The sequence below is a fragment of the Phenylobacterium sp. genome (assembly GCF_030698145.1).
Classification (GTDB): Bacteria; Pseudomonadota; Alphaproteobacteria; order Caulobacterales; family Caulobacteraceae; genus Phenylobacterium.
In genome coordinates, this window is record NZ_JAUYNW010000140.1 from 1 (window position 1) to 52,632 (window position 52,632).

The following is a 52,632-nucleotide window of genomic DNA, read 5'->3' on the forward strand; positions in this document are numbered from 1 at the left end:
CACGTCTGTCGATGCTGATCGGCCCCGCACTTTCCGGCGATAACTCCGGGGGAAGATTGGTGGAGCCGCCGGGAATCGCACCCGGGTCCAGTCCGCTTATTACGTGCGCGTTTATCTCCATAGTCGGGCCGAGGCCCGACACGCCCAATATAGGGGCGATGGGTTAGGTTTTGAAGAACTTATGGAATTCCGCCGTTCGCGAAGCGCGGGCGGGGGTCTCGATTGCGCCAGCCGCCACGCGGACTTCGCGAACGGATTCAGGGCTACTAGCGCCGCGCCGCTAGACTCCGGTCAACGAATTCAAGCCCTTCGAGGACCGCCATGAACCCGCTTCTCCACGCCGCCCGGCCCATCCTGATCGATCTGGGCGCCACCTTCCTGTTTTACGGGGTGCTCGCCGCCACGGGGAACGTGATGGCGGCCACCGCTCTGGGCGTGGCGCTCGGCCTCGCCCAGGTCGCGGTCCTCAAGCTGCGCAGGTCGCCGGTCAGCGCCATGCAGTGGGCGAGCCTGGGGCTGGTCCTGGTCATGGGCGGGGCGACCCTGCTGACGAACGACGCTCGGTTCATCCTGATCAAGCCGACCATCGTCTACGCGGTGATCGGGGCGGCCATGCTGCAGCGCGGCTGGATGAACCGATACATGCCGCCGATCTCCATCGGCCGGGTGCCCGCCGCCATGATCACCGGGGCGGGCTATGTCTGGGCGGGGCTGATGTTCGCGAGCGCCGCGCTAAACCTGATCCTGGCCCTGAGCGTCGAGGCCATGACGGCGGCCCAGGTCATGGCGATCTGGTCGCCGACCTCCAAGCTCGTGCTGTTCGCCGCCCAGTACCTGCTGTTTCGCCGGGTCTCGATCCGCCACATCCGCGCGGCAGCCGGCGAGCTCACGGCCTAGGGGTCTCGACCTCAGGCTCCGGCGGCGGTTCGAAGGCCGGCTGCTGAGGCCGCGCGCCCGGCGCCGGCTTCAGGCGACCGCCCTCGGCGATCAGGCCCTCATAGGCGCGGCGGGCGGCGCTGAAATCCGCCCCGCCCGGAAAGAGCACGTCGAAACGCGGTTCGTGCCCCAGCGCCAGGCTGAAGGCGGCTTCCAGGATGTCGGCGGCCTGGCCCACCTCGGCGCTGTCGCAGGCCCGGCGGATCGAGCGCGAGCGGCCGGGCGTCATCAGGGTGAGGTCGTAGGCCGCCCCGTCGACGCAGAGCACGTCGGCCGCGCCCGAGCCCTCGTCCACCCGCACCTCGCGCGGCGAGTCCCAGACCGGGTCCGCGCGCAGGGCCAGCAGCCGGGAGACGGAGCCGGCGGGCGCCTCGGCATCGAACCCCACCCGCCGCGAGATCCCCGGCTCGCAGCAGCCCAGGCCCGCCCGGCCTTGGACGAAGACCTCGCCGTCGCGGCGCACGGTCACCCGGACCAGGCTCTGGCGGGTCGAGGTGCTGGGTCGGATGGCGATCTCCAGGATCATCTCGGACCCACGCAGGATTTGGGTCTGCAGCGGATGCAGGCCCCAGAGGCGGTAGAGTAGGGGGTCATAGCCGTTGTCGACGCCGACCAGGCGCTCGCCACGGCCCAGGCGGCGGCCGGCCAGGGGATCGGCGGCTTCAGGGGTCTTGGGCCACTTTTCCTCCCACCAGGTCTTGGGATCCGGCGGCGGATAGGGCCAGTCGGCCCCGGGCTCGACCGGGCCGGCCTGGGCGGTCGGCGTCTGGGCTCGGGGTGTCTGGGCGATCGCCGGCGTGGCCAGGATCAGCAGGAGAGGCAGGAACAGGGCGGTCGGTCGGACCAATCGGCCCTCCTCACATGGCTTGCGCGCCCCGGGTGATGGAAAGCACGCCGGTGCGGGAGAGTTCCACCAGGCCCAGCGGACGCATCAGGTCGACGAAGCTGTCGATCTTGGACGGCGCGCCGGTCAGCTCGAACACGAAGCTCTCGTGGGTGGTGTCGATCACCTTGGCCCGGAAGATGTCGGAGACCCGCAGGGCCTCCACCCGCTCAGCGCCGGAACCCTTGACCTTCACCAGGGCCAGCTCGCGCTCCAGGCCGTTGGGGTCGCGGGTCACGTCCTGGACGTGGCGGGTGGCGACCATCTTCTCGAGCTGGGCCTCGATCTGCATCAGCACATGGGGCGCGCCGCGGGTGACGATGGTGACGCGGGAGGTATGGGCGCGGCGGTCGGTCTCGGCGACGGTCAGGCTCTCGATATTGTAGCCGCGCGCGGCGAACAGCCCGACCAGCCGGTGCAGGACGCCGGGTTCGTTGTCCACGAGGATGGCGAAGGTGGCGAGGTTTTCGGCCTCTTCCGCGTGGGCGAGGTCGTAGACGGAGGCGGGCTGGGCGTCGGTCATGGCGTGCGTCTCGTTCGGGTCGCCGACGACCTCTCACATGCGTGGGCTTCGGGCAAGGCGGAGGCGTCCAACGCGACGATAAGACGACAAGAACAAAACAGAAACATTTCACTTGCGAGGACGCCTGTTCGGTGTCCAAGTTTGGCGGCAACCCAACCGGAGGCTTGAACATGAGCACCCAAGACATCGCCAACGACCTGGTCGCCCTCTGCAAGGACGGCAAGTTCGACGAAGCCGGTGAAAAGTACTGGGCCGACGACGTGGCCAGCTATGAGGCCATGCCCGGCGACATGGCCGAGATCAAAGGCAAGGACGGCGTGCGGGGCAAGGGCGAGTGGTGGGCCGCCAACCACGAGGTCCATTCGTCCGAGGTTGAGGGCCCCTATGTCAACGGCGACCAGTTCGCGGTCCGCTTCAAGATGGACCTCACCCAGAAGGCCAGTGGCGATCGCATGACCATGGACGAGGTCGGGGTCTACACCGTCAAGGACGGCAAGATCGCCGAGGAGCGGTTCTTCTACTGAGGTAGGGTTACGGGCGCGTTCCTGGCTCTGGGGATCGAGCGGCGCGCGAGCGACGTCGCCGCCCGTTGGCTGGGTCTCGATCGAAATTGCCAATAGATACGATCGGTGTATATAAAACGACACCAGACGTATCTATTGGAGCCGCGTCCGTATGTCGTCAGCCCAAAAGGCGCCGGTGGGCGCGATAGCCGTCGCGCTCTTTGGGGCGGTGTTCAGTTCCATCTTCGCCGGCGCTGCGGCCCAGTCGATGGCGGAGATCGGCGGGGGACTGTCGGCCGCGGCCCGCGACGCGTCCTGGTTCCTCACCCTGTACGACCTGGGGCAGGTGATGGGTCTGCCGCTGGTCTGGATCCTGGGGCGGGGCCTGGGGCGGGGCCGCGCCATGGCGCTGGCCGGGTTCGGCTACGCCCTGACCTCCGCCGGGGTGGCGCTTGCGCCCGATCTAGTCGGGGCCTTGCCGCTCCGGGTCGTCCACGGCGTGTTCGGCGGCATGCTGCCGGTTTTCATGATGCTGATGGTCATGAGCAGCCTTCGGCCGGGCCAAGGACAGGCCGAGGGCTTGGCCGCATACGCCCTCTCGGCCACCGTCGGCGCGGGATTTTCCGCCGCCGTCGCGGCCGGACTGCTGGAATTCGGCGGGTGGCGGGCGCTGTTCTGGGTCCCGGCGGCGTTTGGTTTCGCCTACGCGGTTCTCGCCAGCCGAACGCTTGTGGCTGAGAAGGGGCAGGTCGAGACCCTTCGCCTGGCGGACTGGCCCAGCTACGCCCTGCTGACCGCTGGCCTCGGCGCCCTGGTCGTCGCCTTCTCAGAGGGCGAACGCCGCTTCTGGCTGGAGACCTGGTGGATCACGGCGCTGCTGCTGGCTGGAGCCGTAGGGCTGGGCTTTGCAATACAGAGCCTGCGCGCGTCGAAGTCGCCGCTGATCCGCATGTCGATCTTTCTCAAGCCGACCTTCACCTGGTCGATCCTGGTCGCGATGATGTTCCGCGGCCCAGTGCTGATCGCGACCTGGGTCGCGCCCCAGTACCTCGTCCGCACGCAAGGCTACTCGATCGCCGAGATCGGCGAGAGCCAGCTCGTCATCGGCCTGGCGACACTGGCCGCAATTCCCGCAGCCTATGGGTTTACGCGGTTCTGCGACCCGCGGTGGCCTCTGAGCCTCGGCCTGGGCCTATCGGCCACCGGAGCCTGGATCTGCACCGGTCTCGCGCCGGACTGGGCGGCGGACCAATTGCGCATCGTCGCCGTCCTGACGGGCGTGGGCCAGGCGCTCGTGGTGACGCCCGTGCTGCGCTACGCCGTGCATGGCATTGAGGCAGTCGACGGTATGAGCTGCGGTCTGCTGTTCAATCTCTCAAGGCTGCTGGGACATGTCCTGGCGACCGCCGGCCTCGCGCACTTGATCGCGCAGCGCGAAAAGCTCCATTGGGAGAGGCTGGGCGAGGCGCTCGTGCTCTCTGACCCCGAGGTGGGCGAACGGCTCACGGCGATGGTGCAGGGAGTTGGCCATTGGGTCGCCGATCCCGCGGCCGCGTCCGGCGTCGCGGTGTCGGGCCTCGCCCGTCAGCTCTCCGTCCAAGCCCATGGGCTGGCCCTCATAGACGCCTTCCGAGCCCTGGCCGGACTTTCGCTGCTCGCCATTGTCCTCACCTGGGCGCTGCCGGTGCTCGCTCCGACGCCGCCGGGGCGCCCTTCGCCCCGCATGTCTGGGAAGCCTTCGTGAACAAGCCCGCATTCGACGTCACCGCCGAGCCTGGACCGTCGATGGAGGCAAGCCGGAGCCCGCCGCGCTGGGCGGCAGCGCTACGCATGTGTGTGGCAGGCGGAGTCATGCTTGGCCTGGCGGCCGCAGTGGCGCTGGCCTACGGCGGATGGCGCGGCCTCGTCGGCTTCGAGCGCACGGACAACGCCTATGTGAAGGCCGACATCAGTTACGTCAGCGCGCGCGTGTCGGGCCAGGTTCAGGAAGTCCTGGCCCGGAACAACCAGCAGGTCCGCCGCGGACAACTGCTCGCGAAGATCGACCCCCGGGACTACGACGCTGCGGTCATGGCCGCCGAGGCCGAGGCCGCGCAGGCGCGCGCGGCGTTGGGGGAACTCGGGGCAAGGGTCGATCTTCAACAGGCGCAGATCGTCCGCGCCCATGCGGCGACCGCCGCCGCGCGCGCCGACGCCGAGCGGCTGGCCGCCGACCATGCCCGGGTAAGCGCACTGATGGCGAGCGGCTTTGTCCCACGCCAGCGATACGAGCTGGCCCAGGCCACGAAGGTCCAGGCGCAGTCGGCCGTCATCGAGGCCGCCGCCGTGCTGCGGCAGGGGCGCCAGCAGGTTATCGTCCTAGGCGAGGAACGCCGGTCGGCGCTTGCCGCCCTCAGTGGCGCCGAGGCCCGCCTCTACAAGGCGCGCCTGGATCGGTCGGCCTCCGAGATACGCTCGCCGATCGACGGGGTGGTCACTGCGCGCCAGGCTGATGTCGGCGAATACGTTGGTCCGGGCACGCGGATGCTGGCCATCGTTCCGGCCAAGGGCCTCTATGTGGAGGCGAATCTGCGCGAGACCCAGCTCGCACGGATCCGTCCCGGCGACCGGGTGGAGATCGCGGTGGACGCCCTGCCAGGGGTCAGGCTCTGCGGCGCGGTAGATAGCCTGGGCCCCGCCAGCGGCAGCGAATTCTCGGTGATCCCGCCTGACAATGCGTCCGGCAACTTCACGAAGATCGTTCGCCGTTTCCCCGTGCGGGTCCGGCTCGACGAGGACCAGCAGGGGCTGCAGCGCCTTCGGACCGGCATGTCGGTGACGCCGTCCATCGCCATAGGTTCGCACCTGGGCGGCCGTACCCGGCGGGGTCCGTTGGGATGGCTGATGGCGTCGGGCTCCGCCGGCTTTGGTTGCGGTCTGCGCGTCCTGCGGCCAACGTGAAGTGATGCAGGACACCAAGCCAAACGAAGAGCGCGGCGTCGCCGGTCGAGGAATACGGACGCGCAGCCGGGCCTCGATCGGCGCCATGAGAAATCCGGAGACACACCGCGCGATCCTCGACGCCGCCGCGGCTGTGCTCGAGGAGTCCGGCTACGCGGGGTTCAGTATGGACGCGGTGGCTCGGCGGGCGAATTCGAGCAAGCCGACGATCTATCGCTGGTGGCGCAATAAGGCGGCCCTGATCATGGAGGTCTACGAAGAGGCCAGCGAGGCGGCGCTGGCGGCGACCGACACAGGCTCGCTGCGCGGCGAACTGATCCTGCGGCTCACGACGCTCTGGACCTGGTGGGAGGAGACCTGGGGAGGCGAGGGGCTGCGGAGCATCGTCGCAGAGGCCCAGCTCGACCCGGTGACGCTGGACGAGCTTCGAAGCCGTTTCGTGCCGCGCCGGATTGAGTTCATACGCTTGGTCTTCGACCGCGCGGTCGCGCGCGGCGAGCTGGCCGACGCCTCTGGCGTGGAGGTCGCCGTCGCCCATCTGATCGGCACGAGTTGGCTGTACCTGCTGACGGGGCGACTGCAGGAGCGCGAGGTGATCGCGCCTCATGTGGATGCGGTTGTGAAAGGGCTCGCGACGGGCTCGTCCACCGCCGATCTGCCCGACCGATGACCCGCGCCCCGGGCCCGGGCCTCCGCGGCGAGCAGCGGCCTGCTTGTTTTCGTCCCTGGGGACCCTAGGTTCCATCCATTCCAAGCTGCACCGCTAGATTTTGAACCGGGACCTACATGGCGATTTCACTCCACGACGCGACGGTCGTTTCATTCCTCCAGACCCTGGGCGGAGTGTCAGGCTTCCTGGATCGGGGCCTGGCCCACTGCCAGGACAACGGGATCGATCCGCAGGAGATCGTCGAGACGCGCCTGGCGCCCGACATGCTGCCCTTCTGGTATCAGATCTCGTCCGTCGCGCATCACAGCCAGGGGGCGATGGCGGGGGTGAGGAAGGGCGAGTTCTCGCCGGCCATGCCGACGACGCCGTTGAGCTACGCGGACCTCCAGAAACGGGTGGCCGACGCCGCGGACGCTCTGCAGGCCCTGGATCCCGTCGAGGTGAACGCGTTCGAGGGCGCCGACATGGCCTTCAAGTTCGGCGAGCGGTCGATGCCGTTCACGGCCGAGGGCTTCCTGCTCTCGTTTTCCCTGCCCAACTTCTATTTCCACGCCGCCACGGCCTACGACATCCTGCGGCTCAAGGGCGTCCCGCTGGGCAAGCGCGACTATCTGGGCGCGCTGCGGCTCAAGGCCTGAGCCGCCCCTACTTGATCGCGGCGATCTCGTAGAGGAAGTCCACATAGCTCATGGTCGCGCCGACCAGGCCCTCGACCTTGGGGTTGCTGGACTCGATCACGTAGTACTCGTTGGGCGCGTGGGCCCCGCTGCCGTGGCCCAGGCCGAACTGGCCGGCGGGCAGGCTGACAGGGGCGGAGGTGAACACCGCCCCCGGCCAGGACCCGGCCAGCCGCGGATAGACCGTGACCGCCGCGCCAAGCCGCTTGTAGGTGGCGATCTCGGCCTTGATCAGGCGGCTGTTCTCGTCGGTTTCGGTGGGATCGTATCCGCCGCTGACATTGACCTCCACGTCCTTGAAGCCGCGCTTGTCGAGGTGGTCGCGCAGCTTGGCGACGGAGTCCTCCATGGTCTGATTGGGGACCAGGCGCAGGTCGATCTTGGCCACCGCCCGGCCGGGCAGGACCGTCTTGCCGCCCGGACCGGTGTAGCCGGACACCAGGCCTTCGATATTGACCGTGGGCTGGGAGGCCAGGCGCTCCAGGGTCTTGTCCCAGGGCAGGTCGTCGATCCAGTGGTCGACGCCGAGCGCCTTCTTGGCGTCGGCCTCGTTGAGCTGCTTGGCCGCGAGCGCCAGCAGCTCCTTTTCCCGGGCGGTGAGCGGCCGCACCTTCTCGAAATAGCCGTCGATGGCAGGGGTGTTGCCATCGGGCGTGACCAGGGTCTGCAGGGCCTGGATCAGCCGCCAGGCGGGGCTGTCGACGCGGGCCTTCTCGCTGGAATGGATGTCGGTCTTGGGCCCGCGTCCCCATTTCGCGCCGCTGGCGACGAGTTCCAGTTCGGCAATGCCCTTGGCGCCCAGGTTCACGCTGACCCCGCCGTTGCTGGGGCTCTGCCAGCCGGCCGGGATCACCACGCCTTCGCATTTCTTGAGCGCGGCCAGGACGTTGGGCTTGGTGACGATCTGGCGGAAGTTCGGGCTGCCGATCTCCTCCTCGCCCTCGCAGACCAGGACGATGTTCACCGGCGGCTTCCTGCCCGCGGCGCGGATGGCGTGCAGCCCCGCCAGGAATGAGGCTTCCGGGCCCTTCTGGTTCACCGCCCCGCGGCCGACGATCACCTTGCCGAAGTCGGGCTTGTCGACGATCCGCGCCTCCAGCGGCGGGGAGCTCCACTCCGCCGGGTCGTACTGCTTCACGTCGTACATGAAGTAGATGCCGATGGTGCGCTTGGCGCCCACGTCCAGGGTGGCGAAGACGCCGGGATGGCCGTCGGTGGGGACCTTCTCCACGTGCTGGAAGCCGGCGTCCCTGGCCAGGGCCATCATGTAGTCGCAGCCCTTGTCCATGTCGCGGTTCTCCGCAGCGATGGAGGGCAGGGCGATCCATGCCTGGATGCGCTTGACCGAGGCGTCGTAGCCGGTCTCGGCCGCCTTGCGGATCGCGGCGAGATCGCCGCTGGCGGCGAAGGTCAGGCCGGGCGCGAACAGCGCGGCCGCGGTTCCGCCGGCCAGCAGCGCGCGACGGTTGTGGATCGGTCCAGAGGCCGTGCGTTCGTTCGACATCCCAGTCCCTCCGCAATTTGAACGCGAGGATTAGGACGTTCGGAATCGCCGCACGGCAAGCAAGGCCGACGGATCAGGGACTCTTGAACGGCGGCCGGATCAGACCAGCCGCTTACCCGCGTCGTCGATGATCGAGCCCAGGTCGCGGGCTTCTTCGGCCATGATCATCTCGTTGTGGGCCTTGCCGGACGGGATCATCGGGAAGCAGTTCTCTTCCTTGGTCACCCGGCAGTCGAAGATCACCGGACCGTCGTAGTCGACCATCTGGACGATCTTGGCGTCCAGCTCGTCGGGATGTTCGGCGCGCAGGCCCAGGCAACCGAAGGCCTCGGCCATCTTCACGAAGTCGGGCAGGCTGGCGGAATAGGAATGGCTGTAGCGCTCGCCGTGCAGCAGTTGCTGCCACTGGCGCACCATGCCCATCCACTCGTTGTTCAGGATGAAGATCTTGATCGGCAGGCCGTGCTGCACCGCCGTCGACATCTCCTGCATGGTCATCTGGACGCTGGCGTCGCCGGCGATGTCGATGACCAGGGCGTCGCGGTGGGCCATCTGCACGCCGACGGCGGCCGGCAGGCCGTAACCCATGGTGCCCAGGCCGCCGGAGGTCATCCAGTGGTTGGGCTTGTCGAAGTGGTAGTACTGGGCCGCCCACATCTGGTGCTGGCCGACCTCGGTGGTGATGAAGGTCTCGCGGTGCTTGGTCAGTTCGTACAGCCGCTCGATGGCGTGCTGCGGCTTGATCAGGTTGGCGTCGGGCTTGTAGCGGAAGGACTGGCGGTCGCGCCAGGTCTCGATCTGACGCCACCACTCGGCGATGGCCGACTTGTCGGTGGCGAGGTTGCGGGACTTCCAGGCCGCGATCAGGTCTTCCAGCACGCTGCCCGCGTCGCCGACGATCCCGATGTCGGCCCGGACGTTCTTGGAGATCGACGAGGCGTCGATGTCGATGTGGATCTTCTTGGAGGTGGGCGCGAAGGCGTCCAGGCGGCCGGTCACCCGGTCGTCGAACCGCGCGCCGACGGCGATCATGACATCGCAGTCGTGCATGGCGTTGTTGGCCTCGAAGCTGCCGTGCATCCCCAGCATCCCGAGCCAGGCGGGGTCGGAGGCCGGGAAGGCGCCCAGGCCCATCAGGGTCGAGGTGACCGGCGCGCCCGTCAGCTTGGCGAACTCGCACAGCAGTTCGGCGGCGCGGGGCCCGGCGTTGATGACGCCGCCGCCGGTGTAGAGGATCGGGCGCTTGGCGCCGGCGATCAAGGCCGCGGCCTCGGCGATGCGGACCGGGTCGCCCTTGGTGCGCGGGCGGTAGTTGTGGGCGTGGACGACGTCGTTGGGCCCCTGATAGGCGCCCTTCGAGAACTGGACGTCCTTGGGGATGTCGATGACCACCGGCCCCGGCCGGCCCGAGGTGGCGATGTGGAAGGCCTCGTGCATGATCCGTGGCAGGTCGGCCACGTCCTTGACCAGGTAGTTGTGCTTGGTGATCGGCCGGGTGATGCCGATGGTGTCGCATTCCTGGAAGGCGTCGGTGCCGATCAGGTGGGTGGCGACTTGGCCGGTGATGACGATCAGTGGGATGCTATCCATCAGGGCGTCGACGATGCCGGTGACTGCGTTGGTCGCCCCGGGGCCGGAGGTGACCAGGACCACGCCCGGCTTGCCGGTGGAACGCGCATAGCCTTCGGCGGCATGGGTCGCGCCCTGCTCGTGGCGGACCAGGACGTGTTGCAGGCGCGGCTCGGAGAACAGGGCGTCATAGATCGGCAGGACCGCGCCGCCCGGATAGCCGAACAGCACCTCCACGCCCTGATCGATGAGCGAGCGGACAACGATCTCCGCGCCGGTCAGGGTCTCGACGGTGGTTTCGGCTTCGATGGTCTGGTGGGCGGACATTTCGGCGGGACCTTGGTTGGGCCATTAAAAAAGGCCCGCGAAGGGCCTGGTGCAAGCGACCTTTGACGGGCTGACGACGAGGTCAGGCCGCTACGGGTCGCACGGGGAGTACAAGAATCTCGCGCACGAGCATTCTCCGAATGGATTGGCAGGCGTCATGACATGCCCCCGTCAGGGCGTCAAGGCGGGGTGGAGCGCAAGAAACTGCCTCCACTGGTCGTTTGGCTCCTCGGCGTCGATGCGCGGCCAGCCGGCCATCTGGCCCCGCAGCCAGGTCGATTGGCGCTTGGCGTAGCGGCGGGTTTCGCGCTGGGCGGCGGCGAGCGCCGCCTCCAGGCCGGACTCGCCGCGCAGGTGGGCGGCCAGTTCGCGGTAGCCCACGGCCTTCATGGCCGGCAGGTCCGGCGAGAGCCCGCGGGCCGCGAGGCCGGCGACCTCCTCCAACGCGCCCTGGCCGATCATGGCCGCCAGCCGAACGTCGCAGCGGGCGTAGAGCGCCTCACGCGGCGGCTCCAGGGCGAGGCCGCGCCAGGCGTCGGGCGCCAGGATCGGCAGGGTCGCGGCCTGCCAGTCACTCAAGGCCACGCCGGTATGGGCCAGGACCTCCCAGGCGCGGACCAGGCGCTGGCGGTCGCCGGGGGCGATGCGGATGGCGGCGGCCGGGTCGCGTTCTGAAAGGCGCGCACGGAAGGCCTCTTCGCCCAGGGCCTCGAACTCCGCCTGGGCCTGGTCGCGGGCCGAAGCCGGAATGGCGGGGATGTCGGCCAGGCCCTGGGTCAGGGCGCTGAAATAGAGGCCGGTGCCGCCGACCACCACGGCGGGGCGGCCCCGCGCGGCGATCTCGTCCAGCACCTCCGTCGCGGCCCGCGCCCAGCGGCCGACCGACCAGCCGTCGGCGGCGTCGGCGACGCCGAACAGGTGGTGCGGCGCCTGAGCCTGTTCCTCGGGAGATGGGCGGGCGCTCAGGACGCGCAGGTCGGCATAGAGCTGGAGGGCGTCAGCGTTGACGATCTCAGCCCCGATCGACCGCGCCAGGCGCAGGGCGAGCGCCGACTTGCCGCTTGCGGTGGGCCCGGCGATCAGCCAGATGCGGGGCTCCATGCAGATCGCCCTTACCCTCGTCAGTCCCGACCCAGACGCGGCCTCGCTCGCCGTCGCCACCTTGGCCCCAGCGCTCGCAGGCGCGCACGCCCGCGTCAAGGAGCCGAGGATCCTGGGCTTGGGCGCTGTGGACCTGCTGGTGGAGGCCGACGCCATCGCCCCGGTTCACGCCGCCGCGCAAGCCGCGCTCGCCGCCTGGCCCATCGATATCTGCGCCCAGCCCTGGAACGGCCGGCGCAAACGCCTGCTGATCGCCGACATGGACTCCACCATCATCGGCTGCGAGTGCATCGACGAACTGGCCGACTTCGCCGGGGTAAAGGATCAGGTCTCGGCCATCACCGAGCGGGCGATGCGCGGCGAGCTGGATTTCGAGGCGGCCTTGCGCGAGCGGGTGGCCATGCTGAAGGGTCTGCCGCTGGCCGACCTGCAACGGGCCTATGACGAGCGGGTGCGGCTCAATCCCGGCGCCCGGACCCTGGTGCGGACCATGACCGCGAACGGCGCCAAGGCGTTCCTGGTCTCGGGCGGCTTCAGCTTCTTCACCTCGCGGGTGGCGCAGGCGGCGGGCTTCCAGGCCAACCGCGCCAACACCCTGATCGAGGCCGGCGGCGTCCTGGCCGGCGAGGTCGGCGAGCCGATCCTCGGGCGCGAAGCCAAGCTGGCCGCCCTGAGGGAGGAAGCCGCGGCGCTCAGCCTCGATCTCGCCGAGACGCTGGCGGTCGGCGACGGCGCCAACGATCTGGCGATGATCGAGGCCGCGGGGCTGGGCGTGGCCTATCGCGCCAAGCCGATCGTCGCGGCCCAGGCCGACGCCAAGATCGACCACGCCGACCTGACGGCCCTGCTGCACTTCCAGGGCTATCGGTTCGACGAGTTCGTTACGGACTGAAGCGGGGTTTGATTTCGCCCCCGGCGGGGACTCCGCTAGGGCAGGGGCCATGAGCCTTCCCCGCACGCCCAAGGCCGTCGTCTTCGACATGGACGGTCTGATCTTCGACACCGAGAGCCTCTATCGCGACGCCATGATCCTGGCCTCCCAGGAGCGCGGCCACGACATGCCGCTGCCGTTGTTCCTCAGCATGATCGGCCTGCCCGGCGACTCCAGCCGGGTCGTCCTGACCGGGCATTTCGGCGAGGATTTCGATGTCGACGCCTTCTGGAAGGCTTCGTCCGGCCACTTCTACGAGATGGCCAAGACCCAGCTCTGCCTGAAGGCCGGCGTCGTCGAACTGCTGGACACCCTGGACGAGTTCGCCCTGCCGCGCGCCATCGCCACCTCGTCGCGCCACCAGGACGCCGAGCACCACCTGGAGAGCCAGAACCTGCTGGGCCGCTTCCACACGGTGGTGGCTCAAGGCGACTACGCCAAGGGCAAGCCGGCGCCTGATCCGTTCCTAACCGCCGCGGCGCGACTGGGCGTCGATCCGGCCGACTGCCTGGCGCTGGAAGACAGCCACAACGGCATCCGCGCCGCATCGGCGGCGGGCATGATGGCGATCATGGTGCCGGACCTGCTCGATCCCACGCAGGAGATCGAGAGCCTGTGCGTCCGCATCGCGCGCGACCTGCACGAGGTCGAGGCCCTGGTTCGGGCTACGCGCTAGGCGGCCGGCGCCGGCGCAGTCTTGAGCCGATCGACCACCGCCTTCACGACATTCGACGGAATGGCGAAGGACAGGCCCGCGCCGGGGTCGCCGCGGCTCTCGCGCGACGAGGCCAGGCCGATCACCTGGCCGTTGGAATTGAGCAGCGGCCCGCCGGACCCGCCCGAGGTGAGGGCCGCGTCCGTCTGGATGTAGGCGACCACCGGGCCGCTCAGCGCGCCGCCGGCGAACCGGTTGCCGTTGGCGGCCTCGGACGCCCGGCCGATCTGGCGGTTGACCGCCGAGACGATCCCCGAGGTCGCCGTGCCCGCCAGGCCGAAGGGCGCGCCGATCAGCACCACCGGCTGGCCGGCCCGGACCTGGTTGCTGTCGGCGAAGGACAGGGCCCGCATCGGCTTGCCGGGCGTGGTCCTGAACACCGCCACGTCGACGGCCGCGTCCACGCCCACCAGTTCGGCCCGCGCGACGCTGCCGTCGGCGAATATCGCGTTGACCACCGGCATGCCGCCGGTGACGTGGGCGGCGGTGACGATCAGGCCGTCGGTGGAGACCACGAAGCCCGATCCCATCGGCATGGGCTCTGCGCCGCCACCCGAGACGCTGAGCATCACCGTGGCGGCTTGGGCCTCTTCCACCGCGCCTATGAACCCTTCGCCGGCCCGTGCGCGCGGGGAGTCTCCACCGCTGCGCGAGAAGGCCACGATCAGCAGGATCAGGATCACCAGGCCGACGGCGCCGGCCGCGGCGAGGAGGATCTGTTGGATGCGCATGGCCTGCTCCGGGTCACTGACCTTCGCAAAGCGTCCCAAGCTGCAGCTTGGTTCCGTCGCCCTAGACGTCGATCCAGTAGTGCAGGGCGGTCTCGCCAGGGCGCCAGAGGTGCGGAACCTGGCCGGTCAGCACGCCGCCGTTCTTCTCGACGACCCGGATGGAGGCCGGGTTCTCCGCGTTTACGGTCAGCAGGACCCGCTTCAGCGGCAGGTTGGCGCCGATCCAGACCAGGGTGTCGGCGAGCATGGCGCTGGCCAGGCCCCGGCCTCGGGCCGAGGGGCGCACCGCGTAGCCGACATGGCCGCCGACCTTCTCCAGATTGGCGTTCAGCCGGTGGCGGATCCCCACCGAGCCCAGGAAGGTGTCGCCCTCGACGCACCACAGCATGGTGGCCGGGACCGCCTCGCCCTGGCTGCCGTCGGGCAGGGTGATGTGGCTGGGCGGGTTGCCGAATCCGGCGAGGTAGGCGTCCGGATCGGCCGCCACCACGGCGATGGCCTCCGGCGTCTCCGGGCGCAGGGTATCGCGCGAAAAGCCCTCGCGCATCGCATCGATGAACGAGGGCATGTAGGCGCGCGCGGGGGCCGTAAGGGTGACCACGTGCTTAGCGGGCGTTGGGGCCGCGCTCGAAGTACTTGAAGAAGGCGCTGTCGGGCGACAGCACCATCGTAGTGTCGCCCTGGCCGAGCGAGGCCTCATAGGCGGCCATCGAGCGGTAGAAGGCGGCGAAGGCGGGGTCCTTGCCATAGCCCTGGGCGAACAGCCGGGTGCGCAGGGCGTCGCCCTCGCCTCGGGTGGTCTCGGCCTCCTGGCGGGCGGTGGCCAGCGTGATGGCCACTTCCTTGTCGGCGCCGGCGATGATCTCGCGCTTCTCCTGCTCGCCCTGGGAGCGGATGCGGGCGGCTTCCTGCTGGCGGCTGGTCTGCATCCGGCGATAGACGGATTCCTGGATCTGCGGCGGCAGGTCGGCCCGCTTGATGCGGACATCGATAATCTCGATGCCCAGTCCAGACGACTTGGCCCGGGTGACCACGTCGGCCTTGGTCTGGGCCATCAGGGCGCCGCGGCGGCCGGAGATGATCTCGTTGGACGTGGCCGAACCCAGCACTTGGCGCAGGGACGAATTCACCAGCCGCTCGATGCGGTCGCTGGCGGTCTGCTCGTCGCGCAGGGTGCGGTAGTAGAGCAGGGGATTGGAAATCCGGTAGCGGACGAAGGCGTCGACCACGAGCCGGTTCTGGTCGGAGGCGGTGATTTCTTCCTGGGCGGCCTCGATGGCGAGGTTGCGCTTCTCGAAGAAGATCACGTTCTCGGCGAACGGCATCTTGATCTTCAGCCCGGGGGCCGGGTCGCCAGGGGCGTTGATGACCCGGACGGGCTCGCCCAGCCGCACGATCACCGCCTGCTTGCGCTGGTCCACGATGAAGAAGGTCTGGGACAGGACGATCAACACGCCGAAGACGATGATCCCGAGGACGGTCAGGCTGCGGTTCATCGGGCCGCTCCTGGAACCGGCGCGGGCGGCGCCGTGGCCTCCACGGTCGGGCGGGTCGTGCTGGTGCGGGGCCGGAAGACGTCGGGCGGCAGGATGATCGGGGCGCTGGCGCCCTTGCCGTCGATGACGACCTTGTTCGAGTTGGCGAGCACGCGCTGCATGGTTTCGATGTAGAGGCGCTCCTTGGTCACGCCGGGCGCGCGACGATACTCGGTGTAGATCTGGTTGAAGCGGGCCACGTCACCAGTGGCCTCGCGCACGGACTGTTCGCGATAGCCCTGGGCCGACTGAATGAGCCGAGCCGCGTCGCCCTTGGCCTCGTTGATGACCCGGTTGCGATAGGTGTTGGCCTCGTTACGGGCCGATTCCTGGTCCTGTCCGGCGCTGTTCACGTCACGGAATGCGGCGGCCACCTCCTTGGGCGGATTGGCCGAGCGGATCTGGACCTCGACGACGCTGATGCCGGCGCCCCAGGAGTCGAGGGTCCTCTGCATCAGCTCGGCGGTCTGGGCCTGCACCCGGCCGCGGCCGGTGGTGAGGATCGGCTGCAGGTCCGACTTGCCGATGACCTCGCGCATGGCGCTTTCGGCGGCGGCTTTCACCGACACGTCGGGATCGCGCAGCGTGAAGACGTACTTACTGGCGTCGGCCACGCGCCAGGTGACGCTGAAGTCCAGGTCGACGATGTTCTCGTCGCCGGTCAGCATCAGACTCTCTTCGGGGACGTCGCTCTCGCCCATGCCGCCGATGTCGATGCGGTTCAGCGACGTCACGGCGACGCGCTCGGCCTTCTCGATCGGGGCCGGCAGGTGGTAGCGGATGCCGGGGCCTTCCGAGCGGGAATAGGCGCCGAAGGTGGTGACCACGGCCTGCTCGTTGGGTTGGACGATATAGACGCCGGATAGCGCCCAGAGACCGAAGCCGACGCCGGCGACGGCCGCCAAGGCGCTGGGACGGATCCCCTGGCCGCCGGGGCCGCCGAAGAAGTCGCGCACCTGGCGCTGGAGGCGTTCCAAGGCGGCGTTCAGCTCAGGGCCGTCGGGTCGGCGCGGTCCGCGGGGACCGCCGCCGCCGAGCGGCCTGCGGGGACCGGGAGGCTTCTTGCCGCCGTCGCCGTCGTTGGGCGGCGGAGCACCCCAGGGACCGGGGTTGGCGTTGTCATTCCAAGGCATGGTCGCGTCGTCTTGCTTTCGTCTCGGCGCGGCCGCGTCGTCTCGCCCGTGCTCGGGCTTGTAAACCGGCGCTGTCAGCCGGATATGTGGCCCAACGCAGGTTAAAGCAAGCCAAAGGGCGATATGAAGCCGCAAGCTCCGGAACGTGGCGCCGTCCTGGCCGCACTCGATCGGGTCACCGATCCGAAGTCCGGCAAGGGGCTGGCGGCGGCGGGGCTGGTGCGAGGCCTCTCCATCGGTCCCGACCGGGCCGGTTTCATGCTGGAGGTCCCCTTCGGCGACACCGCCCTATACGCTCCGGTGCGCGACGCCGCCCAGGCGGCGCTAGCGTCCGTGCCCGGCGTGCTCAAGGCCCAGGTCGTGCTGACCGCCGAGGCCGAGGCGCCGGCCCTGCCCGCCGAGGGCGTTACCCGGGTGCGCAAGGGCGCGCGGCTGTCCAACGATCCGCAGGCCGCACCCGGCCCGCCCGCCGACGCCGTCCGCCCCGCCCATGTGCGCAGGGTGATCGCCGTGGCCAGCGGCAAGGGCGGGGTGGGCAAGTCGACCATCGCCGTGAACCTGGCCGCCGCCTTCGTGGCCCAGGGCCTGCGGGTGGGCCTGCTGGACGCCGACGTCTACGGCCCCTCCGCGCCCCGGATGCTGGGGATCGACGGCGAGCCGGCCTTCATGGACGGCAAGCTGCAACCTCTGGAAGCCTGGGGCATGAAAGTGATGTCCATCGGTTTCCTGGTGGACGAGGGCGCGCCGATGATCTGGCGCGGGCCCATGGCCTCCTCGGCGGTGCGCCAGATGATGCACGACGTGGCCTGGGGCTCGGAGGCCGAGCCGCTGGACGTGCTTGTGGTCGACCTGCCGCCGGGCACGGGCGACATCCAGCTGACCATGATCCAGAAGCTGAAGACGGACGGGGTGGTGATCGTCTCCACGCCGCAGGAGATCGCCCTGATCGACGCGCGCCGCGCCGCGGCGATGTTCCAGAAGACAGCCACGCCGATCCTGGGCGTCATCGAGAACATGGCCTGGTTCGCCGACCCGGCCGGCGGAGCCCCGATCCCGATCTTCGGCGCCGGCGGCGCGCGCGCCGAGGCCGAACGCCTGGGGGTGCCGCTGCTGGCGGAGATCCCGCTGGAGGTCGCGGTGCGCCAGGCCTGCGACGACGGCAAGCCGCTGGTCGCGACGGCGCCCGAGAGCGCCGCGGCCAGGGCGTTCCTGGCCGCGGCGAAGCTGCTCTCGGCCTAACGGCCGGTCGGCGGCACGGCCACGGCGGCTTCGGTCGTCACGCTCTCGATGATCGGCGCCTCGTCATAGAGGGCGTCGCGCTCGTCGAGCTGGCGGCGGATGTCGGCGTGACGTTCCGAGCCCAGCTTGTAGCCGATCATGCAGGCGCCCCCGAGCATCACGAAGACCACGGGACCGATGAGGTAGGCGAACTCGAGATTGCGGATCGCGTCGGGCGTATTGGTCACGCCTTCCTTGGCGATGTAGCCGACCTGCGACAGCACGAAGAAGGTGAGGCCGATGGAGAAGGCCCCGGCGATCTTCGTGGTCATGACGGTCATCGCGTAGAGTAGGCCGGCGCGCTCCTTGCCCTGTTCCAGACGCACCTCGTCGGCGACGTCGGCGGTCATGGCGCGGGTCAGCACGTTGAAGCCGGCGGCGAAGAAGCCGGCCACGAACATCGGAATTACCCCGATGGCCATGTTCCCTTGCGGGATCGCCATCAGCGAGACCAGGGTCAGCGAGTAGCCGGTGGTGGCCACCATCGTGGCGCGGTGCTTGGACATCCTGGTGGCCAGCCGCCCCATCAGAGGCGCGCCCACGAAGCCCGCCAGGATGTAGACCGCCAGCAGGATGCTGGCCTGGCCGGTGGTGAAGCCGCGGCTGTCGGTGAAGAAGAACAGGTAGAGCGCGCTCATCCAGCCGGGACCGAGCGACAGGCAGAGATCGGCCAGCAGGATGCGGGCGAAGGAAGGCCGCGCGACCAGGGCCCAGTAGTCCCGCAGACGGAACTGGTGACCGGCGACTTCCGGCGCGATCCGCTCGGGGGTTCGCCAGACCACCAGCGCCGCGGCGACGGGCGTCAGCAGGAAGATGAACCAGCCCATGGTCGCCACATTGCCGGCGTCGGAGGCGCCGATGGCTTCGTTGACGATCGGAATGGCCAGCACCGAGGCCGCACCGAGCACGCCGATGCCGGTCATGATGCCGAACAACCGCGAGCGGTCATCATAGTGCGGCGCGAGGGTGGCGGCCCAAGCGACGTGGGACAGGGTCAGGATCGAATTGCCCAGGTACATGATCAGCAGCCAGAGGATCAGGTAGCTTCGGCCCACCCCCTCCGGCGGCATGAACAGGAAGAAGATGCCGGCCATCAGGATCGGCGCGCCGAGCATCGTCCAGACCCGGTAGCGGCCCCAGGCCGTCCGGGTCTTGTCCATCGTCCAGCCCAGCAGGCCGTCGATGGGGATGTCGATCATGCGGACAATGAAGAAGGCCGCGCCCACGAGGGCCAGGTCGACCCCGAGGTGGCTGGCGTAGTGCCGGGGCAGATAGACCGAGACGGCGATGGCGACAGCCGAGATCGGCAGGCTGGTGGCCGCGAAGGCCAGGGCGGTGGAAAGGGGCAGGGGGCCGGATCGCGGCTTCGATGCCTGGGTCAAGGTCACACTACTCCCTAGAGATTGGCGCGCCTCTGGCGGGCGCGTTGGTTCACCTCAGGTTACGCTCGATAACCCAGGCCCTCGCAAGTGAATTCATTGAAACAAAACGGGCGGCGGCCTCCTTTGAAACCGCCGCCCGCTGAAAGCACAATCTGAAGCGGGGCTTAGCCGCCCTGCATCTTGCGGAAGAATTTTCCGCTCTGTTCGCCGCCGTTGACATAGGCCTGCTGGCCGGCGGGATCGGAGATCTTGGCCCAGTTGTCGCGGACCTCTTCCACCGACAGGCCGCCCTCGCCGAGATAGACGCCCTCGGTCTCGTAGAGACGGGTCATGGCGAAAGCGCCCGCGCCGGCGGTCAGGATGGCGCCCGTGGGGGCTTCATCCGAGGCCAGGTAGACCACGCCGGGGGTGACGTATTCCGGTTTCAGCTTTTCCAGCACCGCGGGCGGCATCAGGTTCTCGGTCATCCGGGTCGCGGCCACCGGGCTGATGGCGTTGATGTGGATGTTGTTCTTCTGGCCCTCGAGCTTGATCGTGTTCATGAAGCCGATGATGCCGAGCTTGGCCGCGCCGTAGTTGGCCTGGCCGAAGTTGCCGTACATGCCCGAGGACGAGGTGGTCACCACGATGCGCCCGTAGTTCTGCTCGCGCATGATCTCCCAGACCGCCTTGGTGGGCTTCACCGTGCCCATCAGGTGGACGTTGAGGACCAGCTCGAAGTCGGCGATGTCCATCTTGGCGAACGACTTGTCGCGCAGGATGCCGGCGTTCGCGATCAGGATGTCGATGCGGCCCCAGGCGTCCATCGTCTGCTTGACCATCAGGGCGACGCCGGCGTCGTCGGTGACCGAGGAGCCGTTGGAGATGGCTTCGCCGCCGAAGGCCTTGATCTCGGCCACCACCGCGTCGGCCGCGGCCGAGGAGCCGCCCGAACCATCCATCGAGCCGCCGAGGTCGTTGACCACGACCTTGGCGCCGCGCCGCGCCAGCTCCAGGGCGTGCTGACGGCCAAGGCCGCCGCCCGCGCCGGTGACGATCGCCACCTTGCCGTCAAAGCGGATGTCCGCCATCGAAGTCTCCCGTCCGAACAGGGGTTTGAAAATCGGCCCGGGTTGTGCGGCGCGGCGAGGCGCAGGTCAAGCGCCGCTCTTTTTTCACCCCGCGAGGGGCAAGGAAAAGCCTACCGCGCCGCGAGCGTCATGGCGCCTGGCCGCAGGAACTTCACCAACACCCGCTGGCCAATCAGGAACGGCGCGCTGTCGGCGCTGACCACCACCTCGACGACACGGTCGTCGGTGCGTTCGCTGGGATCGTCGGACTGCAGCTTGCGGGCGCCGAAGACGTCGGCGCGGCGCATCACCGTGCCGGGGAAGACCTTGGTCGGGTCGGACTCCGGGGAGATCTGCACCTTCTGGCCGATGGCCACGTGGGAGAGCGAGCTCTCGGCGATCTCGGCGCGGACGATGCGCGGCGCGGCCGGCTCCAGGTCGAACATGTTGGAGACGTTCAGCGTCGAGGCGCCGGCGCCGGGATTGGCGTAGCGTCGCGCGATCCGGCCGTCGGACGGGGCGCGGATGATGGTCAGTTCCTGGTTGTAGCGGGCTTCTTCCAGCGAGGCCTGGGCGGTGGCCACGGCGGCGCGCTGGGCTTCCAGATTGGCCTGGGCCTCGCGGATCTTGTCGGCGGCCTGGTCCATGCGCTGGCCGGCCACGAAATTGGTGGAGACCAGGCCCTGCAGGCGGGCGTGCTCGCGCTGGGCGGTGGTGAGCTGGACGTTGAGCATGGAGATCTGGGCGCGGGCCTGGTTGACGGCGGCGGCGGCGTGTGCGGCGGCCAGGCGCGGCTCGTCGTCCTCCTGGCGGGCGAGGATCTGGCCCTTCACGACGCGGTCGCCTTCCTGCACCAGGACCTCGCGCACGATCCCTGACCGGCGCGCGGCCACCTGGATGATGCCGCCTTCCACGTCGGCCTTGCCGTTGGCGACGGCGACGAAGGGGCTCTTGGGCGCCTTGGCCGCGGCGACCTTGGCGGCGGCCTCCTTCTCGGCCTTGGCCTTGTTGGAATAGACGAACCCGCCCCCGCCCAGCACCACGAGCAGGGTGAAGACGATCAGCTTGACGCGATGGGATTTCAGGAAGGCGAACATCTGGGTTTCAGGCTCCGATGAGCTCGGGTTTGCGGTCGACGGCCTGGGCGGTCGCATGGTCGGTGCGCCGGTCGTCCAGGATCAGGCCGTCTTCGATGTGGATGATGCGGTCGGCATAGGCTTCCAGCCGCGGGTCGTGGGTCACGCAGATCACGGCGGCGCCGTGCTCCTTGGCCGCCCGCTGCAGGAGCTTGATGACGATCTGGCCGTTCTCGCCGTCCAGCGCGCTGGTGGGCTCGTCGGCGAACAGCAGGCGCGGCTCCTTGGCCAGCGCCCGGGCGATGGCCACCCGCTGCTTTTCGCCGCCGGAGAGTTCCGAGGGCCGCTGGTTCAGGCGTGCGCCGAGGCCGACCTCGGTCAGGGCGACCGCCGCGCGGTCGCGGGCCTCACCGGGCGAGAAGCCCTTGTATTTCAGGATGGTGGTCACCTGTTGCAGGGCCGAGAGCGCCCCGAACAGGTTGAAGCCCTGGAAGATGAAGCCGCAGTTGTCGAGGCGGAACTTGTCGATCTTGCCCGGCCGCAGGGACCAGAGGTCCTCGCCCATCGCGGTCACCTGGCCGGCGTCGGGCTTCAGCAGGCCCGACAAGGCGGCGACCAGGGTCGACTTGCCCGAGCCGGAGGGGCCCATGACCATGGTCATCTCGCCGTGGCGGGCGGAAAAATCCACGCTCTTCAGCACCTCGATATGGGTGCGGCCGGTCTTGAAGCGCTTGACCAGGCCGGTCCCCTGGATGGCGATCGGGTTGAGCGTGCTCATCGCAGCAGGTCCGCGGGTTGACTCTTCTTCAGGATGCCCAGGGCCATCAGGCCGGAGGCGAGCGAAATGACCATCAGCAGGACGGCGACGCCGATCACCCAGCTGATGGGGAAGCCCATGGGCAGGCCGCCGTTCTTGGCCAGCAGGGCGACCAGGTAGGTGAACACCCCGGTGGCGGCCAGGCCGACCACGCCGACCCAGAAGGACAGCTCCAGCACGATCAGGCGCAGGGAGCCCATCGACACCCCGAGCGCGCGCAGGGAGGCGAACTCCTTGATATTGGCCAGGATCGCGCCGCGCAGGGTCTGGGAGGTGATGCCCACCCCGATCAGGAAGCCGAGGAACACCGAGAAGCCCAGGAAGACGCCGATGATCTGTTCCTTCATCAGGGCGCCCTCGTTGGCCTGGGCAAGCTCGGCGCGGGTCCAGGCGCGATAGGCGCCGTTGGCGGTGGCGTTGAGCTGGTCGCGGACCTGCTCGGCCTGGGCCGGATTCTTGACGCGGACCATGAGCGGGCCGGTCTTGTCGCCCTTCTCGGCCAGGCCCAGGCGGCGAAGGCTGTCGCGGGAGACCACGACGGAGGCCTGGTTGATGTCGGGATAGCCGTCGAGCAGGGCGCGGACCCGCACCGTCTTGCCGTTCAGCGAGGCCGAGTCGCCCAGCTTCACGCCCAGGCGGGCGAGGGCGGAGCGGTCGATGGCGATGGCGTTGGGCTCCATCAGCGCCACGCGCACGCTCTCGGGATAGTCGACCGGCAGGGTGAGCGCGCCGACCTCGGTGTCGACCATGTTCACCTGCACGAAGGTGGTGATCTGCTTCTGGTCGCCGACCGGCTGGTTGCTCCACCGGCCGCCGCCGCCGTCGAAGCTGGAGACCTCGGCGACCTGGGGATTGAGGTAGAGCTGCGGTCCGATGCGGCGCGGCAGGCTGGAGGGCCCGGAATTGATGAGGCTCTCGGACTTGGCCGGCATGATCATCAGGTCCGCCCGCGAGCGGTCGATGGTGGCCGTCGCGGCCTGCACGATACCCGTGAACATCCCCACCTGGGCCAGGATCAGCAGGCCCGAGAAGGCGAGCGCGATCACGGCCGCCAGGTAGCGGCGCCATTCGTAGATCAAGGTGGCCAGAGCCAACGACATGGGTCCCTCCCAGTAAGCTCAGGGTGTGACGTCGGGCCGGGGGCGAACCAAGTTAAATCACGGTAAGGCGACCCTCAGACGGGTGGTCACACCCATTTGAGATTGTTACAGATCGCGCCCAATCCCAGGCTTGGCCAAGGCCTGTGTCACTTAGGTGCGATGTGAATGAGCTTCCCTAAATTCGGTGTAATCACCGGTGGTCTGCGTGCAACCACCGGCTTGTTGGCCTGTGTCGGCCTTCTGGCCGCCTCTCCGGCCGCCGCGGACGAAGGCATGTGGACCTTCGACAACTTCCCGACAGCCAAGGTCAACGCCGCCTACCGCCTCAAGCTCGACCAGAAGTGGCTGGACCGGGTGCAGGCCGCCTCGGTGCGGCTCACCTCCGGCTGCTCGGCCTCCCTGGTCTCCAAGTCGGGGCTGGTGCTGACCAACCACCATTGCGTGGTGGAGTGTGTGCAGGACCTGTCCTCGGAGAGGACAGACTACGTGAAGGAGGGGTTCCTCACGGTGAACCAGGCCGAAGAGCGCAAGTGTCCCGGCATGCAGGCCGAGGTCCTGGCCTCAATCATCGACCTCACCAAGGACATCAAGGCCGCCACCGCCGGCAAGACCGGCCAGGACTTCGTCAAGGCGCGCGACGGGGCAATGGCGGCCGCCGAGCAGGCCGGCTGCGGGTCCGATCCGCTGTTCCGCTGCCAGGTGGTCAGCCTATACCGCGGCGGCCAGTTCAAGCTCTACAAGTACCGAAAGTACGCCGACGTGCGGCTGGTCTTCGCGCCCGAGTTCGCCACGGCCTTCTTCGGCGGCGATCCCGACAATTTCAACTTCCCGCGCTACAATCTCGATATCGGCTTCCTGCGGCTCTATCAGGACAACAAGCCCGTCGCGACGCCGCGCCACCTGACCTGGACCGCGCGCGCGCCGGTGGAAGGCGAGGCGACCTTCGTGTCCGGCAATCCCGGTTCGACGGACCGCCTGCTGACGGTGTCCCAGCTCGAGACCCTGCGCGACCTGACGATCCCGATCGGCCAGCTTCAGCGCTCCGAGATCCGCGGCCGGCTGGCCCGCTTCTCCGAAGAGGGGTCCGAGCACAAGCGCATCGCCACCGATCCGCTGTTCAACATCGAGAACTCGTTCAAGGTCTATTTCGGCCGCCAGTTCGTGCTGAACGACAAGGCCTTCGTCGAGGCCAAGAGCGCCCTGGAAGCCGAGTTGAAGGCCAAGGTCGCCGCCGACGCGGCTCTGACCGCCGAGATAGGCGACCCTTGGGGCGAGATCGCCAAGGCCCAGGACGCCTACGCCAACACCTACCTGCGTTATCGCCAGATCGAGGGCGGGGCGGTCTATTCCAGCCTCTTCGACTATGCCGAGACCCTGGTCCGCGGGGCGCAGGAACGCGCCAAGCCCGCGGCCGAGCGCCTGCCGGAATATGCCGAGATCCGGCTGCCGCTGGTCGCCAAGCAGCTCCTGGACGAGAAGCCGGTCGATGCGGCGCTCGAGGAGGTCTATCTCGGCTTCTGGCTGTCGAAGACCCGCGAATACCTCACCACCGACGACGCGGCGGTGAAGACCCTGCTGGGCAGGGAAAGCCCCGAGCGGCTGGCGGCGCGGGCGGTGAAGGGCTCCAAGCTCGCCGACCCTGCGGTGCGCAAGGCCCTGTGGGACGGCGGCCTGGCGGCCGTCGAGGCCTCCGACGATCCGATGATCCAACTGGTCCTGCGCAACGATCCCGCGGCGAGGGCCGTGCGCAAGGTCTGGGAGACCGAGGTCACCGGTCCCGTCGACAGGGCCGCCGAGCGCATCGCCCGGGCCAAGTTCGCCGTCTATGGCGACGCGGTCTATCCGGACGCCACCTTCACCCTGCGGCTGTCCTACGGGAAGGTCGCGGGCTGGACCCATCGGGGCGCGACCATTCCAGCCACCACCAATTTCGCCGGCCTCTACGAGCGGGCCACGGGCGCCGAACCCTTCCAGCTCGCCCCGCGCTGGCTCGAGGCCAAGGACAAGATCAATCCGGAGACGGTCTACAACTTCGTCACCACCAACGACATCATCGGCGGCAATTCGGGCTCGCCGGTGGTGAGCGCCAGAGGCGAGGTGCTGGGCGCGGCCTTCGACGGCAACATCCACTCGCTGGGCGGCGCCTATGGCTATGACGGGACCATCAACCGCACCGTGGTCGTGGCCACCTCAGCGGCCACCGAGGCCCTGGCCAAGGTCTACGGCGCGACGGCGCTGGTGAAGGAACTGACCGGGAAGTAGTTCAGCGCGGCCTCTCGCGTTCGGCGCGGGAGGCCAAGCTTGCCCTGCCGATTTGCCACGGCATATTGGGACGGCATGTCGAACCTCCGACTTCCCCAGGCGCGCCCGTTTTCGTTCGAGACCGCGTCGAGCGCCATCGACGCCGAGATCATGGCGGAGAAGGGCGCGTCCCTCGGCCGCGCGGGCCAGCGGGTCGAGAAGACCCTGGCGGCCCTTAAGGCCTTCGACTCCGGGGAAAGCGCCGGCGGTGATCGGGCGGCGCTGGTGAAGGCGGCGGCCACGGCGGTCTGGTACTATTTCATCCAGCGCGAGGCGTGCGGCATCCGCGACCAGAAGCCGGCCATCGCCAACTACGGCATTCCGCGCGAAGTGCTGATGAAGCTCGGCGCGAGCTAGCGCATCTTCCGCGCCAGGTCCTGCAGCGTCGCGCGCAGGCCGACAATCTCGTCCAGCGGCAGGTGGAGCTGGCAGGCCAGGGCGGCCGGGACCTCGGCGGCGCGTTCGCGAAGCGCCAGTCCGGCGCCCGTCAGTTCGACCTGCACCCGGCGCTCATCTTCGGAGTCGCGGCGACGGGTGACGAAACCCGCAGTCTCCAGCCGCTTGAGCAGCGGGGTGAGCGTCCCGGAATCGAGATCCAGCGCCTGGCCAATCTCCTTCACCGCGCGCGGCGCGCGTTCCCACAGCGCCATCATCACCAGGTACTGGGGGTAGGTCAGGCCCAGCGGCTCCAGCAGGGGCCGATAGGCGCGCGTGACCAGCCCGCTCGCAGCGTAGAGGGCGAAGCAGAGCTGGTTGTCGAGGCGCAGGGCTTCGCCGGCCGCGCGCGCGGCCGGCTTGGTCTTCGTGGTCTGGGTCGTGGTCCTGGTCATTCCGCTCGAACGGTTATCGCAACATCGACATTGCCGCGAACGGCGTTGGAATAGGGACAGACCTGGTGGGCGGCGTCCACCAGGGCCTCGGCGGCGGCCTGATCCAACCCTTGGGTCTCGGCGTCAAGCGCCACGGCCAGCTTGAAGCCGCCCTCGGCGCGGGGGTGGAGTTCGACATGGGCGGTGACCGCCGCGCCCTTCAACGGGATCTTCTGCTGGCCGGCGATGAAGCGCACGGCGTTCTCGAAACAGGCCGCGTAGCCGGCCGCGAAGAGTTGTTCCGGATTGGTCGCGCCGCCGCGGCCGCCCATCTCCTTGGGCAGGGCGAGGTCGACGCTGAGCAGGCCGTCCGGGGTTTCGACATGACCGGCGCGGCCGCCGACGGCGCGGGCTTGTGTGGCGTAAAGGGCTGACATTTGATAGTCTCCAATTGAATTGTACACAATCAAATAGACCGATTTCGGCGAGCGTCAAGGGCGCGGCGGCGCGTGCGCTTGCTTAGGCGTGGGCCTCCGTAGTCAATAGGAGCGTGTTAGGCCTGTGAGTCCGCGGGCCGGGGGCCATCCATGTTCCGTCATGAAAACGCTCAGAGCCTCGCCGGGCTGGCCTTCATCCTGGTCGCCTGCTGGGCCCTCTCCGAGAACCGAAAGGCGTTTCCCTGGCGGCTTGCGGCGGGCGCCATCTTCGTCCAGATCGTGCTGATCCTGCTGCTGTTCGGCCTGCCGGGTTCGCAGGCGGTGATCCAGACGATCAACAACGGGGTCGACGGCCTGGCCGCGGCCACGGCCCAGGGCACACGGTTCGTGTTCGGCTACATGGGCGGCGGCGACCAGCCCTATCAGGTGACCAACACCGGGGCTCTGTTCACCTTCGCCTTCCAGGTCCTGCCGCTGATCCTGGTGATCTCGGCCCTGTCGGCCCTGCTGTGGCACTGGCATGTGCTGAAGTGGGTGATCCGGGTGTTCGGCATCCTGTTCCAGCGCACCATGGGCCTGGGCGGGGCCTCGGCGCTCGCGGTGGCGGCCAACATCTTCCTGGGCATGATCGAGAGCCCGATCGTCATCCGCGCATATCTGGACCGGCTGACCCGCTCGGAGTTGTTCCTGATGATGGTCGTGGGTCTGGCCACCGTCGCGGGCTCCACCATGGTCGCCTATGCGACCATCCTGAAGGCTAGCCTGCCCAACGCCGCGGCCCACGTGCTGGTCGCCTCGATCATCTCGGCCCCGGCCGGCGTGTTGCTGGCGCGGATTATCGTGCCGGAGAAGCAGGGCCTGGGCGGCGCCTACGCCGACTACACCTCGCTGCTGAAATACGACTCCTCCATCGACGCCATCAGCAAGGGCACCATGGACGGGCTGTCGGTGGTGCTGAACATCTCCGCCATCCTGATCGTCTTCGTGGCCCTGGTGGCGATCGGTAACGGCGTGCTCTCGATCTTCCCGCCGGTCTATGGCGAACCGGTCACCATCGAGCGCGTGCTGGGCGTGATCTTCACTCCGCTGGCCTGGGCCATGGGAATCCACGCGGACGAGGCGTTGAAAGCCGGCTACCTGCTGGGCGTGAAGCTGATGCTGACCGAGTTCATCGCCTTCATCCAGCTGGGCGCCATCCCGGCCGGCGAGATGACCGAGCGGACCCGCATGATCATGACCTACGCGCTCTGCGGCTTCGCCAATGTCGGCTCGGTGGGGATCACCGTCTCCGGGATCGGCGTGCTGATGCCCGAGCGGCGCAACGAGATCATCGGCATGGTGTGGAAGGCGCTGGTCGCCGGCTTCCTGGCCACCTGCATGACCGCGGCCCTGGTCGGGGCCATGCCGCACGAACTGTTCGGCCACTAGGATGATCAAGATCCTCGCCCTCGTCGCGACCCTGGCCCTGGCCCTGCCGGCCGCGGCGCAGGAGCTGACCGTCGTCGGCCTGGACGGCAAGGCCAAGGTCCTGAGGGCCGCCGACCTCGCGGGCTTCCCCCGCGCCGAGGTGGCCGTGCCGCAGGACACGGGGTCGAAAACCTATGAGGGACCGATCCTGGCCTATGTGCTGCGCGCCGGCGGGCTGCCGGTGGGACCGCGCCTGCATGGCGATCCCCTGCGGGCCTTCGTGATCGTCACCGGGGCCGACGGCTTCCAGGCCGTGTTCTCCCTGGCCGAGCTCGACAAGGATTTCCACGACGCGACGGTGGTGCTGGGCGACAAGGTCGACGGCAAGCCGCTGGGGGCCAAGGAAGCTCCATGGCGCCTGGCGGTCTCGGGCGACAAGAAGCGGTGGCGGGCGGTCTATGGCGTCACGCGCATCGAGGCGCGGCTCGCCGACGCGCCGGCGGCGCCCGCGCCCGTCATGGACCACGCCCACTAGGACGGCTTGATCAGCTCCAGCGAGCGGATGCGGGTCTCCAGGGTCGGACCGGCAGCCATGACGAACAGCTCGTCGGCGTCGGTGCTCTTGGCCTTCTCCGCCAGCCTGGCGCGGACGGTCTCGGCGTCGCCGACGATACCCCGCGCCATCACGCCCTCGAGCCGCGGATCGTCCGCATGCTCGGCGAGGAAGGCCTGGGCCTCGGGGATCGAGCGGAAGCGCCGGCGCTGGTTGAACAGGGTGGCGAGGTTCGAGGCGCGCATGGGGGCGGCCAGGCGCTGGGCTTCCTCGTCGCTCTCCGCCGCCAGCGCGATGGTGGCGATCCCGGCCCAGGCCTTGTCACGGAACACCGAGGGCTCGAAGGCCCTGCGATAGGCCTCCACCGAAGGGGCCCCGTCGACGCGGGCGATGAACTCGGCGAACACCATGCCCACCCCCGCGCGGCCAGCGAAGTCCGCGCTGTCGGGCGAGGAGGTCAGCATGAACAGGTCAGGGTGGCTGGGCCCTGACGGGTTGGCATGGATGTCGTGGGCGGGGTGGGCCTCGGTGATCGGCTCACGACCAGAGGCGTCCAGCAACCAGGCGTTCAGCAGGGCGAAATACTGCGGGAACGCCTCGGAGCCCGCCGAGCGCAGGGCGCCGCCGGTGCGGCCGTCCGTGCCTAGGGCCCGGCCCACGCCGAGGTCGATGCGGCCGGGCGCCAGGGCTTCCAGCTCCATGAACACCTCGGCCACCTTCAGCGGCGAGTAGTTGACCAGCATCACCCCACCCGAACCCAGGCGGATGGTGTTCGTGGCCTGGGTCAGGGCCGCGATCAGGATCTCAGGGGCCGGGGAGGAGAGGGTGCCGATATTGTGGTGCTCGGCCAGCCAGAAGCGGTGGTAGCCCAGCCGCTCGGCGGCCTGGGCGACCTTGATGGTGTCGCGGACCGCCTGGGCCTGGGTGTCCTCGCCGCTGACCGGCGAGAGGTCCAGGACGGAGAGCGTGAAGCTCACGCCTCTTCCTTCAACGCCCGGCGGACCATGCGCATGCCGTAGGCCGCCAGCAGGCCGGCGAACAGGCCGAAGACCAGTTCGCTGGCCAGGGTTCCGACCTGCTCGGGCCGCATGCCCTTGCGCGCCGAGAGAAAGAGAAACAGCAGCAGGTCCGTGGCCAGGAACAGGAACACGGGTCCGGCCAGCAGCACGAGCGCGGCCCCGGGGGCGGCCTTCTTCAGCTTCGCGGGGTCCAGCGGCTTCATGGGGTGAGGGCCTTTCGTTGCGCCCGCCGCTCGCGGGTGAGGATCATGGTTTCGGCGTTGTCTTCTTCCGGCTGGGCCATCACGAAGCCTTCGCGCGCATAGACCTTGATGGCTCGCTCATTGGCCGGCCGGCCGGACGTGGAGGTCGATGGCGTGCGCCGGATTGCGCTCGAAGAGCCAGTCGATCACCGCCAGCAGCAACCTGGTCCCGGTCCCACCGCTGGGCTGGGTCACCGCGATCCGCCGCAGGCGCACCACCCGATCTTGGTAGCGCTGGAAGATCACGAACCCCGTCAGGCCCTCGCCAGTCCGCCAGCCGAGATACCGGGCCGCCGGCGACGCCATTTCCGTGGCGTGCTCCTCCGCCGTCCACTGGCCGATGAAGGCGTCGTAGCCGGGCAGGCGTTCGATGCGCATGCACTCGGGGATGTCGGCTGAGGTGAGCTCGACCAGCACGGATCAGGTCCTGATGGTGGTCTTCTTGAGCACCGCCGAGAAACTCATCACCGTCTCGCCGCGGGCGGTCATCAGGCCGCGCACGAAGACCATGCTGCGGCCGGCCTTCACCACCTCGCCCGTGCACTCCACCAGCGAGCCCTCGGCCACCGCGCCGACGAACTCGCTGTTGAAGGTGGCCGTGACGCTGCGGCTCTCGGCCAGGGCCTCGCGGGCTATCACGAACAGGCAGTAGTCGGCGAACGTCATCAGCGCCCCGCCGTGCATGAAGCCGCCGCCGTTCATATGCCGCCGCTCGGCGCGCACGGCGCAGAGCGGACGGCCGGTCTCGTCCTTGCGGTAGTAAAATGGGCCCGCGAGATCCTCGAACGGGTCGTTCCCATAGGCGTACCAGCCGGCCCATTCGCCGGCCTCGATGAGCTCGTGCCGCCAGGCCGTGGTCTGCTGTTCTCCGCCGTCCATAGAATTCCTCGCCGATCGCCGCGCGAAGGGTTTGCCCGCCGCGCGTTCAAACACTAGTTTGCCGCCAAATCTCACAAGCGACCTAGGCGGCGGGAACCTCACATGCAAGGCCGGACTGTTTATCTCTGCGGCGGACTTCGCAGCCCCATCGGCCGCTATGCGGGTGCGCTTTCCAAGGTGCGGGCCGACGACCTGGCCGCCCATCCGCTGAAGGCCCTGATGGCCGCCTATCCGAACCTGGACTGGGAGCTGGTCGACGAGGTCATCTACGGCAACGTCAACCAAGCGGGCGAAGACAACCGCAATGTGGCCCGCATGGCCCTGCTGCTGGCCGGCCTGCCGCAGACCACGCCGGGTCTGACCGTCAACCGCCTCTGCGCCTCGGGACTGGACGCGGTGATCGCCGGCGCCCGGACCATCGCAGCGGGCGAGGCCGACCTGATCATCGCAGGTGGCGTCGAGAGCATGAGCCGCGCGCCCTTCGTCATGGCCAAGCCCGACACCGCCTTTTCGCGCACCCCGGAGATGTACGACACCACCATCGGCTGGCGGTTTATCAACCCGGCGCTCAAGAAGCAGTACGGCGTCGACGCCATGCCGGAGACGGCCGAGAACGTGGCGACCGACTACCAGATCAACCGCGCCGACCAGGACGCCTTCGCCCAGCGCAGCCAGGCCCGCGTGGGCGCGGCGCGGGAGCGCGGCTTCTTCGACGGCGAGATCGCGCCCCTGACCATCAAGGACCGCAAGGGCGACGTGGTGGTGAGCCTGGACGAGCATCCGCGCCCCGACACCACCCTGGAGGCCCTGAGCGCCCTGCGCCCCATCGTCCGCGAGGACGGCACGGTGACGGCGGGCAACGCCTCGGGGGTCAATGACGGCGCTGCGGCCCTGCTGCTGGCCTCGGCCGAGATGGTCCAGAAGCTCGGCCTGGAGCCCCTTGCCCGCATCGAGGGCGGCGCCTCGGGCGGCGTGGCGCCCCGCGTCATGGGGGTGGGCCCGGTGCCGGCGGTGGCCAAGCTGGTCGCGCGCCTCGGGATCACGGCGCGCGACTTCGACGTCATCGAGCTGAACGAGGCCTTCGCCGCCCAGGCGCTAGCCTGCACCCGATCGTGGGGGTTGGACGACGCCGCCGAGCATGTGAATCCGAACGGCGGCGCCATCGCCATCGGCCACCCGCTGGGGGCCTCGGGCGCGCGCCTGGCGCTGACCGCGGCGCGGGCGCTGAAGGAACGGGGTGGAGAGCGTGCGCTCGCCACCATGTGCGTCGGCGTCGGTCAGGGTTCGGCTCTGGCGCTCGCCAAGGCGTGATCGTGCGCGCCGGACTGCTGCTGAGTCTGCTGCTCGCCACGGCCGCCCAGGCGCAGGAGGCGACCCCTCCGCTGACGCTCGACGACTTCCTCAAGCCCGAGCAAACAGCAGAAGCGCCGCCACCGGAGGCTCCTGCTGTCCAGGTCGCGCCCGCGGAGGCGGCGTCGGTCGAAACGGCGCCCGTAGAGGCGGCTCCAGAGCAGGTCGCGCCGGCGGAATCGGCTCCAGTTGAGCCTGGCCCCGTAAAGCCAGCTCCCGCGGATGCCGCCGCCCCAACCCCCGCGAAGCCCAAGACCTTGGTCGAGGCGCTGGCAGCTGTGGGCTTCGATCCCAAGACCAAGGTCGACGGCGGAAACGTGCAGGTCATGCAGGGTCAGCGGGCCCTGTTCCGGTTGGACGCCAGGGCTGCGCCCGTGCTCGGCGGCGTCGATACGGGCAAGCTGGGCGCGGCCCAGCCGGAGGGCGAGGCAGAGACCTATAAGGGCTCCGGCGCCGGCCGCATCGGGGTGGCGCTCGACAGTTCGCCCGTGAAGAAGCAGTCCTACATGAAGATCTGGAACGGCTTGGCCCGTCCCGTGACCTTCGAGCTGGAGCTGGCGGCGGTCCGCGGCGGCCAGCTCATGCGCCGCAAGGCCTCAGGCTGCGCTGTCCCGGCCGGTGGGGTCCACAGCCAGTCCTGGCCAGATCCCATCATCGCCGTCACGGTGTCCAAGGTCGCTCCGGCGGCCCGCGATGCGACCCCCTGCAGCTAACGGAAAACCCAATGGCCCTCGACCTCGAAACCCGCGAGCAGCTCATCGACACGGTGCGCCGGTTCGTCACCGAGCGGCTGCGTCCGCTGGAGGCCAAGGTCTCGGAGGACGACGCCATCCCTGACGAGGTGCTGGCCGAGATGCGCGAACTGGGCCTCTACGGCCTGTCGATCCCCGAGGAATTCGGCGGCCTGGACCTCTCCATGGAGGACGAGTGCCTGGTGGTCGTCGAACTCGGCCGCACCAGCCCGGCCTTTCGGTCGGCCTTCGGCACCAATGTTGGCATCGGGAGCCAGGGCTTGGTGATGTTCGGCACCGACGCCCAGAAGGCCAAGTACCTGCCGGGCATCGCCTCGGGCGAGATCATCACCTCCTTCGCGCTGACCGAGCCGGAGGCCGGATCAGACAGCGCCAACGTCCAGACCCGCGCCGTGCGCGACGGGGATCACTATGTCCTGAACGGCGTGAAGCGCTTCATCACCAACGCCAACAAGGCCGACCTGTTCACGGTGATGACCCGCACCGACCCCTCCAAGCCCGGCGCGGGCGGGGTCACGGCCCTGCTGGTGGAGCGCGATCTGCCGGGTCTGTCGGTGGGCAAGCCCGAGAAGAAGATGGGCCAGCAGGGCGCCCATATCTGCGACGTGAACTTCGACAATGTCCGCGTCCCCGTCGAGAACCGGCTGGGTCGCGAGGGCGAGGGGTTCAAGGTGGCGATGCAGGTGCTCGACAAGGGCCGTCTGCACATCTCGGCGCTCTGCGTCGGCGTGGCCGAGCGGCTGATCGCCGACAGCGTCGCCTACGCCACCGAGCGCAAGCAGTTCGGCCAGGCGATCTCCAACTTCCAGCTCATCCAGGGGATGATCGCCGATAGCAAGACCGAGAGCCTGGCGGCCAAGGCGCTCACCATGGAGACCGCGCGCAAGCGTGACGCCGGCCAGAGCGTCACCATGGAGGCCGCCGCGGCCAAGTACTTCGCCTCCGAGATGGTCGGCAAGGTCGCCGACCGGGCGGTGCAGATCTTCGGCGGGGCCGGCTACGTCGCCGACCACGGGATCGAGCGGTTCTATCGCGACGTGCGCATCTTCCGCATCTATGAGGGCACCAGTCAGGTGCAGCAGGTGGTCATCGCCCGCGAGACCCTGAAGCGGGGCGGTTGATCATGAGCGTCGATATGGAGGCCGTAATCCTCGAGATCCTCGGCAAGCTGCCGGCCGGCAAGTCGGCCTCCTCCGAGGAGGTGGCCCGCGCCGCCGACAACGAGAACTGGCGCAAGCTGACCGGCCACGTGCGAAACACCGCCCGGGGCCTCGCGCGCCAGGGTAGGATCGTCATCACCCGGCACGGCAAGCCAGCCGATCCCGAGACCTTCAAGGGCGTCTACCGGCTGCGCCTCCCGCTGCCCGGCGAGACGCCGCAGGCGGGAGAGTAACGGTAGGCTCCAATCACTCCGGCCTCGCTACTTCATCCGCTACAGCGACATGCGCCTTGGCCATTGCGTGTTGGACGATGGCCGCGATAATTGGCGTGCTCTTTCTGGGCTCAAACACGTCCCAAGGCTCTACCTCCGCCGAGTATGCGGAACGCACCAAGTAGACTCTATCACCAAGCGAGAAATCCATCTCGATAATGATTGGCGAGTAGTTGTTTGTGATGTCGCGAGCTTCGAACCACCCGGCCTGCATTTCCTCGCGTTTGCACTGAGCGCGGATCGAAGCAGGCGGCGCGTTTTCCTGGTAGTCCACGCCCTGCTTCATCAGACTTGGGACGATTCCGCCGGTGCCTTCGAAGGTTGTGGCGCTGACAGCTGCCCGAGCGTTCAGGGAGATCGTATAGCGTCGAACCGTGAGCTTCTGGCCCGCGATACCTTCGCCCAGACTGACCAGCAGTGCTTCTTCCAGCCTCGCGATACGATCGGGCGCAACCCTGTTGTCGCCGAGGTTCCAGATTGCGCTGTGACAGTCGAACATCCAACCGGACAATAGCCTATTGCGTTTCGCATCGGCCGGGCGGAGATCTTCAACGACCAACTTGCCTGGCGAAGCCAATACGGGCTGCACCGTTCGCTCTAGCGCGGCAATCTGGACCTTCTTCTCCGCCGCTGCCTTCTCCCTTAATTCTCTGCTTGTCGGCTCCGCGGCGCCCGGACCCGCAGCCAGCGCAGCCAAGACGAATGTGACGACCGCCAAGTTTTTCGACACTCGCATTAGCTGTCTCCCTTCAGAAGGGTATACCTTAACGCTAAGTCAGGGCCATGGTGAAGCTCTGCCCGCGATGCCGTTGAGCGGGCGAACGCGATAGGCGAAGAGGCGCTCGTCCATTGTCTTCGTCGAAGAGCTTCTTTGGGTTACGGAGGATGCGCGCCGTTCGTGCGTTACCGAGCGCGTGCGCATCTTCCGCATCTATGAGGGCACCAGCCAGGTGCAGCAGGTGGTCATCGCCCGCGAGACCCTGAAGCGGGGCGGCTGATCATGAGCGTCGATATGGAGGCCGTAATCCTCGAGATCCTCGGCAAGCTGCCGGCCGGCAAGTCGGCCTCCTCCGAGGAGGTGGCCCGCGCCGCCGATAACGAGAACTGGCGCAAGCTGACCGGCCACGTGCGAAACACCGCCCGGGGCCTCGCGCGCCAGGGTAGGATCGTCACACCCGGCACGGCAAGCCAGCCGATCCCGAGACCTTCAAGGGCGTCTACCGGCTGCGCCTCCCGCTGCCCGGCGAAACCGCCACACCGCAAGGAGCTGACCAATGATTCTCTATGGCTCGTCCCTCTCGCCCTTTGTGCGTAAGACCCTGGCCTTCGCGGCCGAGAAGGGCATTGAACTGGAGCTCCAGCCCGCCGGCATGGGCGGCGGTCCGCCGGAGTTCAAGCTGGCCAGTCCCTTCGGCAAGATGCCCGGCTTCAAGGACGGCGACTTCCTGCTGTGCGACTCCACGGCGATCATCACCTATCTCGAGGCGCTCCAGCCCGAGCCGAACCTGATCCCGCTGGAGCCAAAGGCCCGCGCCCGGGCGATCTGGTACGAGGAGTTCGCCGACACCATCCTGATCGCCGCGGCCGGGACGATGTTCTTCAACCGCATCGTCTCGCCCAAGTTCCTGGGCAAGCCGGGCGATGAGGCCGCTGCGGTCAAGGCCGAGACCGAGACCCTGCCGCCGATCCTCGACTACCTGGAGAAGGTGCTGCCGGAGAGCGGCTGGCTGGTCGAGGACCGCATCACCCTGGCCGACATCGCCGTGGCCAGCGTCTTCGTGAACCTCAGCCACCTGCAGTGGAAGCCGAACCAGGAGCGCCATCCCCGCGCCACGGCCTATGTCCAGAAGGTCCTGGCCCGGCCGTCCTACGCCAAGTGGGTCGAGGCGGAAAAGGCGATGTTCGCGGCGTAATCGCGCACGACCCTGCAACTCATGGGGCGGAAAAGCTATATCCGCCCCATGAGCCTGCCCGCCGTCCTCGCCGAGATCGCCGCCTGCCGGGCGTGCGCGGGCGAACTTCCGCATGAGCCTCGGCCGGTGGTCATGGTGACGCCGCGGACCCGGCTGCTGATCTGCGGCCAGGCGCCGGGTCGGCGGGTGCACGAGAGCGGCATGCCCTTCACCGATCCGTCCGGGAAGCGGCTGCGAGGATGGATGGGGATCGACGCCGAAACCTTCTACGGCCGACCTGAGATCGGCGTGGCGGCCATGGCCTTCTGCTTTCCGGGAACCGATCCCAAGGGCGGCGACTACCCGCCGCCGAAGCGTTGCGCCCAGCTCTGGCGGCCGCGCCTGCTGGCGGCCCTGCCCCGGATGGAGCTGACCCTGCTGGTCGGCGGCCACGCTCAGGCTTGGGCGCTAGGTGATCGGGCCAAGGCCAATATGACCGAAACGGTGCGGGCTTGGCGCGAGTACCTCCCGCACCATCTGCCCATGCCCCACCCGTCGTGGCGCAACACCGGTTGGCTGAAGCGCAATCCGTGGTTCGAGGCCGAGGTCACGCCCTATCTTCGCCAAAGGGTGCAAGGCATCCTGGCGTCATGAGACTGATCGCCGTCCTCCTCGCGACCCTGCTGCTCGGCGCCTGCTCCTCGATGATGGTGCAGCAGGCCGGCCGGCCGCCCCTGGGGTTCCAAGGGCCGCGGCTGGACGCCGAGGCCTTCGTCAGCTTCGACGGCTCCCGCCTGGGGCTGAGCCGCTGGGAGGCGGGGGGCGAACCGAAGGCGGTGCTGATCGGCGTCCACGGCATGAACGACTATGCGCGGGCCTTCGCCATGGCCGCGCCGTACTGGGCCGCCAACGGCGTAACCACCTACGCCTATGATCAGCGCGGCTTCGGCCGTTCGCCCCATCGCGGCGTCTGGGCCGGCGACGAACTGATGATCGAGGACCTGAGGACGATCACGGCCCTGGTCCGCGGCCTGCACCCGGGCGTGCCCGTCGTGGTGGCCGGGGAAAGCATGGGCGGGGCGGTGACCATCGAGGCCTTCGCCTCGGACCGGCCGCCGGCCGCCGACCGGGTGATCCTGATGGCGCCGGCGGTCTGGGGTTGGTCGAGCCAGCCGCTGCCGTACAAGACCGCCCTGTGGTTCGCCGCCCGGGCCACCCCCGGCAAGGTCTATTCACCGCCCCGTTGGGTGACCAACCGTGTCAAGCCGACCGACAATCGCGAGGAGCTGATCTCCATGGGCCGCGATCCGCTGATGGTCTGGGGCGCGCGGTCGGACTTCCTCTACGCCTTTGTCGGCCTGATGGAGCGGGCCTGGCGTCAGGTGGGGCAGGTCAGGGTCCCGGTGCTGTACATCTACGGCGCCAATGACGAGATCATCCCGAAGAAGCCCTCCATGGAAGCCGCGCGCCGGCTGAAACCCACGGACCGATCGGCCTTCTACGCCAAGGGTTGGCACCTGATGACCCGCGACCACAACCGTTCGGTGGTCCAGGCCGACCTGCTGAGCTTCATCCTCGACCCGGCCGCGCCCCTGCCGTCGAATCCGCCGCCGATCCCCGGCCCCCGCGCGTGGCCGAACGCCATCCTGCCGCCGCAGGGTGCGGCAAAGGCTGTGGCGGGGTTGTGAACCGGCGATCAGGGGCGTAGAGGCAGCGGAAATAGCTTCCACGTACAGGCAATGATCCCGGCATGACCTTGTTCGATTCCCCGTCATTTGAGGGCCATGAAGGCGTCCATTCGTTTTTCGACGAAAAATCCGGTCTGAAGAGCATCATCGCCGTGCATTCCACAGCCCGCGGCCCCGCCGCCGGCGGTTGCCGCATGTGGCCCTATGCCAGCGCCGAGGCGGCGCTGGAGGACGCGCTGCGGCTGTCGCGCGCCATGTCCTACAAGAACGCCATGGCCGACCTGGAGCTGGGCGGCGGCAAGGCGGTGATCATCGGCGACTCCCGCACCCAGAAGACGCCGGCCCTGTTCGAGGCCTTCGGTCGTGCGGTCGACACCCTGGGCGGCAGGTACTGGACCGCCGAGGACGTCGGCGTCTCGCCGGCCGACCTGATGAGCGCGCGCAAGACCACCCGCTATGTGGCGGGCCTGGAAGGCCACCCTGCGGCCTCGGGCGACCCCTCGCCGGTCACCGCCGAGGGCGTGTTCCGCGGCGTGCGGCTGGCGGTGAGGCGGGCGCTCAAGCGCGACCTGGACGGCGTCACGGTCGCCATCCAAGGCGTGGGCCACGTCGGCGCCTATCTGGCCGAGAAGCTGCACGCGGCCGGCGCGAAGCTGATCCTCACCGACGTCAACGAACACGCCCTGGCCGAGGTGGCCGCGCGGACCAACGCCAAGGTCGTGGCGCCGGGGGCCATCTTCGACGCCCAGGCCGACGTCTTCGCCCCCTGCGCCCTGGGCGGGGCGATCAACGCCTCGACCCTGCCGCGGCTGACGGCCAAGGTCATCGCCGGCGGCGCCAACAACCAGCTGGCCGATCCGGCCATCGGGCGCGAGCTGTTCGAGCGTGGAATGCTCTACGCCCCCGACTACGTCATCAACGGCGGCGGCATCATCAACGTGGCCGCCGAGATCCGCGGCCTCGAGCGCGGCGAAGCCTTCGACCCGGCCTGGGTCGGCGCCAAGCTGGATCGGTTGATGCTCACCTTGGAAGAGGTGCTCGACCGGGCCCTGGCCGAGGGCCGGCCGACCCACGAAGTGGCCAACGAAATGGCCAAGGCCCGCATCGCCCAGGCCGAGGCCGAGCGGCTGGCGGCTTAGGCCGCGACCACGCTCGGCTTCCAGCACTTCGGATGCTGTGAGCGGAAGCCCACGGCGAGGCGGTTCCAGACATTGATCGTGCCGATCAGCATCGTCAGCTTGACGATCTCGTCCTCGCTGAAGTGCGGCTTCAGGCCGTCGTAGTCGGCGTCCGGGGCGCCGGTCTGGGCGACCAGGGTCAGGGCTTCCGTCCAGGCGAGCGCGGCGCGTTCGCGGTCGGTGTAGAGCGAGGATTCCCGCCAGGCGCTCAGCAGGTAGAGCCGCTCCTCGGTCTCGCCGGCGCCGCGGGCGTCGCGGGTGTGCATGTGGATGCAGTAGGCGCAGCCGTTGATCTGCGAGGCGCGCGTCTTCACCAGCTCGATCAGGCTGAATTCCAGGCCGCTACCGGCCACCGAGGCTTCCAGGTCGAGCAGCGGTCGGATGGTGTCGGGGGCGACGGTGTGGGGGTTCAGGCGTGCGGTCATCTCGGTGATCCAATCTGGCGCCGGGGAGGCGGATTCTAGGAGACAGGACGGTTCGGACTTTCGCGGCGTGACATCCCGTGGGCGATGTCCGGTCCGGCCTCGATGGGCCCCTCCATGGTGCAGACGACGCCGTCCGCGGCGAAGGCCAGCCGCACCTCGCCGCCGATCTCGCGAGCCAGGCCGCGCTCCAGCAGCCGGCTGCCAAACCCGCGCCGGGTCGGCGCGGCCACCAGCGGTCCGCCCGACTCCGCCCAGACCAGCTTGAGCCGGTCGCCGCGGGCGGACGGCGCGATGGTCCAGTCGATGTCGATGCGGCCGGTCTCGGACGACAGGCTGCCGTACTTGGCGGCGTTGGTCGCCAGTTCCTGCAGGGCCATGGCGATGGCCAAGGCCGTGTGGGGCGCGAGCCTGACGTCGGGTCCCGACATGCGCAGACGCTGCTCGGCGACGGCGCCATAGGGCGTCATGGCCTCGGCGACGATGTCGCGCAGGCCCGCGCTTTCCCAGTTGGCGCGGGTCAGGACGTTGTGGGCTCGCGACAGCGACAGCAGCCGGTCCTCGAACGCCAGGCCCGCCTCCTCGATACTCGATGAGACCCGCAGGGTCTGGGCCGAGATGTACTGGACCGTGGCCAGCGTGTTCTTCACCCGGTGATTCAGCTCGTTGATCAGCAGCTGCTGGTGTTCCTCGAAGTGCTTGCTCTCGGTGATGTCGCGGAAGGCGCCGATCACTCGGGCCGCGGCGCCGGCGGCGCCTCGGACAATCTCCACATGACGGGCCATCCAGCGGACCTCGCCCGTGTCGCCGCGGATGATCCGGTACTCACTCGCGCCGACAAGGTCCTCCATCGGCCGGTCAGAGACGGGCAGAGCGTAGGGCCGATCCTCGGGATGGATCATCTGCACGGCCATGGCCATGGTCAGTTCGGCGTCGGGCGCGATGCCCCACAGCCGGCGCGCCACGTCGGAGGTGTAAAGCTCGCCGGTCTTCAGGTCCCACTCATAGGCGCCGATGCCGCCCGCCTCCTGGGCGATACGCAGCCGCGACTCGCTCTCGCGCAGGGCCTCCTCGGCCTGCTTGGTGGCGGTGATGTCGCGGTAGAAGGCGGCCAGGCCGTCTTCCATCGGATAGAGTCGCAGATCCAGCCACAGCTCGTTGTAGCGATGCTGGAGGTCGACCGGCGTCCGCTCGCTCATGGCCTGGTGGTAGGCCGCCTCGATCCGCCCGCCCAGCATCTGGGGCCAGATCTCCCATGGCGCGCGGCCGACCATCTGGGCACGGGCCAGCTCCGCGAGCCTCAGGCCCTCTGGATTGACCTCGACGACCCGGAACGCGGCGTCGAGGATCATGAAACCCTCGCTCATCGCGCCCAGGATCCGCGCGGCCCGGGCGTTGTCGACCTGGGCGGCCACGTGCTGGGCGGTGACTTCGTTGCACAGGACCAGCACGCCGCCGACCCCGGGTCCGCCGGACTCATCGTGGATCGGGGTGAAGCTGTAGGTCCAGTAGATGTCCTGGACGCGGCCATCTCGCACGATGGTCAGGCGCTCGTCCTCCCGCCAGGTGGCGCCGCGCCCTGCCATCACCTGCTCGAGTTGAGGTTCGAAAACGCTCCAGTTGTCGGACCAGCAGAGCCGGGCGGGCTGGCCGAGATAGTGGGGGTGGCGTTCGGCCCCCAAGGGGACGCGGCAGGCGTCGTTGTAGAGCTGGATGAGGTCGTCGCCCCACAGGATCAGCATCGGCTGGCGGGCCGCCAGCATCATGCGAACGGTGGTCTTCAGGGCTGGGGGCCAGGCCGCCGGCGGGCCAAGGGGCGTGGCGGACCAGTCGTGGGCGCGGACACGGCCGCCCATCTCGCCGCCGCCCTCGAGAAATGCCGCTTCCCCTGCGGGGCGCCGGTCGGACATGGCCATCCTTGCGCGGACCTTGTGGTCCATCCTTAGGAGATCGGTGGGATGAGGCCAAGGCGGTCGCGCAAGAGTTGAACGCTTCCGCCCTAGAGTGACGACAGCCGCGCGGTCCTGGGCTCCTTGACCAGGAGCAACAGAACGATCAGCCCCGCCAGCAGGAAGGCGATGGAGACCGAGAACAGCGCGCCATAGCCCAGGCTCGCGGAGATCAGCCCGCCGATCAGCGGTCCCGCCGACGCCATGATCCCCTCCGCCGTGGAGGAGAGCGCGATGCGCATCGGCATCTCGTCGCGCTCGCCGAACTCCAGGATCATGGTGCCGGCGCTCATCATGTAGCCCGACTGGGACGCTCCCAGGCCCGCGAAGGCCGCGAAGATCAGAACGAAGTCGTGAGCGTTGATCAGCAATACGGTGGAGGCCACCCAAAGAACCAGCGAAACCAGCATGATCAGCCGGAACCCGGTCTTGTCGCCCAGATAGCCCCAGACCAGGTTCGAGATCGTGTCGGCCCCCAGATAGGCCAGGGACAGCAGGCCCAGGTTCTTGCCCGACAGCTCGATCGAGGTGGCGGCGTAGATGACATAGAACGGCACCGCCATGCGTCCGGCGATGGCCAGGACCTGCACGACCATGAAGTAGAGGAAGCCCCGGTCGGCCAGCAGGGTCGGGAACTCCTTCATGCGGTCGCGCAGGCGCATCTGGGCCCGCACGGTCGGCGGCTCGGGCTCGATCATCAGCAGGCGCAGGGCTGTCAGCCCCAGGCTGGTCAGGAAGAAGGCGAACAGGAAGGTGGTGGAGTAGCCGTTGCCGAACAGGTTGGCGTCGATGAAGTAGCGCCCCGCCAGATAGGCCAGGCCCGCGGCGATCACCCCGCCGGTGGCGTTGCGCCATGCCTGCAGCCGGCCCCGGCGGCTGATCGGGATCACCTTGGCCAGCAGCATGGAGAACACCACTCGCTGGGTGCCCATGAACAGGCCGAACAGGAACATGAAGCCGATGATGGCGACGACGCGGCTCTGGCCCGACAGGAACCAGCCGGCGAGCGCCATGCCGATGATCTGCAGACGCGCCAGGCCGCCCATCCAGAGGGCGGCGGGCATGACCTTGGTTCGGTGCTCGACCTGGTTGGCGCCGACGATGGGGCTGATCACCCCGCCCAGCTGCTGGAGGCCCAGGCCCAGGCCCACGATCAGGTTAGAGCCCGACAACATGTGCAGATAGGCCGGCAGGAAGGTCGGCGCGTTGATCAGCCGAAAGCCCGTCATGCCCAGCATGCCGTGCAGGTAATGGCCGACATAGTTGCGCTTCAGGTTATCCCAGACGAACTTCTCGTAGGCGGCTTCCTTGTCCGCCAGGCTGGGTTCCGTCGTCGTCACCTCAGGCGCGGACGCAGCCTCGCCCTCTTCCTCGAATCTTGCTTCCAACAGCGTCGCGCCCGCGCGTGCAGGGAATGAAAGCCGCGCCGGCTCTCCCTAATGCTTATCGACTTAAATCAATGATCCCGGTCTAGCAGAGTCCGGCGGCGGGGTAAGCCCCAAAGCCCGTCCTGATCGTCGCGGGGGTCATACCCGACGCAAGATATCGGCCTCGAAGGGCGCCACCACCTCCATGACCTTCGCCAGGGGGATGCAGCGTCCCAGGCGTTCGGCCTCGTGGGTGGCCACGTATATGCCGATCCATTGCAGCAGGGTCGCCTCACCGGCCTCGGCGCGCAGGGCCACCGCGCCGCCCGAGCAGCCGGCCCCGCCGATCCCGTCCACGTGGAAGCTGTAGGGGCTGACCCCATAGTCGGACGCCAGGGCGAAGCCGCGCGCGATGGGGGCCGACCCCAAGATGCTCGCGCCGCCGGGCTAGCCGTAGATCAGCCCCTGGGAGCCGGTGGTCAGCGCCAGGCCCTGTGACACCACCTGGTAGTCGCCGAAGCGGCCCAGCATGTTGATCGCCTGGGGATCGCCCTTCAGCCGCACCGGAACCGCGGCGACGTCCAGGGCGGCGTTCTCCGGATCGTGGTGCCAGGCGAACAGCGGCCGGGTCTGGTCATAGAGCGGCGCCTCGAGGCCCAGCGCCTCGCAGGTCAGGGTGTGCCCGTAGAGATCGCCCCAGGTCGCCTCGCTCCCACGGTTGCGGAAGTAGAAGGTGTTGGGCTTGAGCAGGCAATGATGGGCGGTGAGCACGAGATAGCGGTCGGCTTCCAGGTGGTAGAGGAAGCCCGAAAACACCTGATGAGGCTCGCCCGACTTCAGGCGCGTCATGAACCTCGGGCTGACCAGGGCGAAGGGGTCCTTGAGGTCCATCGATCGAGTCCGCGCCGGCGGACCATCCGCCCGCCGGCCGAGCTTCGGCCAGCTTGCCGCCTTCGTCGAGGTCGGCCGTGCGTCTCAGTGGCCGGGGCGCGGCTGGAAGGACCGGGGCGGCTTGATCTTGGTCGCCTCCTTGTCCGCCTTCTGGCCGTGCTGCGGCGCGGCCGCCGACCTGGGCGGGCTGAACGTCGCCATCTGGTCCTGTTGCTGGAACCTCAGGGGCATGTGGGTTTCCTCCGAAGGTTTCTTGGGCTGGCTGCTCATGCGGCGGCCTTGTTTATCGATCCGCGAGCGTCCCCTGCTGGACGGTCGTGTCAGACTCGAAACCCGCCCGCGGCGAGGCTGGTTCCCGCCCCGACACAGTGGAGGACGGAACGATGCGGCCCAGGGCTGCTTGAACTCACTTGAGAACTCAAAGGAGTCGTCATGACCGAACCGACAGCCCAGGTCTCCAAGACCATTGGCGCGCCCGCCAACGACGTCTGGGAAGCCCTGACCAAGCCTGAGATCATCAAGACCTACATGTTCGGGGCCGACGTCCAGAGCAACTGGAAGGTCGGCAGTCCGATCAGGATCGCCGGCGAATACAACGGCAAGCCCTATCAGGATAAGGGCGAAATCCGCTCGTTCGACCCCGCGCGGCGGCTTAGCTACACCCACTGGAGCCAGCAGTCGGGCGACCCGGACACGCCCGACAACTACCATGTCGTAACCTACGACCTGGAGCCGGCAGGCGAGGGCAAGACCAAGGTCACGCTCACCCAGTCGAACCTGAACGGCCAGGTGAAGGATTCCGACCTGAAGATGCGCCCGGAGTTCGAGAAGACCTGGGCCAGCATCCTGGACGGTCTGGAAAAGGCGGTGGCCAACTAGGCCGGCCGCCGGACGGTCCGCGCGAGGAGCAGCGCCAGGCCTATCGCCACCATAGCGGCGCCCGCGCCGAGGAACGCGGTGCGATAGGCGGTGGCGTTCGCCAGTGGGCCGAAGCCCAGCAGCATGACGGTCAGGGCCAGCAGGCCCGCGAAATTGCGCGTCGCCGCCAGGGTCGCGCGGGTCTCGCTGGGGATGGCGTCGTGCAGCCGGGCGTCGAAATTGATGTCGATCAGCTTGAACAGCCCGGCCAGGACGGCGACGAGGGCGACGGTCCAGGCCTGGAAGACCATGGCGGCCAGGATGAGCACGGCGCCGATCCCTGCGAACAGCACCAGGAAGGCGGACGGCGGCGCGCGGCGGAACCGATGCGCCACGGCCGCCCCGGCGCCCTGGGCCGCGCCGATGGCCGCGGCGAGAAGGGCGACCTGCGAGGTCTGCAACCCGACTTCGCGCCCGAAGACCGGCCAGAAGCCCTCCAGGCCGCCGCCGAACGCCTGGCTGAGGGCGAGCAGCAGGATGACGCCGGGGATCGTCGGATGGCGTGAGGCGTAGGCGAACCCCTGCCTCAGGTGGCCCACATAGTCGGCCTTGCCGAGGCTGAGGGTCCGGGTCGCCCGGGGCAGGGCGACGGCGGCCACGGCCGCGGCGAGCGCCGCCGCCAGGCTGGCGACCAAGGCGGCGGGATAGCCGAACCGCACCACATAGGCCGCGGAGACCGAGGCCAACAGGATGGCGGCGAAGCCGAACCCCTGGGCGCGACCGATGACCCGCGCATAGTCCTCGGCGCGTCCCGCCTCGCGCAGCTCGTCATAGACCAGGGCCTCGAAGACGCCGTTGGTGAAGGCGCTCTTGGCCCCCCATAGCATCAGGCCGATCAGGAATCCGGCGAAGCCGGGGAACAGCAGCCAGGCGGCGAAGCCCAGGCCGCGAACCACCTGCGCCCCGCACAGCAGCCAGCGCCGCGAGAGCCGGTCGGCCAGCAGGCCGGCGGGGATCTGCAGCAGGAAGGCCGTCGTGGACCAGGCGATCAGGGTGACGGAAACCTGCCAGGGGGTCAGGCCGTGGTCGACGAACATCACCGCATAGAGCGGATAGATCAGCAGGAAGCCGTCGAGGAACTTGAAGGCGCAGGCTGTGGCGAGCAGGCGCGCGAGCGGGCCCACCGCCCTAGGCCAGGAAGCCGGCCTCGGCGAAGTCGAGCATCCGCTTCAACAGCGCCTCGATGTCGCCCTCCCGCGTGGCGCCGTCCGACAGGACGTGCAGGCGGTCGAACTCGGCGAAGCGATTGTTGTGCACCATGCCCAGGCAGAAATGCAGCCGCCAGTAGGCGGTCTCACGCGGCAGGCCGGGACAGGCCGCGATCAGGGCGTCGGCGAAGCGCGCAAGGTGGCTGACATCCTTGGTCAGGGCCTCGCGCATCTCCTCAGTGCCTTCGCTGCGCGAGCGGATGATGAACTGGACCGAGATGCGCCGGTCGTTCTCGGGCGTGGCCCAGCGCAGGGGCGGGGCGAACAGGGCCTCGAGGATGTCGCGCACCGGCGGCTTGCCCTGATGGCGGTCGGTGGCCTCGTGCAGCATCCGGGCGCGCTCGCGGTTCAGCTCCGCCGTGCGCCGGCGGAAGATCTCGAACAGCAGGGCGTCCTTGGATCCGAAATGATAGTTCACCGAGGCGAGGTTGACGCCCGCGTCGGCGGTGATGTCGCGCACCGAGACGTTCTGGAACCCGTGCAGGGCGAACAGGCGCTCGGCGGCGCAGAACACCGCGGCCTTGGTCGCGGCCTCGTTGGGCTCTTGGAGATCGTTGGCCGGGGCGGCGTCCACAGGCGAATCCTTCACGTGCTGCTCCAGCTTAACAGGCAGACCGCAAAGCGCGATGCGACCTTATCGACGGAACTTGGCGTGGATATCGCGATCTTCGGCAATGAACTGGCCCGATTGAACGTACGGACGCCAGAAACGAACCCTTCGCTCTAGCGCGCCAACTCCCGCATGGCCTTGTCCAGCCCCTCGATGGTGAGCGGGAACATGCGGTCGCCGACCAACTGCTTCATCACCTCGATGGACGGGGTGTAGTCCCAGTGGCGTTCGGCGGTCGGGTTCAGCCAGACCATGTTCTCGTAGATGTTGGCCACGCGATCCATCCAGATGGCGCCGGCCTCTTCGTTCCAGTGCTCCACCGAGCCGCCGGGATAGGTGATCTCATAGGGGCTCATGGTGGCGTCGCCGACGAAGATCACCTTGTAATCGTGGGAGAACTTGTGGAGCACGTCCCAGGTGTTCAGCTTCTCGGCGTGACGGCGGCGGTTGTCCTTCCAGACGTTCTCATAGAGGCAGTTGTGGAAGTAGTAGAACTCCATGTTCTTGAACTCGGTCCGCGCTGCGGAGAACAGCTCCTCACAGATCTTGATGTGGCTGTCCATCGAGCCGCCGATGTCGAAGAAGATCAGCACGCTGATCTTGTTGCGGCGTTCCGGGCGCAGCTGGATATCCAGATAGCCCTTCTCGGCCGTGCCCTTGATGGTGCCGTTCATGTCGAGTTCGTCGGCGGCGCCGTCGCGGACCCATTTGCGCAGGCGGCGCAGGGCCACCTTGATATTGCGGGTGCCGAGCTCGACGGAGTCGTCGAGGTTTTTGTACTCGCGCTTGTCCCAGACCTTGACGGCCTTGCCGTGGCGGCCCTTCTCCTGGCCGATGCGGACGCCTTCCGGGTGATAGCCATTGGCGCCGAAGGGTGAACTGCCGTCGCCCTTCTGGCCGTTCTGACCCTTGCCCTCGCCGTCCCCGTCGCCCTCTTCGCGCTGCTTGCGCATCTGCTCGGCCAGAGCTTCCATCAGTTTGTCGAAGCCGCCCATGGCCTCGATCTGGGCCTTTTCCTCGTCGGTGAGGAACTGGTCGGAGAGCCGCTTCAGCCACTCGGCCGGAATGTCGGAAATACCGATCCCGTCGACCTTTTCCAGCCCCTTGAACACGTGGCTGAACACCTGGTCGAACTTGTCCAGGTTCTTCTCGTCCTTCACCAGGGCCGAGCGCGACAGGTAGTAGAAGTCGTTGACGTTCCGCTCGATCACGACCTTGTCGAGCGCCTCCATCAGCATGAGGTACTCTTTGAGCGTCACGGGCACCTTGGCCTCGCGAAGCTCGGTGAAGAAACGCATGAACATGGGCAGGCTTCCCGAATAGGGGGACGAACAGGTGTTTGACTCCGGAAGATGGAGCCCCGGGCCGCCGATGTCCAGCATGGCTTGCGCGTTGCGCTCGTGCGCCGCGGGCGACAAGCTGGCGGGCGCCATGGCCCAGCTCCCCCGCACGATCCTCTTCGACCTCGACGACACCATCCTGGCCGCGGGCCAGCGGCCCCTGGTGCTGCTTCAGATCGCCAGCGAGTTCGCCCAGGCCATCGCGCCGGTTCGGCCCGCCGACCTCGCCGACCGGCTCGAGGCGGCCCTGGCGGAGTTCTGGTCCGACGCCGCGCGGCACAAGGCGGCGCGGTTCGACATCGCCGAGGCCCGGCGGGGGGTGATTGGAGAGACCTTCGCCGCCATGGGCGCGGCCAGCCTGACCCCGGACCTCGCCGACCGCTTCGCCGCGCGCTTCACCGCCTGTCGCGACGCGGCCCGACCGGATCATCCGGTCGCTCGGTGAGCTGCTGCCCAGCTAGTCCGATCCTAGGCCGGCATCGTGCGGAGCTTGCGCCAGACGGTCATGCGCGAGACGCCCAGGCGCCGGGCGATCTCCACCGGCCCGACGCCGGCGGCCTGTAGGGCGCGGATGTCGTCGGCGGGCGCGCCGCGGCGGCGGCGGTCGATCCAGGGCGGCTCCACCGAGGCCACCGCCTGCAGGGCCGCATGCAGAGCCCGGCCGCCCTCGCCCTCGGACGAGATGCCGGACTCGACCACATAGAGATGGGCGCCGCGTTCCTCCAGCCTCGTCAAAACTTCGAGCAGGCCGCGGCTGGACGGCGCCAGATGGTTGAGGCGGGTGACCACCAACTGATCGCCGGGCCCGATGAAATCGAGAATCGAGGCGAGCACCGCTGAATCGTCAGCGGTCGGGCCCGTCGGTTCCTCCGCCCGGACCACGTGGCACCCCAGTTCCTTCAACGCCGCAGTGTCTTCAGACGACCGCGCGTCGCGCAGCCGTACATACCCAATCCTCAACATCCCACCGTCGCCCAGTCAGCTCCGCGATGATTGAGCCGAAGGTCGCAAAACCGACCGGCGGCGTCAAAGACAGCTATGTTAAATCGAAGCAATATTTCTTCGATAATCGTGATTTGGAGAGAAAATCTGGCAAGTCTGAGGCACAGGCGCGTGCTTAAGAGGCTGACCCGTGCGCGGGGCGGCGCAGGATGAACTCCCGATCCGTGGTCGAACCGACTTGGAATCCATACTCTCCGACGCGGGAGAAGCCGTGGCGCTCATAGAACCGCTGCGCGCCGTAGTTTTCCGACCAGACGCCGATCCACAGGTCCCTCGGCCCGTCCTGCAGCAGCCACGCCAGGGTCTGCGCGAACAGCCGCCCGCCCGCGCCGCCGTTCTGAGCGCCCTTGACCAGATAGAGGCGTTTCAGTTCGCCGCAGGCCGTGGTCACGTCCGGATGCGGCAGGCCGCAGGGGCCGGCCAGGGCATAGCCGATCACCACGCCGTCGGTCTCCACCAGCCAGATCGCCTTGGTGGGATCGGCCAGGTCGGCCCGCGTCCGCTCCAGGCTGTAGGCGTCGGCCAGGAACTCGGCGAGGTCCCCGGGATCGTAGAGGTGGGCGAAGGTCTCGCGGAAGGTGCGCGCGCCGATGTCGGCGACAATCTCGGCCTCGTCGAGACGGGCGCGGCGGATTATGGGTTCCTGCATGCTGCTCGCTGCGGTGTGCGGAAGGGGATGAGTCGACAATGACCCTCGGGCTTTACACCCATCTCGACATGCTGGACCACCGTCCCGGCGAGGGACATTTCGAACGACCGGAGCGTTTGAGCGCCGTGCTAGGCGCCCTGGACGACGCCACCGACCTGCGTCTGGATCGCCGCGACGCGCCCTTGGTCGAGACAGCCGACCTGACCCGCGTCCACCTGCCGGACTACGTCGATGCCATCATCAATTCCGCACCCAGGACCGGCCGCCTCATGCTGGACGGCGACACCTTCATGTCGCCCGGCAGCCTGGCGGCGGCCCAGCGCGCGGCGGGCGCGGTGGTCAGCGCCGTGCGCGACGTGGCCGCCGGCGACCTGCGGCGCGCCTTCTGCGCGGTGCGTCCGCCCGGACACCACGCCGAGCCGCACCTGCCGATGGGCTTCTGCATCTTCTCGAACGTCGCCGTGGCCGCGCGGGCCGCGCAGGACGCCGGTCTGAGACGGGTGGCGGTGGTCGATTTCGACGTCCACCACGGCAACGGCACCCAGGCCTCGCTCGGCGGCGTGGAGGATACGTTCTTCGTCTCCGTCCAGCAGTGGCCCATGTGGCCCGGCACCGGCCATCCGTCGGAGGCCGTTCCCGGCAACATCCGCAACGCCGTGGTCCCGCCGGGGGCCGCTCGCGAGGCCTGGCGCAAGGAATTCGAGGGCCTGATGCGCCACGTGGACGCCTTCGCCCCGGACCTGATCCTGGTCTCCGCCGGGTTCGACGCCCATGTCCGCGACCCCATCGGCGATTCGACCCAGAACCTGGAAGCCGAGGATTTCGATTGGGCTACAAGGGCCATCGTCTCGGTCGCCAACGCCCACGCGAAAGGTCGGGTTGTGTCCTCGCTCGAGGGCGGTTACGACCTTGAGGCTCTGGGTCGCTCGGCGCTTGCGCATGTTCGGGCCCTGTCTTTGGGGTGAAGGGCGAAGCCGGTACGCATTGCGCGCACGCGGGCTTTCGGATGACATGGCCGACGCTTTGACCGCCGACCCTCAGCCTCCGTCCGCCATACGCCCCGGCGCCATCATCCTGGCCCGCCATGGCGAACCCGCGCTCCCGCGCGACGTTGTGCTGACCGCGCGTGGCTACCGCGACTTCTGGGTGAAGTACGAGGAGGGGGGGCTGCGTCCCGGCCAGACGCCGCCGCCGGCGCTGATGGACCAGATCGCTTCCGCCGGGGCGGTGATCTCCTCGGTGCGAACCCGTTCGATCGAGAGCGCCGTGGCGCTCTGCCGGGGCCGCGACTTCGTCCGCGACGAGATGTTCGTCGAGGCCCCGCTGCCGCCGCCGAACTGGCCGGGCTTCGTCAAGCTCGCCCCCAGGACCTGGGGCTTCTTCGCGCGATTCTGGTGGTGGTTCTTCGATCACCACGAAGGCGGCGAGACCCGCCGCCAGGCCGAGACTCGCGCTGACCAGGCCGCCTCGCGGATCGAGGACCTGGCCGCCGACGGCAGCGACGTGGTGGTGCTGGCCCACGGCTTCTTCAATTTCATGGTCGGCCGAGCCCTGCGCCGGCGCGGCTGGAAGATGACCGCCAACCAGGGCTGGAAGTACTGGTCGACCCGGCGCTACGAGCGGTCCTGAGATCATCGTCGTTGCGGGGTGTCTCAGCCCTTACTAGGTTGCAGCGCTTCTCGAGGGATTTGGAATGGCCGAAGCCGCCGACATCGATGGCCTGTCGTTCGAACAGGCGCTGGCCGAGCTGGAGCGGATCGTCGGCCAGTTGGAGTCCGGACAGGCGCCGCTGGAAGAGTCGGTGAAGCTCTACGAGCGCGGCGCGGCCCTGAAGGCGCACTGCGAGAAACGGCTGGAGGCCGCGCGCCTCCAGGTCGAGAAGATCGTGGTGGGCTCGGGCGGCCAGGCCAGCGTCGAATCCGCCGAGTTCAACTAGGATGTCCCTGGCCCAACGCGTGGCCGAGGCCGCCGATATCGTCACGGTGGCGCTGGACGAGCTGTTGCCGCGCGCCGATGGGCCGGAGTCGCGGTTGACCGAGGCCATGCGCTACGCGGCCCTGGGGCCCGGCAAGCGCCTGCGCACCTATTTCGCCATCGAGACCGGCAAGATGTTCGACCTGGACGACCGGCCGGTGCTACGCGCGGCCTGCGCCCTGGAATGCATCCAGGCCTACAGCCTGATCCACGACGACCTGCCGGCCATGGACGACGACGACATGCGCCGCGGTCGGCCCACGGTGCACAAGGCCTATGACGAGGCCACCGCCATCCTGGCCGGTGACGCCCTGCAGACGGTGGCCTTCGAGATCCTCGCGCACCCGGACACCCACAAGGACGGCAATGTCCGCTCCGAGATGGTGCTGAAGTTGGCCCAGTCGGCCGGCGCGCGGGGCATGTGCGGCGGCCAGATGATCGACATGCTGGGCGTGCGCGACGACCTGGGCGCGGTGGCCCGGATGCAGCGGCTGAAGACCGGCGCCCTGATCGCCGTGGCCTTCGAACTGCCCCTCATCATGGCCCATGCCGGGGACGGCGAACGCCACGCCCTGATGGCCTTCGCCCAGGACCTGGGCCTGGCCTACCAGATCGTCGACGACCTTCTGGACGCCGAGGGCGAGAGCGCGACGCTGGGCAAGAAGGCCGGCAAGGACGCGGCCATGGGCAAGGCGAACTACGTCACCCTGCTGGGCGCGGACGCCGCGCGCCAACGCCTCAGCCTGCTGGCGCAACAGACCAAAGCGCACCTCGATCCGTTCGGTCCGCGGGCCGAATTCCTGCGGGCGAGCGTCGATTTCGTGCTAGAGCGCCGAAACTAGATTCAAAGCAGCGTCCCCCTGTAAACATGCCGCCAGTCACGCCTCTGCTCGACAAGGTCTCGTTCCCCAAGGACACCCGGGGGTTCAACGCGGCCGAGCTTCGGCAGCTCGCCGACGAGGTGCGCGCCGAGATGATCGACG

The 52,632-nt window shown here is 68.5% G+C and carries 60 protein-coding genes, 1 other RNA gene and 3 pseudogenes (1 of these 64 only partly in view); 31 read left to right on the forward strand and 33 right to left on the reverse strand.

Annotated features, from left to right (window positions below):
- Positions 1-179: a transfer-messenger RNA gene (gene ssrA / locus Q8Q77_RS19220) on the reverse strand; the annotation flags it as partial.
- 142 nt (positions 180-321) lie between these two features.
- On the opposite strand from ssrA, the gene Q8Q77_RS19225 reads away from it, so the two are divergent.
- On the forward strand, positions 322-897 hold the full coding sequence (locus Q8Q77_RS19225; protein ID WP_305585528.1) for an inner membrane-spanning protein YciB: 576 nt from the start codon (positions 322-324) through the stop codon (positions 895-897).
- Here the strand turns inward: Q8Q77_RS19225 and Q8Q77_RS19230 are convergent.
- Together Q8Q77_RS19230 and ilvN are read right to left on the reverse strand one after the other, a co-directional pair.
- Entirely contained in the window at positions 887-1,783 is an 897-nt protein-coding gene (locus Q8Q77_RS19230; protein ID WP_305585530.1) for a hypothetical protein, read from the reverse strand. The genes Q8Q77_RS19225 and Q8Q77_RS19230 overlap by 11 nt on opposite strands.
- A gap of 10 nt (positions 1,784-1,793) precedes the next feature.
- A complete protein-coding gene (gene ilvN / locus Q8Q77_RS19235) occupies positions 1,794-2,342 on the reverse strand; it encodes an acetolactate synthase small subunit (RefSeq protein ID WP_305585532.1) in 549 nt (182 codons plus the stop codon).
- Between the two features lie 170 nt (positions 2,343-2,512).
- Between ilvN and Q8Q77_RS19240 the strand changes: the two genes are divergently transcribed.
- The 5 genes from Q8Q77_RS19240 to Q8Q77_RS19260 all read left to right on the forward strand — a co-directional run bounded on the left by Q8Q77_RS19240 (position 2,513) and on the right by Q8Q77_RS19260 (position 7,093).
- The gene (locus tag Q8Q77_RS19240) at positions 2,513-2,866 is read left to right on the forward strand and encodes a nuclear transport factor 2 family protein (protein ID WP_305585534.1); all 354 of its coding nucleotides are present in this window, start codon (positions 2,513-2,515) and stop codon (positions 2,864-2,866) included.
- A gap of 151 nt (positions 2,867-3,017) precedes the next feature.
- Positions 3,018-4,589 carry an MFS transporter gene (locus tag Q8Q77_RS19245; protein WP_305585535.1) on the forward strand — a complete coding sequence of 524 codons (1,572 nt, stop codon included), beginning with the start codon at positions 3,018-3,020 and terminating at the stop codon, positions 4,587-4,589.
- Positions 4,586-5,785, forward strand: coding sequence for an HlyD family secretion protein (locus Q8Q77_RS19250; protein WP_305585536.1), 1,200 nt, complete (start codon positions 4,586-4,588; stop codon positions 5,783-5,785). Before Q8Q77_RS19245 ends, Q8Q77_RS19250 begins: the two co-directional genes overlap by 4 nt.
- Before the next feature lie 4 nt (positions 5,786-5,789).
- Complete coding sequence (locus tag Q8Q77_RS19255; RefSeq protein ID WP_305585537.1) at positions 5,790-6,455, forward strand: TetR/AcrR family transcriptional regulator; 666 nt, start codon at positions 5,790-5,792, stop codon at positions 6,453-6,455.
- A 116-nt stretch (positions 6,456-6,571) separates the two neighbouring features.
- A complete protein-coding gene (locus Q8Q77_RS19260) occupies positions 6,572-7,093 on the forward strand; it encodes a DUF1993 family protein (RefSeq protein WP_305585538.1) in 522 nt (173 codons plus the stop codon).
- Positions 7,094-7,100: 7 nt separating this feature from the next.
- Here Q8Q77_RS19260 and Q8Q77_RS19265 read toward each other — a convergent pair whose 3' ends face one another.
- The 3 genes from Q8Q77_RS19265 to miaA form a co-directional block, all read right to left on the reverse strand.
- Positions 7,101-8,636, reverse strand: coding sequence for a M20/M25/M40 family metallo-hydrolase (locus Q8Q77_RS19265; protein ID WP_305585539.1), 1,536 nt, complete (start codon positions 8,634-8,636; stop codon positions 7,101-7,103).
- A 99-nt stretch (positions 8,637-8,735) separates the two neighbouring features.
- Positions 8,736-10,532 carry an acetolactate synthase 3 large subunit gene (locus Q8Q77_RS19270; RefSeq protein ID WP_305585541.1) on the reverse strand — a complete coding sequence of 599 codons (1,797 nt, stop codon included), beginning with the start codon at positions 10,530-10,532 and terminating at the stop codon, positions 8,736-8,738.
- Positions 10,533-10,703: 171 nt separating this feature from the next.
- On the reverse strand, positions 10,704-11,633 hold the full coding sequence (miaA, locus tag Q8Q77_RS19275) for a tRNA (adenosine(37)-N6)-dimethylallyltransferase MiaA (protein WP_305585542.1): 930 nt from the start codon (positions 11,631-11,633) through the stop codon (positions 10,704-10,706).
- Here miaA and serB point away from each other — a divergent pair.
- Positions 11,632-12,525 (forward strand): phosphoserine phosphatase SerB, encoded by an 894-nt coding sequence (gene serB, locus Q8Q77_RS19280; RefSeq protein WP_305585544.1) that lies wholly within the window; start codon positions 11,632-11,634, stop codon positions 12,523-12,525. The genes miaA and serB overlap by 2 nt on opposite strands.
- 49 nt (positions 12,526-12,574) lie before the next feature.
- Positions 12,575-13,240 carry an HAD family phosphatase gene (locus Q8Q77_RS19285; protein WP_305585546.1) on the forward strand — a complete coding sequence of 222 codons (666 nt, stop codon included), beginning with the start codon at positions 12,575-12,577 and terminating at the stop codon, positions 13,238-13,240.
- Here Q8Q77_RS19285 and Q8Q77_RS19290 read toward each other — a convergent pair.
- The 4 genes from Q8Q77_RS19290 to hflK form a co-directional block, all read right to left on the reverse strand.
- A complete protein-coding gene (locus tag Q8Q77_RS19290; protein ID WP_305585547.1) occupies positions 13,237-14,010 on the reverse strand; it encodes a S1C family serine protease in 774 nt (257 codons plus the stop codon). The two genes, Q8Q77_RS19285 and Q8Q77_RS19290, sit on opposite strands and share 4 nt — an antisense overlap.
- 61 nt (positions 14,011-14,071) lie before the next feature.
- Positions 14,072-14,578: a GNAT family N-acetyltransferase gene (locus Q8Q77_RS19295; RefSeq protein ID WP_305585549.1), complete on the reverse strand. Its 507-nt coding sequence runs from the start codon at positions 14,576-14,578 to the stop codon at positions 14,072-14,074.
- A 37-nt stretch (positions 14,579-14,615) separates the two neighbouring features.
- Positions 14,616-15,506, reverse strand: coding sequence for a protease modulator HflC (gene hflC, locus Q8Q77_RS19300; protein ID WP_305585551.1), 891 nt, complete (start codon positions 15,504-15,506; stop codon positions 14,616-14,618).
- Positions 15,503-16,678 (reverse strand): FtsH protease activity modulator HflK, encoded by a 1,176-nt coding sequence (hflK, locus tag Q8Q77_RS19305; RefSeq protein WP_305585554.1) that lies wholly within the window; start codon positions 16,676-16,678, stop codon positions 15,503-15,505. The genes hflC and hflK overlap by 4 nt, the downstream gene beginning before the upstream one ends.
- A 123-nt stretch (positions 16,679-16,801) precedes the next feature.
- Between hflK and Q8Q77_RS19310 the strand changes: the two genes are divergently transcribed.
- Complete coding sequence (locus Q8Q77_RS19310; RefSeq protein ID WP_305585556.1) at positions 16,802-17,917, forward strand: Mrp/NBP35 family ATP-binding protein; 1,116 nt, start codon at positions 16,802-16,804, stop codon at positions 17,915-17,917.
- On the opposite strand, the gene Q8Q77_RS19315 is transcribed toward Q8Q77_RS19310, so the two are convergent.
- From Q8Q77_RS19315 to Q8Q77_RS19335, 5 genes are all read right to left on the reverse strand, one after another.
- Positions 17,914-19,338: an MFS transporter gene (locus tag Q8Q77_RS19315; RefSeq protein WP_305585558.1), complete on the reverse strand. Its 1,425-nt coding sequence runs from the start codon at positions 19,336-19,338 to the stop codon at positions 17,914-17,916. The genes Q8Q77_RS19310 and Q8Q77_RS19315 overlap by 4 nt on opposite strands.
- A gap of 164 nt (positions 19,339-19,502) precedes the next feature.
- Positions 19,503-20,408, reverse strand: coding sequence for an SDR family NAD(P)-dependent oxidoreductase (locus Q8Q77_RS19320; protein ID WP_305585559.1), 906 nt, complete (start codon positions 20,406-20,408; stop codon positions 19,503-19,505).
- 110 nt (positions 20,409-20,518) lie between these two features.
- Entirely contained in the window at positions 20,519-21,484 is a 966-nt protein-coding gene (locus Q8Q77_RS19325; RefSeq protein WP_305585561.1) for an HlyD family secretion protein, read from the reverse strand.
- Positions 21,485-21,491: 7 nt separating this feature from the next.
- Positions 21,492-22,241: an ABC transporter ATP-binding protein gene (locus Q8Q77_RS19330; RefSeq protein ID WP_305585562.1), complete on the reverse strand. Its 750-nt coding sequence runs from the start codon at positions 22,239-22,241 to the stop codon at positions 21,492-21,494.
- Positions 22,238-23,380, reverse strand: coding sequence for an ABC transporter permease (locus Q8Q77_RS19335; protein WP_305585564.1), 1,143 nt, complete (start codon positions 23,378-23,380; stop codon positions 22,238-22,240). The genes Q8Q77_RS19330 and Q8Q77_RS19335 overlap by 4 nt, the downstream gene beginning before the upstream one ends.
- A gap of 273 nt (positions 23,381-23,653) precedes the next feature.
- Here Q8Q77_RS19335 and Q8Q77_RS19340 point away from each other — a divergent pair, with 273 nt between their 5' ends.
- A complete protein-coding gene (locus Q8Q77_RS19340; RefSeq protein WP_305585565.1) occupies positions 23,654-25,642 on the forward strand; it encodes a S46 family peptidase in 1,989 nt (662 codons plus the stop codon).
- Positions 25,643-25,717: 75 nt separating this feature from the next.
- Positions 25,718-26,038, forward strand: coding sequence for a DUF6665 family protein (locus Q8Q77_RS19345; protein WP_305585566.1), 321 nt, complete (start codon positions 25,718-25,720; stop codon positions 26,036-26,038).
- Here the strand turns inward: Q8Q77_RS19345 and Q8Q77_RS19350 are convergent.
- A complete protein-coding gene (locus Q8Q77_RS19350) occupies positions 26,035-26,511 on the reverse strand; it encodes a MarR family winged helix-turn-helix transcriptional regulator (RefSeq protein WP_305585568.1) in 477 nt (158 codons plus the stop codon). The two genes, Q8Q77_RS19345 and Q8Q77_RS19350, sit on opposite strands and share 4 nt — an antisense overlap.
- Entirely contained in the window at positions 26,508-26,927 is a 420-nt protein-coding gene (locus Q8Q77_RS19355) for an organic hydroperoxide resistance protein (RefSeq protein ID WP_305585570.1), read from the reverse strand. The genes Q8Q77_RS19350 and Q8Q77_RS19355 overlap by 4 nt, the downstream gene beginning before the upstream one ends.
- A gap of 150 nt (positions 26,928-27,077) precedes the next feature.
- Between Q8Q77_RS19355 and Q8Q77_RS19360 the strand changes: the two genes are divergently transcribed.
- On the forward strand, positions 27,078-28,355 hold the full coding sequence (locus Q8Q77_RS19360; RefSeq protein WP_305585572.1) for a NupC/NupG family nucleoside CNT transporter: 1,278 nt from the start codon (positions 27,078-27,080) through the stop codon (positions 28,353-28,355).
- A 1-nt stretch (position 28,356) separates the two neighbouring features.
- Positions 28,357-28,869 (forward strand): hypothetical protein, encoded by a 513-nt coding sequence (locus tag Q8Q77_RS19365; RefSeq protein WP_305585574.1) that lies wholly within the window; start codon positions 28,357-28,359, stop codon positions 28,867-28,869.
- Here the strand turns inward: Q8Q77_RS19365 and Q8Q77_RS19370 are convergent.
- The 4 genes from Q8Q77_RS19370 to Q8Q77_RS19385 form a co-directional block, all read right to left on the reverse strand.
- Positions 28,866-29,864 (reverse strand): LLM class flavin-dependent oxidoreductase, encoded by a 999-nt coding sequence (locus Q8Q77_RS19370; protein ID WP_305585577.1) that lies wholly within the window; start codon positions 29,862-29,864, stop codon positions 28,866-28,868. The genes Q8Q77_RS19365 and Q8Q77_RS19370 overlap by 4 nt on opposite strands.
- On the reverse strand, positions 29,861-30,109 hold the full coding sequence (locus Q8Q77_RS19375; RefSeq protein ID WP_305585579.1) for a hypothetical protein: 249 nt from the start codon (positions 30,107-30,109) through the stop codon (positions 29,861-29,863). Before Q8Q77_RS19375 ends, Q8Q77_RS19370 begins: the two co-directional genes overlap by 4 nt.
- 117 nt (positions 30,110-30,226) lie before the next feature.
- Complete coding sequence (locus Q8Q77_RS19380; RefSeq protein WP_305585580.1) at positions 30,227-30,565, reverse strand: GNAT family N-acetyltransferase; 339 nt, start codon at positions 30,563-30,565, stop codon at positions 30,227-30,229.
- Positions 30,566-30,568: 3 nt separating this feature from the next.
- Positions 30,569-31,027 carry a PaaI family thioesterase gene (locus Q8Q77_RS19385; protein ID WP_305585583.1) on the reverse strand — a complete coding sequence of 153 codons (459 nt, stop codon included), beginning with the start codon at positions 31,025-31,027 and terminating at the stop codon, positions 30,569-30,571.
- A 102-nt stretch (positions 31,028-31,129) separates the two neighbouring features.
- On the opposite strand from Q8Q77_RS19385, the gene pcaF reads away from it, so the two are divergent.
- Genes pcaF through Q8Q77_RS19405 form a run of 4 tightly spaced genes read left to right on the forward strand, consistent with a single transcriptional unit; the run spans position 31,130 to position 34,522 of the window.
- Positions 31,130-32,338: a 3-oxoadipyl-CoA thiolase gene (gene pcaF, locus Q8Q77_RS19390; protein ID WP_305585586.1), complete on the forward strand. Its 1,209-nt coding sequence runs from the start codon at positions 31,130-31,132 to the stop codon at positions 32,336-32,338.
- A gap of 2 nt (positions 32,339-32,340) precedes the next feature.
- Positions 32,341-33,090, forward strand: coding sequence for a hypothetical protein (locus Q8Q77_RS19395; protein ID WP_305585588.1), 750 nt, complete (start codon positions 32,341-32,343; stop codon positions 33,088-33,090).
- Between the two features lie 11 nt (positions 33,091-33,101).
- Entirely contained in the window at positions 33,102-34,250 is a 1,149-nt protein-coding gene (locus Q8Q77_RS19400) for an acyl-CoA dehydrogenase family protein (RefSeq protein WP_305585590.1), read from the forward strand.
- A gap of 2 nt (positions 34,251-34,252) precedes the next feature.
- The gene (locus Q8Q77_RS19405) at positions 34,253-34,522 is read left to right on the forward strand and encodes a DUF3253 domain-containing protein (RefSeq protein ID WP_305585591.1); all 270 of its coding nucleotides are present in this window, start codon (positions 34,253-34,255) and stop codon (positions 34,520-34,522) included.
- Positions 34,523-34,535: 13 nt separating this feature from the next.
- Here the strand turns inward: Q8Q77_RS19405 and Q8Q77_RS19410 are convergent, their stop codons facing one another.
- Entirely contained in the window at positions 34,536-35,297 is a 762-nt protein-coding gene (locus Q8Q77_RS19410; RefSeq protein ID WP_305585593.1) for a hypothetical protein, read from the reverse strand.
- A 178-nt stretch (positions 35,298-35,475) separates the two neighbouring features.
- Between Q8Q77_RS19410 and Q8Q77_RS20790 the strand changes: the two are divergent.
- From Q8Q77_RS20790 to Q8Q77_RS19435, 7 genes and pseudogenes are all read left to right on the forward strand, one after another.
- A pseudogene (locus Q8Q77_RS20790) lies at positions 35,476-35,559 on the forward strand (hypothetical protein); the annotation flags it as partial.
- Positions 35,560-35,573: 14 nt separating this feature from the next.
- Positions 35,574-35,672: pseudogene (locus Q8Q77_RS20795) on the forward strand (hypothetical protein); the annotation flags it as partial.
- An 89-nt stretch (positions 35,673-35,761) separates the two neighbouring features.
- Positions 35,762-35,839, forward strand: a pseudogene (locus tag Q8Q77_RS20800) (hypothetical protein); the annotation flags it as partial.
- Positions 35,836-36,474, forward strand: a complete 639-nt coding sequence (locus Q8Q77_RS19420; RefSeq protein ID WP_305585597.1) for a glutathione S-transferase family protein — start codon at positions 35,836-35,838, stop codon at positions 36,472-36,474. The pseudogene Q8Q77_RS20800 and the gene Q8Q77_RS19420, both read left to right, overlap by 4 nt.
- A gap of 48 nt (positions 36,475-36,522) precedes the next feature.
- Positions 36,523-37,107 carry a uracil-DNA glycosylase family protein gene (locus Q8Q77_RS19425; protein ID WP_305585599.1) on the forward strand — a complete coding sequence of 195 codons (585 nt, stop codon included), beginning with the start codon at positions 36,523-36,525 and terminating at the stop codon, positions 37,105-37,107.
- Positions 37,104-38,141 carry an alpha/beta hydrolase gene (locus Q8Q77_RS19430; protein ID WP_305585600.1) on the forward strand — a complete coding sequence of 346 codons (1,038 nt, stop codon included), beginning with the start codon at positions 37,104-37,106 and terminating at the stop codon, positions 38,139-38,141. Before Q8Q77_RS19425 ends, Q8Q77_RS19430 begins: the two co-directional genes overlap by 4 nt.
- 62 nt (positions 38,142-38,203) lie before the next feature.
- Complete coding sequence (locus Q8Q77_RS19435; RefSeq protein ID WP_305585601.1) at positions 38,204-39,280, forward strand: Glu/Leu/Phe/Val dehydrogenase dimerization domain-containing protein; 1,077 nt, start codon at positions 38,204-38,206, stop codon at positions 39,278-39,280.
- On the opposite strand, the gene Q8Q77_RS19440 is transcribed toward Q8Q77_RS19435, so the two are convergent.
- From Q8Q77_RS19440 to Q8Q77_RS19465, 6 genes are all read right to left on the reverse strand, one after another.
- Complete coding sequence (locus Q8Q77_RS19440; protein WP_305585603.1) at positions 39,277-39,744, reverse strand: carboxymuconolactone decarboxylase family protein; 468 nt, start codon at positions 39,742-39,744, stop codon at positions 39,277-39,279. The two genes, Q8Q77_RS19435 and Q8Q77_RS19440, sit on opposite strands and share 4 nt — an antisense overlap.
- Before the next feature lie 35 nt (positions 39,745-39,779).
- A complete protein-coding gene (locus Q8Q77_RS19445) occupies positions 39,780-41,651 on the reverse strand; it encodes a sensor histidine kinase (RefSeq protein WP_305585606.1) in 1,872 nt (623 codons plus the stop codon).
- Positions 41,652-41,740: 89 nt separating this feature from the next.
- A complete protein-coding gene (locus tag Q8Q77_RS19450) occupies positions 41,741-43,078 on the reverse strand; it encodes an MFS transporter (protein WP_305585608.1) in 1,338 nt (445 codons plus the stop codon).
- Between the two features lie 138 nt (positions 43,079-43,216).
- Positions 43,217-43,486, reverse strand: coding sequence for a hypothetical protein (locus tag Q8Q77_RS19455; RefSeq protein WP_305585610.1), 270 nt, complete (start codon positions 43,484-43,486; stop codon positions 43,217-43,219).
- A gap of 18 nt (positions 43,487-43,504) precedes the next feature.
- The gene (locus Q8Q77_RS19460; RefSeq protein ID WP_305585612.1) at positions 43,505-43,948 is read right to left on the reverse strand and encodes a hypothetical protein; all 444 of its coding nucleotides are present in this window, start codon (positions 43,946-43,948) and stop codon (positions 43,505-43,507) included.
- An 84-nt stretch (positions 43,949-44,032) separates the two neighbouring features.
- The gene (locus Q8Q77_RS19465) at positions 44,033-44,218 is read right to left on the reverse strand and encodes a hypothetical protein (RefSeq protein WP_305585614.1); all 186 of its coding nucleotides are present in this window, start codon (positions 44,216-44,218) and stop codon (positions 44,033-44,035) included.
- A gap of 162 nt (positions 44,219-44,380) precedes the next feature.
- On the opposite strand from Q8Q77_RS19465, the gene Q8Q77_RS19470 reads away from it, so the two are divergent.
- Positions 44,381-44,827, forward strand: a complete 447-nt coding sequence (locus Q8Q77_RS19470) for an SRPBCC domain-containing protein (RefSeq protein ID WP_305585616.1) — start codon at positions 44,381-44,383, stop codon at positions 44,825-44,827.
- Here Q8Q77_RS19470 and Q8Q77_RS19475 read toward each other — a convergent pair.
- From Q8Q77_RS19475 to Q8Q77_RS19485, 3 genes are all read right to left on the reverse strand, one after another.
- Positions 44,824-45,990 (reverse strand): MFS transporter, encoded by a 1,167-nt coding sequence (locus Q8Q77_RS19475; RefSeq protein ID WP_305585618.1) that lies wholly within the window; start codon positions 45,988-45,990, stop codon positions 44,824-44,826. The two genes, Q8Q77_RS19470 and Q8Q77_RS19475, sit on opposite strands and share 4 nt — an antisense overlap.
- 4 nt (positions 45,991-45,994) lie before the next feature.
- Positions 45,995-46,663 carry a TetR/AcrR family transcriptional regulator gene (locus Q8Q77_RS19480; protein ID WP_305585620.1) on the reverse strand — a complete coding sequence of 223 codons (669 nt, stop codon included), beginning with the start codon at positions 46,661-46,663 and terminating at the stop codon, positions 45,995-45,997.
- Between the two features lie 134 nt (positions 46,664-46,797).
- Positions 46,798-47,988 carry a VWA domain-containing protein gene (locus tag Q8Q77_RS19485; RefSeq protein WP_305585622.1) on the reverse strand — a complete coding sequence of 397 codons (1,191 nt, stop codon included), beginning with the start codon at positions 47,986-47,988 and terminating at the stop codon, positions 46,798-46,800.
- 67 nt (positions 47,989-48,055) lie between these two features.
- Here Q8Q77_RS19485 and Q8Q77_RS19490 point away from each other — a divergent pair, with 67 nt between their 5' ends.
- On the forward strand, positions 48,056-48,469 hold the full coding sequence (locus Q8Q77_RS19490; RefSeq protein WP_305585624.1) for a hypothetical protein: 414 nt from the start codon (positions 48,056-48,058) through the stop codon (positions 48,467-48,469).
- A 23-nt stretch (positions 48,470-48,492) separates the two neighbouring features.
- Here Q8Q77_RS19490 and Q8Q77_RS19495 read toward each other — a convergent pair whose 3' ends face one another.
- Positions 48,493-48,987, reverse strand: a complete 495-nt coding sequence (locus Q8Q77_RS19495) for a recombinase family protein (protein WP_305585625.1) — start codon at positions 48,985-48,987, stop codon at positions 48,493-48,495.
- Between the two features lie 154 nt (positions 48,988-49,141).
- Entirely contained in the window at positions 49,142-49,675 is a 534-nt protein-coding gene (locus Q8Q77_RS19500; protein WP_305585627.1) for a GNAT family N-acetyltransferase, read from the reverse strand.
- 38 nt (positions 49,676-49,713) lie between these two features.
- Between Q8Q77_RS19500 and Q8Q77_RS19505 the strand changes: the two genes are divergently transcribed.
- From Q8Q77_RS19505 to dxs, 5 genes are all read left to right on the forward strand, one after another.
- The gene (locus Q8Q77_RS19505; RefSeq protein ID WP_305585629.1) at positions 49,714-50,640 is read left to right on the forward strand and encodes a histone deacetylase family protein; all 927 of its coding nucleotides are present in this window, start codon (positions 49,714-49,716) and stop codon (positions 50,638-50,640) included.
- A gap of 46 nt (positions 50,641-50,686) precedes the next feature.
- Positions 50,687-51,304 carry a histidine phosphatase family protein gene (locus Q8Q77_RS19510; protein WP_305585631.1) on the forward strand — a complete coding sequence of 206 codons (618 nt, stop codon included), beginning with the start codon at positions 50,687-50,689 and terminating at the stop codon, positions 51,302-51,304.
- A 64-nt stretch (positions 51,305-51,368) separates the two neighbouring features.
- Positions 51,369-51,611: an exodeoxyribonuclease VII small subunit gene (locus Q8Q77_RS19515; protein WP_305585633.1), complete on the forward strand. Its 243-nt coding sequence runs from the start codon at positions 51,369-51,371 to the stop codon at positions 51,609-51,611.
- 1 nt (position 51,612) lies between these two features.
- Positions 51,613-52,491 carry a polyprenyl synthetase family protein gene (locus tag Q8Q77_RS19520; RefSeq protein WP_305585635.1) on the forward strand — a complete coding sequence of 293 codons (879 nt, stop codon included), beginning with the start codon at positions 51,613-51,615 and terminating at the stop codon, positions 52,489-52,491.
- Between the two features lie 26 nt (positions 52,492-52,517).
- On the forward strand, positions 52,518-52,632 hold the beginning of the coding sequence (dxs, locus tag Q8Q77_RS19525) for a 1-deoxy-D-xylulose-5-phosphate synthase (protein WP_305585637.1). The gene runs 1,802 nt beyond the window's last position; 115 of the gene's 1,917 nt are visible here — the first part of the coding sequence; the start codon lies at positions 52,518-52,520; its stop codon lies off the right edge, out of view.

What these genes read in the sequence shown, in the direction of transcription:
- Q8Q77_RS19485 (WP_305585622.1), bottom strand. Translation starts at nt 47,988, where the DNA reads ATGTTCATGCGTTTCTTCACCGAGCTTCGCGAGGCCAAGGTGCCCGTG.
- Q8Q77_RS19255 (WP_305585537.1), top strand. Translation starts at nt 5,790, where the DNA reads ATGCAGGACACCAAGCCAAACGAAGAGCGCGGCGTCGCCGGTCGAGGA.
- Q8Q77_RS19500 (WP_305585627.1), bottom strand. Translation starts at nt 49,675, where the DNA reads ATGCAGGAACCCATAATCCGCCGCGCCCGTCTCGACGAGGCCGAGATT.
- Q8Q77_RS19355 (WP_305585570.1), bottom strand. Translation starts at nt 26,927, where the DNA reads ATGTCAGCCCTTTACGCCACACAAGCCCGCGCCGTCGGCGGCCGCGCC.
- Q8Q77_RS19375 (WP_305585579.1), bottom strand. Translation starts at nt 30,109, where the DNA reads ATGAAGCCGCTGGACCCCGCGAAGCTGAAGAAGGCCGCCCCCGGGGCC.
- Q8Q77_RS19325 (WP_305585561.1), bottom strand. Translation starts at nt 21,484, where the DNA reads ATGTTCGCCTTCCTGAAATCCCATCGCGTCAAGCTGATCGTCTTCACC.
- Q8Q77_RS19405 (WP_305585591.1), top strand. Translation starts at nt 34,253, where the DNA reads ATGAGCGTCGATATGGAGGCCGTAATCCTCGAGATCCTCGGCAAGCTG.
- Q8Q77_RS19440 (WP_305585603.1), bottom strand. Translation starts at nt 39,744, where the DNA reads ATGACCGCACGCCTGAACCCCCACACCGTCGCCCCCGACACCATCCGA.
- miaA (WP_305585542.1), bottom strand. Translation starts at nt 11,633, where the DNA reads ATGGAGCCCCGCATCTGGCTGATCGCCGGGCCCACCGCAAGCGGCAAG.
- Q8Q77_RS19515 (WP_305585633.1), top strand. Translation starts at nt 51,369, where the DNA reads ATGGCCGAAGCCGCCGACATCGATGGCCTGTCGTTCGAACAGGCGCTG.
- Q8Q77_RS19445 (WP_305585606.1), bottom strand. Translation starts at nt 41,651, where the DNA reads ATGTCCGACCGGCGCCCCGCAGGGGAAGCGGCATTTCTCGAGGGCGGC.
- Q8Q77_RS19265 (WP_305585539.1), bottom strand. Translation starts at nt 8,636, where the DNA reads ATGTCGAACGAACGCACGGCCTCTGGACCGATCCACAACCGTCGCGCG.
- Q8Q77_RS19335 (WP_305585564.1), bottom strand. Translation starts at nt 23,380, where the DNA reads ATGTCGTTGGCTCTGGCCACCTTGATCTACGAATGGCGCCGCTACCTG.
- Q8Q77_RS19490 (WP_305585624.1), top strand. Translation starts at nt 48,056, where the DNA reads ATGTCCAGCATGGCTTGCGCGTTGCGCTCGTGCGCCGCGGGCGACAAG.
- Q8Q77_RS19310 (WP_305585556.1), top strand. Translation starts at nt 16,802, where the DNA reads ATGAAGCCGCAAGCTCCGGAACGTGGCGCCGTCCTGGCCGCACTCGAT.
- Q8Q77_RS19430 (WP_305585600.1), top strand. Translation starts at nt 37,104, where the DNA reads ATGAGACTGATCGCCGTCCTCCTCGCGACCCTGCTGCTCGGCGCCTGC.
- Q8Q77_RS19225 (WP_305585528.1), top strand. Translation starts at nt 322, where the DNA reads ATGAACCCGCTTCTCCACGCCGCCCGGCCCATCCTGATCGATCTGGGC.
- Q8Q77_RS19400 (WP_305585590.1), top strand. Translation starts at nt 33,102, where the DNA reads ATGGCCCTCGACCTCGAAACCCGCGAGCAGCTCATCGACACGGTGCGC.
- Q8Q77_RS19465 (WP_305585614.1), bottom strand. Translation starts at nt 44,218, where the DNA reads ATGAGCAGCCAGCCCAAGAAACCTTCGGAGGAAACCCACATGCCCCTG.
- Q8Q77_RS19385 (WP_305585583.1), bottom strand. Translation starts at nt 31,027, where the DNA reads ATGGACGGCGGAGAACAGCAGACCACGGCCTGGCGGCACGAGCTCATC.
- Q8Q77_RS19295 (WP_305585549.1), bottom strand. Translation starts at nt 14,578, where the DNA reads ATGCCCTCGTTCATCGATGCGATGCGCGAGGGCTTTTCGCGCGATACC.
- Q8Q77_RS19340 (WP_305585565.1), top strand. Translation starts at nt 23,654, where the DNA reads ATGTGGACCTTCGACAACTTCCCGACAGCCAAGGTCAACGCCGCCTAC.
- Q8Q77_RS19365 (WP_305585574.1), top strand. Translation starts at nt 28,357, where the DNA reads ATGATCAAGATCCTCGCCCTCGTCGCGACCCTGGCCCTGGCCCTGCCG.
- Q8Q77_RS19495 (WP_305585625.1), bottom strand. Translation starts at nt 48,987, where the DNA reads ATGTTGAGGATTGGGTATGTACGGCTGCGCGACGCGCGGTCGTCTGAA.
- ilvN (WP_305585532.1), bottom strand. Translation starts at nt 2,342, where the DNA reads ATGACCGACGCCCAGCCCGCCTCCGTCTACGACCTCGCCCACGCGGAA.
- Q8Q77_RS19345 (WP_305585566.1), top strand. Translation starts at nt 25,718, where the DNA reads ATGTCGAACCTCCGACTTCCCCAGGCGCGCCCGTTTTCGTTCGAGACC.
- Q8Q77_RS19240 (WP_305585534.1), top strand. Translation starts at nt 2,513, where the DNA reads ATGAGCACCCAAGACATCGCCAACGACCTGGTCGCCCTCTGCAAGGAC.
- Q8Q77_RS19505 (WP_305585629.1), top strand. Translation starts at nt 49,714, where the DNA reads ATGACCCTCGGGCTTTACACCCATCTCGACATGCTGGACCACCGTCCC.
- Q8Q77_RS19285 (WP_305585546.1), top strand. Translation starts at nt 12,575, where the DNA reads ATGAGCCTTCCCCGCACGCCCAAGGCCGTCGTCTTCGACATGGACGGT.
- Q8Q77_RS19420 (WP_305585597.1), top strand. Translation starts at nt 35,836, where the DNA reads ATGATTCTCTATGGCTCGTCCCTCTCGCCCTTTGTGCGTAAGACCCTG.
- Q8Q77_RS19410 (WP_305585593.1), bottom strand. Translation starts at nt 35,297, where the DNA reads ATGCGAGTGTCGAAAAACTTGGCGGTCGTCACATTCGTCTTGGCTGCG.
- Q8Q77_RS19320 (WP_305585559.1), bottom strand. Translation starts at nt 20,408, where the DNA reads ATGGCGGACATCCGCTTTGACGGCAAGGTGGCGATCGTCACCGGCGCG.
- Q8Q77_RS19260 (WP_305585538.1), top strand. Translation starts at nt 6,572, where the DNA reads ATGGCGATTTCACTCCACGACGCGACGGTCGTTTCATTCCTCCAGACC.
- Q8Q77_RS19435 (WP_305585601.1), top strand. Translation starts at nt 38,204, where the DNA reads ATGACCTTGTTCGATTCCCCGTCATTTGAGGGCCATGAAGGCGTCCAT.
- pcaF (WP_305585586.1), top strand. Translation starts at nt 31,130, where the DNA reads ATGCAAGGCCGGACTGTTTATCTCTGCGGCGGACTTCGCAGCCCCATC.
- Q8Q77_RS19510 (WP_305585631.1), top strand. Translation starts at nt 50,687, where the DNA reads ATGGCCGACGCTTTGACCGCCGACCCTCAGCCTCCGTCCGCCATACGC.
- Q8Q77_RS19425 (WP_305585599.1), top strand. Translation starts at nt 36,523, where the DNA reads ATGAGCCTGCCCGCCGTCCTCGCCGAGATCGCCGCCTGCCGGGCGTGC.
- Q8Q77_RS19460 (WP_305585612.1), bottom strand. Translation starts at nt 43,948, where the DNA reads ATGGACCTCAAGGACCCCTTCGCCCTGGTCAGCCCGAGGTTCATGACG.
- serB (WP_305585544.1), top strand. Translation starts at nt 11,632, where the DNA reads ATGCAGATCGCCCTTACCCTCGTCAGTCCCGACCCAGACGCGGCCTCG.
- Q8Q77_RS19350 (WP_305585568.1), bottom strand. Translation starts at nt 26,511, where the DNA reads ATGACCAGGACCACGACCCAGACCACGAAGACCAAGCCGGCCGCGCGC.
- Q8Q77_RS19270 (WP_305585541.1), bottom strand. Translation starts at nt 10,532, where the DNA reads ATGTCCGCCCACCAGACCATCGAAGCCGAAACCACCGTCGAGACCCTG.
- Q8Q77_RS19470 (WP_305585616.1), top strand. Translation starts at nt 44,381, where the DNA reads ATGACCGAACCGACAGCCCAGGTCTCCAAGACCATTGGCGCGCCCGCC.
- Q8Q77_RS19245 (WP_305585535.1), top strand. Translation starts at nt 3,018, where the DNA reads ATGTCGTCAGCCCAAAAGGCGCCGGTGGGCGCGATAGCCGTCGCGCTC.
- Q8Q77_RS19360 (WP_305585572.1), top strand. Translation starts at nt 27,078, where the DNA reads ATGTTCCGTCATGAAAACGCTCAGAGCCTCGCCGGGCTGGCCTTCATC.
- Q8Q77_RS19520 (WP_305585635.1), top strand. Translation starts at nt 51,613, where the DNA reads ATGTCCCTGGCCCAACGCGTGGCCGAGGCCGCCGATATCGTCACGGTG.
- hflC (WP_305585551.1), bottom strand. Translation starts at nt 15,506, where the DNA reads ATGAACCGCAGCCTGACCGTCCTCGGGATCATCGTCTTCGGCGTGTTG.
- Q8Q77_RS19330 (WP_305585562.1), bottom strand. Translation starts at nt 22,241, where the DNA reads ATGAGCACGCTCAACCCGATCGCCATCCAGGGGACCGGCCTGGTCAAG.
- hflK (WP_305585554.1), bottom strand. Translation starts at nt 16,678, where the DNA reads ATGCCTTGGAATGACAACGCCAACCCCGGTCCCTGGGGTGCTCCGCCG.
- Q8Q77_RS19290 (WP_305585547.1), bottom strand. Translation starts at nt 14,010, where the DNA reads ATGCGCATCCAACAGATCCTCCTCGCCGCGGCCGGCGCCGTCGGCCTG.